Annotated in this window: 53 protein-coding genes (1 of these 53 cut by a window edge); 40 read left to right on the top strand and 13 right to left on the bottom strand. The window is 65.5% G+C overall.

What is annotated here, in order from left to right; translation table 11 throughout:
* From AAF481_09125 to AAF481_09090, 8 genes are all read left to right on the top strand, one after another.
* A protein-coding gene (locus AAF481_09125; GenBank protein MEM7481322.1) for a hypothetical protein crosses the window boundary here: on the top strand, positions 1–1002 show its 3' portion. Its footprint begins 1884 nt before the window's first position; the window shows 1002 of its 2886 coding nt (coding positions 1885–2886); the start codon falls outside the window, past its left edge; its stop codon occupies positions 1000–1002.
* Positions 1003–1388: 386 nt separating this feature from the next.
* Entirely contained in the window at positions 1389–2150 is a 762-nt protein-coding gene (locus tag AAF481_09120; protein ID MEM7481321.1) for a 3',5'-cyclic-nucleotide phosphodiesterase, read from the top strand.
* A gap of 155 nt (positions 2151–2305) precedes the next feature.
* The gene (locus AAF481_09115) at positions 2306–3088 is read left to right on the top strand and encodes an MBL fold metallo-hydrolase (protein ID MEM7481320.1); all 783 of its coding nucleotides are present in this window, start codon (positions 2306–2308) and stop codon (positions 3086–3088) included.
* Complete coding sequence (purS, locus tag AAF481_09110; protein MEM7481319.1) at positions 3085–3336, top strand: phosphoribosylformylglycinamidine synthase subunit PurS; 252 nt, start codon at positions 3085–3087, stop codon at positions 3334–3336. The genes AAF481_09115 and purS overlap by 4 nt, the downstream gene beginning before the upstream one ends.
* Positions 3333–4034, top strand: a complete 702-nt coding sequence (gene purQ, locus AAF481_09105) for a phosphoribosylformylglycinamidine synthase subunit PurQ (GenBank protein ID MEM7481318.1) — start codon at positions 3333–3335, stop codon at positions 4032–4034. The genes purS and purQ overlap by 4 nt, the downstream gene beginning before the upstream one ends.
* Positions 4031–6250 carry a phosphoribosylformylglycinamidine synthase subunit PurL gene (gene purL, locus AAF481_09100; GenBank protein MEM7481317.1) on the top strand — a complete coding sequence of 740 codons (2220 nt, stop codon included), beginning with the start codon at positions 4031–4033 and terminating at the stop codon, positions 6248–6250. The genes purQ and purL overlap by 4 nt, the downstream gene beginning before the upstream one ends.
* Positions 6251–6262: 12 nt before the next feature.
* The gene (gene purF / locus AAF481_09095) at positions 6263–7672 is read left to right on the top strand and encodes an amidophosphoribosyltransferase (protein MEM7481316.1); all 1410 of its coding nucleotides are present in this window, start codon (positions 6263–6265) and stop codon (positions 7670–7672) included.
* A gap of 28 nt (positions 7673–7700) precedes the next feature.
* A complete protein-coding gene (locus tag AAF481_09090) occupies positions 7701–8513 on the top strand; it encodes an MBL fold metallo-hydrolase (GenBank protein ID MEM7481315.1) in 813 nt (270 codons plus the stop codon).
* Positions 8514–8524: 11 nt separating this feature from the next.
* Here AAF481_09090 and AAF481_09085 read toward each other — a convergent pair whose 3' ends face one another.
* Genes AAF481_09085 through AAF481_09075 form a run of 3 tightly spaced genes read right to left on the bottom strand, consistent with a single transcriptional unit; the run spans position 8525 to position 10312 of the window.
* Positions 8525–9295, bottom strand: a complete 771-nt coding sequence (locus AAF481_09085; GenBank protein ID MEM7481314.1) for a hypothetical protein — start codon at positions 9293–9295, stop codon at positions 8525–8527.
* Positions 9292–9954: a 2-amino-4-hydroxy-6-hydroxymethyldihydropteridine diphosphokinase gene (folK, locus tag AAF481_09080; GenBank protein MEM7481313.1), complete on the bottom strand. Its 663-nt coding sequence runs from the start codon at positions 9952–9954 to the stop codon at positions 9292–9294. Before folK ends, AAF481_09085 begins: the two co-directional genes overlap by 4 nt.
* On the bottom strand, positions 9920–10312 hold the full coding sequence (locus tag AAF481_09075) for an FYDLN acid domain-containing protein (protein MEM7481312.1): 393 nt from the start codon (positions 10310–10312) through the stop codon (positions 9920–9922). Before AAF481_09075 ends, folK begins: the two co-directional genes overlap by 35 nt.
* A 242-nt stretch (positions 10313–10554) precedes the next feature.
* Between AAF481_09075 and AAF481_09070 the strand changes: the two genes are divergently transcribed.
* From AAF481_09070 to AAF481_09035, 8 genes are all read left to right on the top strand, one after another.
* A complete protein-coding gene (locus tag AAF481_09070) occupies positions 10555–11274 on the top strand; it encodes an outer membrane lipoprotein carrier protein LolA (GenBank protein ID MEM7481311.1) in 720 nt (239 codons plus the stop codon).
* An 11-nt stretch (positions 11275–11285) separates the two neighbouring features.
* Positions 11286–12404, top strand: a complete 1119-nt coding sequence (gene tgt / locus AAF481_09065; GenBank protein ID MEM7481310.1) for a tRNA guanosine(34) transglycosylase Tgt — start codon at positions 11286–11288, stop codon at positions 12402–12404.
* Positions 12405–12579: 175 nt separating this feature from the next.
* A complete protein-coding gene (yajC, locus tag AAF481_09060; GenBank protein ID MEM7481309.1) occupies positions 12580–12894 on the top strand; it encodes a preprotein translocase subunit YajC in 315 nt (104 codons plus the stop codon).
* Positions 12891–14474: a protein translocase subunit SecD gene (gene secD, locus AAF481_09055; GenBank protein MEM7481308.1), complete on the top strand. Its 1584-nt coding sequence runs from the start codon at positions 12891–12893 to the stop codon at positions 14472–14474. The genes yajC and secD overlap by 4 nt, the downstream gene beginning before the upstream one ends.
* Positions 14475–14516: 42 nt before the next feature.
* Entirely contained in the window at positions 14517–15695 is a 1179-nt protein-coding gene (gene secF / locus AAF481_09050; GenBank protein MEM7481307.1) for a protein translocase subunit SecF, read from the top strand.
* A gap of 189 nt (positions 15696–15884) precedes the next feature.
* Entirely contained in the window at positions 15885–18071 is a 2187-nt protein-coding gene (locus tag AAF481_09045; protein ID MEM7481306.1) for a bifunctional (p)ppGpp synthetase/guanosine-3',5'-bis(diphosphate) 3'-pyrophosphohydrolase, read from the top strand.
* Between the two features lie 54 nt (positions 18072–18125).
* A complete protein-coding gene (locus AAF481_09040) occupies positions 18126–18440 on the top strand; it encodes a metalloregulator ArsR/SmtB family transcription factor (GenBank protein ID MEM7481305.1) in 315 nt (104 codons plus the stop codon).
* Positions 18437–18976, top strand: a complete 540-nt coding sequence (locus tag AAF481_09035) for an SRPBCC family protein (protein ID MEM7481304.1) — start codon at positions 18437–18439, stop codon at positions 18974–18976. The genes AAF481_09040 and AAF481_09035 overlap by 4 nt, the downstream gene beginning before the upstream one ends.
* 145 nt (positions 18977–19121) lie before the next feature.
* Here AAF481_09035 and rpmB read toward each other — a convergent pair whose 3' ends face one another.
* On the bottom strand, positions 19122–19346 hold the full coding sequence (gene rpmB, locus AAF481_09030; GenBank protein MEM7481303.1) for a 50S ribosomal protein L28: 225 nt from the start codon (positions 19344–19346) through the stop codon (positions 19122–19124).
* Between the two features lie 531 nt (positions 19347–19877).
* On the opposite strand from rpmB, the gene pilM reads away from it, so the two are divergent.
* From pilM to AAF481_08950, 16 genes are all read left to right on the top strand, one after another.
* Complete coding sequence (pilM, locus tag AAF481_09025) at positions 19878–20936, top strand: type IV pilus assembly protein PilM (protein ID MEM7481302.1); 1059 nt, start codon at positions 19878–19880, stop codon at positions 20934–20936.
* Between the two features lie 7 nt (positions 20937–20943).
* Positions 20944–21561, top strand: a complete 618-nt coding sequence (locus AAF481_09020) for a PilN domain-containing protein (protein ID MEM7481301.1) — start codon at positions 20944–20946, stop codon at positions 21559–21561.
* 12 nt (positions 21562–21573) lie between these two features.
* Positions 21574–22170, top strand: coding sequence for a type 4a pilus biogenesis protein PilO (pilO, locus tag AAF481_09015; protein MEM7481300.1), 597 nt, complete (start codon positions 21574–21576; stop codon positions 22168–22170).
* Positions 22171–22199: 29 nt separating this feature from the next.
* Positions 22200–22784 (top strand): hypothetical protein, encoded by a 585-nt coding sequence (locus AAF481_09010; protein ID MEM7481299.1) that lies wholly within the window; start codon positions 22200–22202, stop codon positions 22782–22784.
* Between the two features lie 60 nt (positions 22785–22844).
* Entirely contained in the window at positions 22845–25562 is a 2718-nt protein-coding gene (gene pilQ / locus AAF481_09005; protein MEM7481298.1) for a type IV pilus secretin PilQ, read from the top strand.
* 20 nt (positions 25563–25582) lie between these two features.
* Positions 25583–26134 carry a hypothetical protein gene (locus AAF481_09000; protein ID MEM7481297.1) on the top strand — a complete coding sequence of 184 codons (552 nt, stop codon included), beginning with the start codon at positions 25583–25585 and terminating at the stop codon, positions 26132–26134.
* Between the two features lie 14 nt (positions 26135–26148).
* The gene (locus AAF481_08995) at positions 26149–27876 is read left to right on the top strand and encodes an IPT/TIG domain-containing protein (protein MEM7481296.1); all 1728 of its coding nucleotides are present in this window, start codon (positions 26149–26151) and stop codon (positions 27874–27876) included.
* 231 nt (positions 27877–28107) lie between these two features.
* Positions 28108–29031 (top strand): PKD domain-containing protein, encoded by a 924-nt coding sequence (locus tag AAF481_08990; protein MEM7481295.1) that lies wholly within the window; start codon positions 28108–28110, stop codon positions 29029–29031.
* A gap of 297 nt (positions 29032–29328) precedes the next feature.
* Positions 29329–30309 carry a tetratricopeptide repeat protein gene (locus AAF481_08985; GenBank protein ID MEM7481294.1) on the top strand — a complete coding sequence of 327 codons (981 nt, stop codon included), beginning with the start codon at positions 29329–29331 and terminating at the stop codon, positions 30307–30309.
* Positions 30299–30658 (top strand): hypothetical protein, encoded by a 360-nt coding sequence (locus AAF481_08980; GenBank protein MEM7481293.1) that lies wholly within the window; start codon positions 30299–30301, stop codon positions 30656–30658. Before AAF481_08985 ends, AAF481_08980 begins: the two co-directional genes overlap by 11 nt.
* 54 nt (positions 30659–30712) lie before the next feature.
* A complete protein-coding gene (gene accB / locus AAF481_08975) occupies positions 30713–31198 on the top strand; it encodes an acetyl-CoA carboxylase biotin carboxyl carrier protein (protein MEM7481292.1) in 486 nt (161 codons plus the stop codon).
* Between the two features lie 16 nt (positions 31199–31214).
* Entirely contained in the window at positions 31215–32570 is a 1356-nt protein-coding gene (gene accC, locus AAF481_08970; protein ID MEM7481291.1) for an acetyl-CoA carboxylase biotin carboxylase subunit, read from the top strand.
* On the top strand, positions 32567–33235 hold the full coding sequence (gene thiE / locus AAF481_08965; GenBank protein ID MEM7481290.1) for a thiamine phosphate synthase: 669 nt from the start codon (positions 32567–32569) through the stop codon (positions 33233–33235). Before accC ends, thiE begins: the two co-directional genes overlap by 4 nt.
* Positions 33232–34701, top strand: a complete 1470-nt coding sequence (locus AAF481_08960) for a sodium-dependent transporter (GenBank protein ID MEM7481289.1) — start codon at positions 33232–33234, stop codon at positions 34699–34701. Before thiE ends, AAF481_08960 begins: the two co-directional genes overlap by 4 nt.
* A 368-nt stretch (positions 34702–35069) precedes the next feature.
* On the top strand, positions 35070–35588 hold the full coding sequence (locus AAF481_08955) for a shikimate kinase (GenBank protein ID MEM7481288.1): 519 nt from the start codon (positions 35070–35072) through the stop codon (positions 35586–35588).
* Complete coding sequence (locus AAF481_08950) at positions 35585–36328, top strand: metallophosphoesterase family protein (GenBank protein MEM7481287.1); 744 nt, start codon at positions 35585–35587, stop codon at positions 36326–36328. The genes AAF481_08955 and AAF481_08950 overlap by 4 nt, the downstream gene beginning before the upstream one ends.
* A gap of 5 nt (positions 36329–36333) precedes the next feature.
* Here AAF481_08950 and ccsA (AAF481_08945) read toward each other — a convergent pair whose 3' ends face one another.
* The 6 genes from ccsA (AAF481_08945) to AAF481_08920 all read right to left on the bottom strand — a co-directional run bounded on the left by ccsA (AAF481_08945) (position 36334) and on the right by AAF481_08920 (position 41239).
* Positions 36334–38613, bottom strand: coding sequence for a cytochrome c biogenesis protein CcsA (ccsA, locus tag AAF481_08945; GenBank protein MEM7481286.1), 2280 nt, complete (start codon positions 38611–38613; stop codon positions 36334–36336).
* Positions 38613–39023 carry a cytochrome c maturation protein CcmE gene (locus tag AAF481_08940; protein ID MEM7481285.1) on the bottom strand — a complete coding sequence of 137 codons (411 nt, stop codon included), beginning with the start codon at positions 39021–39023 and terminating at the stop codon, positions 38613–38615. The genes ccsA (AAF481_08945) and AAF481_08940 overlap by 1 nt, the downstream gene beginning before the upstream one ends.
* On the bottom strand, positions 39020–39151 hold the full coding sequence (locus AAF481_08935) for a CcmD family protein (GenBank protein ID MEM7481284.1): 132 nt from the start codon (positions 39149–39151) through the stop codon (positions 39020–39022). Before AAF481_08935 ends, AAF481_08940 begins: the two co-directional genes overlap by 4 nt.
* A 104-nt stretch (positions 39152–39255) precedes the next feature.
* A complete protein-coding gene (gene ccsA, locus AAF481_08930; protein MEM7481283.1) occupies positions 39256–39942 on the bottom strand; it encodes a cytochrome c biogenesis protein CcsA in 687 nt (228 codons plus the stop codon).
* A gap of 18 nt (positions 39943–39960) precedes the next feature.
* A complete protein-coding gene (locus tag AAF481_08925) occupies positions 39961–40632 on the bottom strand; it encodes a heme exporter protein CcmB (GenBank protein ID MEM7481282.1) in 672 nt (223 codons plus the stop codon).
* Positions 40613–41239: an ATP-binding cassette domain-containing protein gene (locus tag AAF481_08920; GenBank protein MEM7481281.1), complete on the bottom strand. Its 627-nt coding sequence runs from the start codon at positions 41237–41239 to the stop codon at positions 40613–40615. Before AAF481_08920 ends, AAF481_08925 begins: the two co-directional genes overlap by 20 nt.
* 212 nt (positions 41240–41451) lie before the next feature.
* Between AAF481_08920 and AAF481_08915 the strand changes: the two genes are divergently transcribed.
* The 4 genes from AAF481_08915 (at position 41452) to AAF481_08900 (ending at position 45867) form a co-directional block, all read left to right on the top strand.
* Positions 41452–43530 (top strand): peptidylprolyl isomerase, encoded by a 2079-nt coding sequence (locus AAF481_08915; protein MEM7481280.1) that lies wholly within the window; start codon positions 41452–41454, stop codon positions 43528–43530.
* A 125-nt stretch (positions 43531–43655) separates the two neighbouring features.
* On the top strand, positions 43656–44243 hold the full coding sequence (locus AAF481_08910) for a sigma-70 family RNA polymerase sigma factor (GenBank protein ID MEM7481279.1): 588 nt from the start codon (positions 43656–43658) through the stop codon (positions 44241–44243).
* A 33-nt stretch (positions 44244–44276) separates the two neighbouring features.
* On the top strand, positions 44277–44918 hold the full coding sequence (locus tag AAF481_08905) for a hypothetical protein (protein ID MEM7481278.1): 642 nt from the start codon (positions 44277–44279) through the stop codon (positions 44916–44918).
* A 28-nt stretch (positions 44919–44946) separates the two neighbouring features.
* A complete protein-coding gene (locus tag AAF481_08900) occupies positions 44947–45867 on the top strand; it encodes a polymer-forming cytoskeletal protein (GenBank protein ID MEM7481277.1) in 921 nt (306 codons plus the stop codon).
* A gap of 19 nt (positions 45868–45886) precedes the next feature.
* On the opposite strand, the gene AAF481_08895 is transcribed toward AAF481_08900, so the two are convergent.
* Complete coding sequence (locus AAF481_08895) at positions 45887–48007, bottom strand: prolyl oligopeptidase family serine peptidase (GenBank protein MEM7481276.1); 2121 nt, start codon at positions 48005–48007, stop codon at positions 45887–45889.
* Positions 48008–48199: 192 nt separating this feature from the next.
* Between AAF481_08895 and AAF481_08890 the strand changes: the two genes are divergently transcribed.
* From AAF481_08890 to AAF481_08875, 4 genes are all read left to right on the top strand, one after another.
* The gene (locus AAF481_08890) at positions 48200–50017 is read left to right on the top strand and encodes a winged helix-turn-helix domain-containing protein (GenBank protein MEM7481275.1); all 1818 of its coding nucleotides are present in this window, start codon (positions 48200–48202) and stop codon (positions 50015–50017) included.
* A gap of 120 nt (positions 50018–50137) precedes the next feature.
* Positions 50138–51001 (top strand): 3-hydroxybutyryl-CoA dehydrogenase, encoded by an 864-nt coding sequence (locus AAF481_08885; GenBank protein ID MEM7481274.1) that lies wholly within the window; start codon positions 50138–50140, stop codon positions 50999–51001.
* Complete coding sequence (locus tag AAF481_08880; GenBank protein ID MEM7481273.1) at positions 50998–52878, top strand: tetratricopeptide repeat protein; 1881 nt, start codon at positions 50998–51000, stop codon at positions 52876–52878. Before AAF481_08885 ends, AAF481_08880 begins: the two co-directional genes overlap by 4 nt.
* Positions 52879–52914: 36 nt before the next feature.
* Entirely contained in the window at positions 52915–54627 is a 1713-nt protein-coding gene (locus AAF481_08875) for a proline--tRNA ligase (GenBank protein MEM7481272.1), read from the top strand.
* A gap of 122 nt (positions 54628–54749) precedes the next feature.
* On the opposite strand, the gene AAF481_08870 is transcribed toward AAF481_08875, so the two are convergent.
* A complete protein-coding gene (locus AAF481_08870) occupies positions 54750–55583 on the bottom strand; it encodes a hypothetical protein (protein MEM7481271.1) in 834 nt (277 codons plus the stop codon).
* 424 nt (positions 55584–56007) lie between these two features.
* On the bottom strand, positions 56008–56892 hold the full coding sequence (locus AAF481_08865; GenBank protein ID MEM7481270.1) for a hypothetical protein: 885 nt from the start codon (positions 56890–56892) through the stop codon (positions 56008–56010).
* Between the last annotated feature and the right edge of the window lie 493 nt (positions 56893–57385).

The following is a 57385-nucleotide window of genomic DNA, read 5'->3' as shown; positions in this document are numbered from 1 at the left end:
AGCGCCGACACGCTGATCGGCATCAACGACGACCAGACCCTGCTCGGGCAGGTGGTGTTGTCCTTCACCGACTACCTGGGCGACAAGCGCTTGATCGCGGTGCTCTCGTCGGTGGAGAGTCTGTCGAACTTCAACATCACCTACGCGAACCTGACGAACCGCCTGCAGTGGAACATCAGCGCCTTCGACACCCGCTATTTCTACCGCACCTTTGACCAGACTCGGGGTTTCGAACGCGGTGACTCCGCCTATGAGCTGACCGGCGCGGTGTTCTCCCTGGTCTATCCCTTCACTTTCCAGACCCGCTTCGAGATCGGCGCCGGATACATCTTCCGAGAGTTCGATCAGCAGGTCTCCTTTGGGCGCCAGATCGGCGTGATTCGTGTCGAGGACGACTTCCCAATTCTCAGCACGGCCCTGGCCGGTGACTCGACGGTCTTCACTTCCAGCGGCCCGATCAGCGGTCGGCGCTGGCGCCTGGACTTCTCCTACGCTCCGGACACGGAAGATTCCGGCACGCTCTTCACATCGGCCGAGCTAGAGGTGCGGCAGTACCTTCAGGTCACCCGCCGCAGCAACTTCGCTGTGCGCGGCTACTTCGGCATGTCCGACGGCAACCAGCCGGGGCTCTTCGCTTTGGGCGGACTCGATACCCTGCGCGGATTCGACTTTCGCTCCCTGGTGGGTACCCATGCCTTCGTCACCAACTTCGAGTTCCGCTTCCCGCTGATCGACGTCTTGGCCACACCGGTCATCGGCTTCCAGGGCGTTCGCGGCATTGTCTTCCTCGACATCGGCGGCGCCTGGAACGACGAGTTCCAGGACTTCGACATCTGGGATTCCGACGAAGACCAGTTCGCCGATGCCCGTGCCTCCTACGGTTACGGCATCTCAGCGCGTTTCGCCGGCCTGACCCTGAACTGGGACTTCGCCAAGCAATACCGCTTCGCCACCGCCGAAGACGGTTTCGCTACGGACTTCTGGATCGGGACTCGTTTCTAGTGATGTGCTGAAATCCGCGAAGCGGATTTATTCAGCACATCACTAGTTCATTGGGGTGGTGGCGGTGTCAGTGGCGACCGCGTTAGTTTCACCGCTCCTCCTCCGGTCGTGCACAGTTTCGGGAGTGGCTCCGAGGGCGGTGCTAGTTCCGACCCCGATGGGCTTGTGACCCCCCGCTGCATCTAGAGAACCATTCTGAAGCCGGTGCCGGCCTCGATCCCGGTGCTTTCACGGGTTCTTTGCCAGGAGGGGAGATTGAATCCGGGGCCGGCGCAGGACTTGACCCCGGCGCCTAGCGCTAGCTGCCCGCCGACGCTCTCGCCTCGCTGATGACGTCGGCGATCCTTCTTGTACCGCCGGGATCCGCCCACTAGAATGACGTATTCATGCGCATCGATGTCTTGGGCAGTTTCGGTGGCGAGAGCCTCGATTGCCGGATGACCTGTTTGCGGATCAACGGCACGGTGGCTCTCGATGCGGGTTCTCTGTCGCAGGCTCTCTCGATCGAGGAGCAGGCGCAGGTGGAGTCCATTGTGTTGACCCATTCGCACATGGATCACACCAATTCGCTGCCCTTTTTCATCGAGAACGTGTATGGCCTGACCTCCCGGGCGATCGACATCTATGCCTCGTCGGCGACCATTTACGCGCTGCGTAAGTACCTGTTCAACAACGCCACTTGGCCGGACTTTTCCCGTCTGCCGAATCACCTGCTGCCGGCGGTGCGCTTCCATGAGCTGCGCGAGGAGGTGCCGGTGGTGCTCGACGGGGTGAGTTTCACTCCCTTCGCGGTGGATCATGTCGTGCCGACCTACGGCTTCATCATCGAGCAGAACGGCAAGGCGGTGATCTGGTCGAGCGATACCGGGCCGACGCGGCGCCTGTGGGAACTGGCAGACCAGACCCCCGGTCTCGAAGCGGTGTGTATCGAAACCAGCTTCGACAACTCCCTCCAAAAGGTGGCCGATGTCTCGTCCCACCTCACGCCGCAGACGCTGGAGCGGGAACTGGCCAAGATGCGCAAGAAGGTGCCGATCCTGCTGCACCATCTGAAGCCGCCTTGCCGGGAGCAGATTCGGCGCGAGGTGGAGGCCCTGGGCAATCCGGATATCGGCTACCTGGAGCAGGGCTTCACCTACGATTACTGATCGTTCTTTCGGCGCCCGCCGGCGTCGGTCAGTCGTGATACCGTCTGAGCTCGGACAACCTACTGATGAGCGTGTGTCCGCTCTCCACCAAAACGGTTCCAACATGACGATCCACGTTCCCTATCGACTCCCTCGGGAGAGGTTCTAGGCCCTCCATGCGCGTCGCCGTTCTCGGTTCCGGAAGCCGCGGCAACGCGCTGGTGATCGAGTGCGCCGATGAGTTGTTGTTGGTGGATGCCGGTTTCTCCTGCAAACAGATCGAATTGCGGCTCGAGAGCCTGGGCGTCGAAGCGGCGGATCTCTCCGCCGTGCTGGTGACCCACGAACACAGCGATCACACCCGCGGGGTGGACGTGCTGGCGCGGCGCTACGGCACGCCGGTCTACGCCACCGCCGGTACCCTCGACGGATGGCGGCACCTGTCCGATGAGGTGCGCCAGCGGGTGCGGCCGATCGCTTCCGGCCGGCCGGTGGAGGTGGGGGGCTTCGAGGTGGAGCCCTTCGCCGTCCCCCACGATGCCTGCGAGCCGGTAGGTCTGGTGATCCAAGCGGCCACCGGTGAGCGTCTCGGCCTGGCGGCGGATCTCGGAAGCCGCAGCCGCCTGGCCTGGGGTCGGTTGACGGATCTCGACGTACTGGTGATCGAAACCAACCACGATCTCGACATGCTGCGCAACGGCCCCTACCCGTGGGCGCTGAAACAGCGCGTCGCCGGCCGCCACGGCCATCTCTCGAACCGCGATGCGGCGGAGGGGTTGCCGGAGCTGGTGTGCGATCGGTTGCGCTGGGTCGTCCTCTACCATCTTTCCCAAACGAACAATCTGCCGGCCCTCGCCGCCTCCGAGGCGGGTGAGATGCTGGCGCGAGAAGGGGCCCATGCGCAGGTCGTGATGACCGAGCAGGACCACCCCACATCCTGGCTGGAGGTGTCTCCTTGAAGGCAAGAGTAACCGTCTATCCGCGACGCGAGATCCTGGACCCGCAGGGCAAAGCGATCCGCACCGCGTTGGCCGGCATCGGCTTCGACCAGGTCGAGGACGTGCGGGCCGGCAAGAGTTTTCAGGTCGCCCTCGCCGTCGACGATGAGGAGAAGGCCACCGCTCTCCTCGACGAGATGTGCCAGAAACTGTTGGCCAACACGGTGGTGGAGGACTATCGGATCGAGCTGCTGGAGGAAAGCCCGTGAGATGCGGAGTGGTGGTCTACCCGGGGTCGAATTGCGACCACGATGTGTACCACGTCTTGAAACACGTCCTCGCCCAGGAAACGTTTTTTCTGTGGCACGGCGACGATGACTTGAAGGGTTGCGATCTGATCGTTCTGCCCGGCGGCTTTTCCTATGGCGACTACCTACGCGGCGGTGCCCTGGCGGCGCTGTCGCCGGTGATGTCCGCGGTCAAGACCCACGCCGACCACGGTGGGCCGGTGTTGGGGATCTGCAACGGCTTCCAGATCCTGCTGGAGGCGGGAATGCTGCCCGGCGCCATGCGGCGCAATGAGGGGCTGCGGTTCATCTGCCGGGATGTTCACCTGCGGGTGGAGCGCGACGACCTGCCCTTCACCCGCGGTTACCGTAAGGGGCAGGTGCTGCGCATGCCCATCGCCCACGCCGAAGGCAACTACGAGAATTCCGACGAGGCCTTGGATGCCCTGGAGGCGACGGATCAGGTGGTGTTTCGCTACGTCACCGAAGCGGGACAGGTGGAGGGTGGCAACCCGAACGGTTCCGGCCACTCCATCGCCGGGGTGTGCAACGCCGCCGGCAACGTGCTCGGCATGATGCCCCATCCGGAGCGCTGCTCGGAGGAGATTCTCGGCAACACCGACGGCTTGGCGCTGTTTGCCGGCACCCTCGAATCGGTGATGGCGGGAGCCGCATCGTGAGCGCCACCAAAGCCGCGCTGGAGGAACCGAAGGTCGATCAGCAGCTCGCCGCGGAGCACGGCCTGACGGAGGAGGAGTTCGGCACCCTGTGTTCGATCCTCGGCCGCGAACCAAACTACACGGAGCTGGGTATCGCCTCGGCGCTGTGGTCCGAACACTGTTCCTACAAGTCGTCCCGCGCCTATCTGCGGAACTTCCCGACGGAAGGCCCCCACGTGCTCGAAGGCCCAGGCGAGAACGCCGGGGTAGTGGATTTGGGCGACGGTCTGGTGGCGGCGTTCAAGATGGAGAGCCACAACCACCCGAGCTACATCGAGCCCTACCAGGGGGCGGCGACCGGCGTCGGAGGCATCCTGCGGGACGTTTTCACCATGGGCGCCCGGCCGGTGGCCTGCATGGACTCGCTGCGCTTCGGCGAACTCGACGCGCCGCGCATGAAGTACCTGGTCGACGGCGTGGTGCGGGGCATCGGCGACTACGGCAACTGCGTGGGTATTCCCACCGTCGGCGGGGAAACGGGCTTCCACAAGTCCTACAACGGCAACATCCTGGTCAACGCCTTCGCCGTCGGCATCGCCCGGCGGGACCGCATCTTCACCGCCAAGGCGAGCGGCCTCGGCAACCCCATCCTCTACGCCGGCAGCCGTACCGGGCGCGACGGCATCCACGGCGCCACCATGGCCTCAGAGTCCTTCGACGGCGAGAGCGAGGCCAAGCGGCCGACGGTGCAGGTGGGCGATCCCTTCACCGAGAAGGTGCTGCTCGAAGCCTGCCTGGAGGCCATGCGCACCGGCGCCATCGTCGCCATTCAGGACATGGGGGCGGCAGGGCTCACCAGCTCGGCTTTCGAAATGGCCGGCCGCGGCGAGGCCGGTATCCGTCTCGATCTCGACCGCGTGCCGCTGCGCGAGGCCCGTTTGACCCCCTACGAGATCATGCTTTCGGAGTCCCAGGAGCGGATGCTGGTGGTCGCCCAGCGCGGTCGCCAGGAAGAGGTGGAGCACGTGTTCCAGCGCTGGGGCCTCGATGTGGAGACCATCGGCGAGGTGACCGATACCGGTCGAGCGGTGCTGCGCATGGACGGCCGCGAAGTGGCGAACATGCCGGTCAAACCGCTGACCGAAGAAGCCCCCGTTTACCATCGTCCGGCGGAGGCGCCGAAGGACTTGGTGGAGCGGCGCCGGATGCCCGAGGTGCCGCTGCCGGAGGATCCCGGCCAGGCCCTGGCGGACCTCCTTGCCACCCCGGAGATGGCGAGCAAGGAGTGGATCTGGCGGCAGTACGACCACACCGTTCGCACCAATACCCTGATCGGCCCCGGCGGCGACGCGGCGGTGCTGCAGATCAAAGGCTCCACTTCCGGTTTGGCGATGACTTCCGACGTCAATCCCGTCTACTGCTGGCTCGATCCGCGCACCGGCGGTGCCCAGGCGGTGGCCGAAGCGGTGCGCAATCTGGCCTGCGTCGGCGCCGAGCCCTTGGGGCTCACGGACTGTCTGAACTTCGGCAACCCGGAGAACCCGGAGATCGCCTGGCAGTTCCGCGAGGCCGTCGAGGGGATGTCCGAAGCCTGCCGCGCCCTCACCGTGCCGGTGGTCTCCGGCAACGTCTCCTTCTACAACGAGACCGACGGGGTGTCCGTGCACCCGACGCCGACGGTGGCGATGGTGGGGGTGGTGCCGATGCTCGAACACGTGCCGGAGCCGGTGTTCGTCGAATCCGGACACCGCATCGTTCTGCTCGGTACGGACGACGAAGAGTTGGGTGGCTCGGCCTACTTGCGGCTGCTCCACGACATCGAGCAGGGCGCGCCGCCGGCGGTGGACCTGGAGGCGGAGGCGCGGCTGGCGGAACTGCTGCGGGTGCTGGCCTTCGGTGGCGTCATCAGTGCCGCCCACGACCTCTCCACCGGTGGCCTGGCGGTGGCCCTGGCGGAGGCCACTTTCGGGCGCGGCTTGGGCGTCCGGGTGGAGGTAGCGGAAGGCCCCCTGGGGCTGTTTTCGGAATCGCAGGGACGGGTGCTGGTCTCCTGCCGCCCGGATCGCCTGGAACGCCTGCTCGGCCGGGCCGAGGACATCGGCGTGCCGGCGCGGGAGATCGGCGAAGTGATCGGCGATGAGCTCGCGGTGACCTTCGACGGCGGAAGTTTCACGCGCTCCGTGGCGGACCTGAGGGAGATCTGGGCCACCGCCTTGCCCCGCGCGCTCGATCTCTAGGAGCCCTCGATCATGTGCGGCATATTCGGCATCGAAGGCGACGCGGACGCCAGCAACCTGACCTATTTGGGTCTCTACGCCCTCCAGCATCGGGGCCAGGAGTCCACCGGCATCGTCTCCTGGGACGGTTCCCACATGAATGTCGAGCGCGGCATGGGGGAGGTGGCGGACATCTTCAAAGAGCATGTCCTGGAGCGCCTGCCGGGACGCGCGGCGATCGGCCACACCCGCTACTCGACGGCCGGCACCAGCGTGGTGTCCAATGCGCAGCCGATCGTCGTCAAGACCTCGATGGGTCCCCTCGGTCTGGTGCACAACGGCAACCTCACCAACGCCGTGGAGATTCGCCACGAGCTGGAGGCCGCCGGTTCCATCTTCCAGACCACCAGCGACACGGAGGTCATTCTCCACCTGATGGCGCGCAATCCGCGGGAGCAGATCGTCGAGTCGTTGATGGAGGCCCTGTCGCGGGTGCGGGGCGCCTTTTCCCTCCTGCTGATCACCGAGCAGGGGATGATGGCGGCGCGCGATCCCTACGGCTTCCGGCCGTTGATGCTCGGCCGATACCAAGGGGGTGAGTATCAGGGCTGGCCGTGTTTTGCCTCCGAAAGCTGTGCCTTCGATCTGATGGAGGCCGAGGTGGTTCGAGAGCTCGCGCCGGGCGAAGTGGTCGTGGCGAACGAAGGACGGTTCGAGAGCTATTCGCTGCCGGCCGCCGATCCGCCGGCGCGGTGCATCTTCGAACAGGTGTATTTTGCCCGTCCAGACAGCTCGGTGTTCGGCGATGCCGTATCCGAAATGCGCCTCGGACTGGGCGCCACCCTGGCGCGGGAAGCGCCGGCCGATGCGGATGTGGTGGTGCCGGTGCCGGACAGCGGTCTGTTCGCGGCCTTGGGCTATAGCCGAGAGTCCGGTCTGCCGCTCGAATTCGGACTGATCCGCAATCACTACGTGGGACGCACTTTTATCGAGCCGAAGCAGTCCATCCGGCACTTCGGTGTCAAGGTCAAGCTCAATCCGGTGCGCTCGCTGATCGAAGGCCGCCGAGTGGTGCTGATCGACGACTCCATCGTGCGCGGCACCACTTCGCCAAAGATCGTCAAGATGGTGCGCGACGCCGGCGCGGCCGAGGTCCACGTCCGCATTTCGGCGCCGCCCACCCGCTTTCCCTGCCACTACGGCATCGCTATGCCCACCCGCGAAGAGCTGATCGCGTCGAGTCACGAGGTGGAGGAGATCCGCACCCTGATCGACGCCGACAGCCTGGCCTACCTGTCCCTCGACGGCATGCTGCGCTGTGCCGGCGGAGCGCCGGAGTCCTACTGCACTGCCTGCTGGAGCGGCGACTACCCGGTAGAAATCAGCGACGTCGACCGTCGGCAGGCGGTGCTGTTTCCCATCAGATCCGAAAGTGATGCGTAGCCGCTAGTCAGCGCCTTGCTGTTTTCCGATGTTTGAAGTCCGTTCCGCCGGTCCGCTGGTGCGCCTGGTGATGGCCCGGCAACTGCTCGGCCGGCGGTTGCACAAGGTCTCCGCCTACGTCTCCGGCCCGCTGCTAATCGATGCCGGTCCACCGACGATGGCGGGAGAGTTGGTGCGCTGGCTGCGCGAAGATCCTCGCGGCCGCCGGGTGCGCGCGGTGTTGATCACCCATCATCACGAGGACCACGTCGGTGGCTGCGCTCGCATCGCCCGGGAATTGAGCCTGCCGATCTACGCTCCGCCCGCCACCGTCGAACGAATGGCCGGCGGTCACCGCATTCCGTTCTACCGCTGGTTGATCTGGGGCAGTGTGCCGAGCACCGATGCCGGGCAATCGCTGGGCGAGGTGTTCGAGGGAGAAGGGCGCAGCCTGCGGGTGATTCCCACCCCCGGCCACGCCTTCGATCACGTTTGCTACTTCGACGAGGATGCGGGCACCTTGTTCTCCGGCGACCTCTTCGTCCACGAGCGCGTTCATTCGGCGCGCCGGATCGAGGATCCTTGGGAGCATCTGGCGAGCTTGAAGCGGGTGCGGGATCTGGCGCCGCGGCGCATGGCCTGTGCCCACGCCGGCTGGGTCGAGGAACCGGTCTCCGCCCTCGACCGTAAGATCGCCTACTGGCAACAACTTGCCGAGCGCGCCCGGGATCTGGCGGCAGAGGGGGAGTCGGTCGCCGCCATCCGCCGCCGGTTGCTCGGCCGGGAGGGCGTCCTCACCCTGTTCAGCCTGGGGGATTTCTCGAAGAAGCGGCTGATCGCCAAACTCCTCGCCGGGCCGTAGCTGGCCTGGTTCTAGACCCCCGGTAGCACCACCGGCGCGGCCCTCGAATGCGGTAGACGGGTGGAGGTTTCGCTGGCAAGGCCCAGGAAGAGCGACCACAGAGCGATCGCCGCGAAGAGCGCCGGCCGCCGGAGCCGTGGCGGAAGCCAGCGGGCGGCGAAGAGCAACAGGCCGCAGGCCAGGGCCGTGATGCCCCAGCCCTCCGCATGGAGGACGTCGCGCAGGGCCTCCGGAAGCAGGAAAAGGTAGAGCGGCAGGGCGAGGGCGGCGAGCGGAGCGAAAACCGGTCGTGGTCCGGTCGCCCGCCCAGTGGTGGCCTCGCCGGCCGCCAAGGCCACCAGGCCGTGGCAGGCGGTGGCGAAGGCGAGGACCGCCGGCCGGCTCCAGGGTCCCTCGCCGGTGCGCAGCAGCTCCAGAAAGGCCCCGGCGGAGAGGGATGCGACGAGCCCCAGGCCGGCGGCCAATCGCCAGCCCAAATCCTCCAGCTTGCGCCAGCCGACCAACAAAACCGAGTCCACCAGGATCAACACCGGCAGGGTGACGGCGAGGGAACGTACGATGAGGTCGCTGACGGAGCGGCTTCCCCAGCCGGCCCCGAGCAGGGTATCGGGGTGGGAGGAGAGCCACCAGCCGCCGGTGAGGAGCACCACGAAGAGCGACGGGAGAGCGAGGAGCGCCCAGCCGCGGCGGCGCGGCGTCGGCCGCGTCGCGAGCCTCCAGGGTAGGACGACGTGACTGCCGAACACCAGAAAGGCCAGCAGAAAGGTGACGGCGCCGATCATGGTGGCGCGCAGTCATTTCCCGCCGTGGGCGGCCAGGGTCGGCGCTCGACCCGCTGGGAAAGGACCTCCGGCAGCACATCACGAACGGTGCGGCCGTCCGGCGGCAGCGGCCAGTCCGGCAGCAACTCCGCCAGCGGTTCCAGCACGAAGCGTCGCTGCCGCAGGCGCGGGTGGGGAAGGGTCAGCTCCGGTCGGTCGCCGCAAGGATGCTCGCGGCGGCCGTAGAGCAGTAGGTCGATATCGAGGGTTCGAGGCGCGTCCTGTCGGTAGGGGTCGCCCTCGCGCCCGGCGGCCAGCTCGAAGGCCTTGGCGAGGGCGAGGAGTGCGTCCGGCGACAAGTCCGTTATGCCGGTGACGGCGGTGTTGTAGTAGTTCGGCTGCCGGTCGATCTCTTGCGGCGAAGCGGCCGGCTGGCGGCTCATCGGTGCCGAGCGGTAGAGGGAGGCGGTTTCGAGGGGTCCCAGGTGGCGGGTGAGGGCGCCGATCGCCTGCAGGAGCGTGTTCGCCGCGGACTGTCCGCCCCGGGGAAGGTTGGCCCCCAGCCCCAGGGCGAAGGTTTGCTGCCCCTTGGACGCTCGCCCGCTGCGAGGTGCCGGCGATCGATCCGGATCGGGTTCCCGCGGATCAGTCGTCGTCGCCCTCTTCCTCGTCCTCATCATCGAGGTCGTCGAGCTCCTCGGCGTCTACCCCGACTTCCTCCTCGCCCTCCTCGTCGTCGTCCTCCTCGTCGTCCTCGTCGTCGTCGTCGCCGGAGGCGCCTTCGCCGCGGGCTTTGTTGACGTCCAGCTCCAGCTCCTTGTCGCTATCGTCTTCTTCCTCGTCTTCGAGGGACTCTTCGGTCTCATCGGGTTCCGGAGGGGGTGCGGTTTTCTTTTTCGCCTTCTCCTTCTCGGCCTCGGGGACTTCGTTCTGATCGGTGCCGCACTTCGGGCAGATCAGCGTGCCCTTGCCCAGGTCATAGAACTTGGCGCCGCAACTCGAACAGATGTGCTTGGCTCCCAACTTGATGTCCGACATGATTCGCTCCCAAAGTTCCGGTCTACAGGGCCTGTTTGTATTGAAAGTGGCCGCGAAGCTAGCACCCGGTCGGCAGAGCTGTCAACCGCCTGAAAACAGCCATAGATCGGCCCTCCCCGGCCTCTCCGGAAATGCCGCGGGAGCCCGCCTTGTTATGGTGCACGCACGGGGATCTTCGAGTGCTCGGGACTCTCCCCGTCTCCACCCAGGGAACCCCTACTTCGGGAGATAGCATGCATACGATGGTTCGATCTCCGCTCTTCGTTCTCGTGGCGCTGGCGATCGCTCTTACCGTGCCGGCCGCGGTGTGGCCGGCGGACGCCGACCCGGCGGACACTTCCCTGTCCGGCTCCCAGCGCCTGGCGGCACTGATCGAGCGCATCAAGGCCGCTCAGGGCGATCTTCAAACCCTCGAAGCGCGCTTCACTCAGCACCAGGAGAGCGCTCTGTTGCTGGAACCGGAAGAGTCCGAAGGCACCTTCCTCTACGCCGCCCCGGATCGCGTGCGCTGGGAGTACACGGCGCCGACTCCCATCTCGGTGGTGATCGACGGCAAGGAGATGACCACCTGGTATCGCGATCTACAGCGCGCTGAGACCCTGGAGATTGGTCGCTACTCGAGCCAGGTCTTCAAGTACCTGGGCGCCAGCGGTTCGATGGAAACGTTGCTCGACTACTTCGACGTGCGGGTGAGCTTTCCAGCCTCCGAGGGAGAGCCCTACGAACTGCGGATGAAGCCGCGCTATGCGCGCATCGCCAAAAAGCTGGAGTCGATGACCCTGTGGGTGGATTCCGAGCGCTATCTGCCGGTGCGGCTGGAGCACGTGGGGGCCGACGGGGACTCGACCGAGTACCGCTTCGAAGACCTCAAGATCAACGCCGGAATTCCCGCGGAGAGCTTCGATCTAGAGCTGACGGACGAAGTCGAGGTTCGCCGAATGGGCTTGCCTAGAAGCGGGTAGGCCTCTTTCCCTTGCAGTTCGAAGTCCTCCACCGCGACGGTGCGGCCCGCTGCGGCCGCCTGGTCACCCCTCACGGGTCGATCGAGACCCCGGCGTTCATGCCGGTGGGCACCCTCGGTGCCGTTAAAGGCCTCGGCCCTTCCTCCCTCGAAGATCTGGGAGCCCAGGTGATGCTCTCGAACCTCTATCACCTCGAGGTGCGGCCGGGGGTGGAGGCGGTGCGTGAGTTGGGCGGCCTCCATCGCTTCACCGGCTGGTCCGGGCCGATCCTCACGGACAGCGGCGGCTTCCAGGTGTTCAGCCTGTCGGATCTGCGCACCGTTGACGACGACGGCGTGTCCTTTCGCAGCCACGTGGACGGCGACGCCATGCGATTCACGCCCGAGAAGGTAGTGAAGCTGCAGGCCCGTTTGGGCGTGGACATCGCCATGATGTTGGACGAGTGCCCGCCCTGGCCGGTGGACCAGGCGACGGCAGCGGCCTCCTGGCGGCGCACCCTGGACTGGGCGCGGCGGGCGAAGGAAGCGTTGCCGGCGGCGCGGCGCGAGGGACTCGATGGGCAGTGGCGGGGCGCCCTCTTCGGCATCGTCCAGGGCAGCGTCTTCCCGGCGCTGCGGGAGCGCGCCGGGCGCGAACTGGCGGAACTCGACCTCCAGGGCTACGCCATCGGCGGGGTGAGCGTTGGGGAGCCCGACGCGGACCGCCGCAAAGTGGTCGAAGTGACGGCCCCGGTGCTGCCGGAGGACCGGCCGCGGTATCTGATGGGCGTGGGGTATCCGGAGGATCTGCTTCACGCCGTCAGCCAGGGAGTGGACCTCTTTGACTGCGTGCTGCCGGCGCGCAATGCCCGCCACGGCAACCTGTTTACCCGGCAGGGCGTTGTCAAGCTCAAGAACGCGCGATTCGGGCGAGACGACCGGCCGGTGGACGAGCACTGCCGGTGCCCGACCTGTAGCACCGTCAGCCGAGCCTTCCTCCATCACCTGTTTCGCTGCCGGGAGTTCACCGCCGGGGTTTTGGCGACCCAGCACAATCTGTTTTTCTATCTCTCCCTGATGGCGGATCTGAGGGCCGCCATTGCGGCCGGGGAACTGGCCTCCTTCAGCGCCTCACGGGCCGGTACCGCTTGAGTTTTTTCGCCCTTCGCCGGACTTGCAATGCGCGATCCGGTCTTCTATTCTCCATGGTCTCGGTCGGGCCGCGCAGGCTGGTCCGTGCACGGCATGGCTGCGCGCGGGTCAACAGCGGGTTGCCTGACTCCAGTCAGTCCCCTCGAAAAACGTCACTACCTGGAACCGCGGACCCATGACTTCATCGCTCTTCGTGCTCGCTCAAGAGGCCCAGAGTCCCTTCATGGCCTTCATGCCGATGCTGCTGATCTTCGGCATCTTCTACCTCATTCTGTTCATGCCGATGCGCAAGAAGCAGAAAGCGCTGCAGGAACTGATCGCCAACCTGAAGAAGGGTGACAAGGTGTACACCAACGGCGGCATCTACGGCGAGGTGAGCGGCGACCAGGGTTCGACGCTGATTCTGAAGGTGGCGGACAACGTGAAAATTCGCGTCGCCCGCTCCGCCATCGCCGGCCTCGAAGGCCAAGAGGAAGGACAGAAGAAATGAACCGGAGCCTTTTGATTCGGGGTGGACTGATCTTGCTGGTCGTCGCCCTTGCTGTTTTTTCTGCTTTCCCCGTCGACGAGCGCATTCGCCTCGGCCTCGATCTGCAGGGCGGTATGTACCTGGTGCTCCAGGTGCAGACCGAAGATGCCGTCGGCTCGGAGATCGACAAGGACATAGAGCGTCTGGTCTCTCTGGCCGAGGATCGCGACCTGCCGGAACTGCAGGTCGCCAAGGTGGACGACCGCAACTTCCGGGTGAGCGGCGTGACCGCCGAGACGGTGGATACGCTGCGCGAGATCGTCGATGGCTTCCGCAACAGCGTCGGCGCCGCCGCCTGGGACTCGAGCCGCAGCGGTGGCGACCTGACCTTCACCATGACCAATGCCAACGTGCGCGACATCGAGCGCCTGTCCGTGCGTCAGGCCCTGGAGACGATCCGCAATCGGGTGGACGCCTTCGGTGTGACGGAGCCCACCATCACCCCGCTTGGCGATACGGACCGGCTGGTGGTGCAGCTTCCGGGCGTTGACGATCAAGACCGCGTGCGCGAGTTGATCAAGCGCACCGCCTTCCTGGAATTCCGCTTCACCGAGTTCCCGCGCCAAGGCGGCACCGGTGTCTCGAGCCGCGAGGCGGTGCTGCAAAACTACGGCGGTCAGATTCCTGCCGGCGTCGAAATCATGGAAGGTGCGGAGCGCGACGAACGGGGCCAGCCGCTGGAGTGGTTTGCCGTCGAATCGAAGAGCGTGGTGACCGGCCGCGATCTCAAGAACGCCCGGCCGACTCTCGGCCAGTATCAGGAGCCGGTGGTCAACTTCACCTTCAAGGCGGACGGCGCGGATCGCTTCGGCGAAGCCACCGGCGCCAACGTCGGGCGTGGTTTGGCGATCGTGCTCGACGGCAAGGTGGTGACGGCGCCGGTGATCAACAGCCGGATCAGCGACAGCGGCGTGATCGAGGGCAACTTCACCCAGCAGGAGGTCGAGGATCTGTCGATGGTGCTGCGCACCGGCGCTCTGCCGGCCGGCATCACCTACCTCGAGGAACGCACCGTCGGTCCGTCCCTCGGTCGCGATTCGATCAAGAAGGGCTTGCGGGCGGGTCTCGTCGGCGGCGCCCTGGTGATCCTGATCATGCTGGTGGTCTACCGCTTCACCGGCATCAACGCCATCGTCGTGCTGGTGCTCGATGTGATCCTGGTGTTCGGAGCCCTGGCCTATTTCGGTGCGACCCTGACCCTGCCGGGCATTGCCGGCATCATCCTGACCATCGGTATGGCGGTCGACGCGAACGTGCTGGTGTTCGAGCGCATCCGAGAAGAGCTGCGGGTGGGACGGACCATCCGGTCGGCCATCGACGCCGGTTTCGGTAAGGCCTTGTCGTCCATTCTGGACGCCAACATCACCACCCTGATCGCCTCACTGTTCCTGTTCCAGTTCGGAACCGGCCCGATTCGCGGCTTCGCCGTCACCCTGTCCATCGGTATCTTCGCTTCGGTGTTTACCGCGGTGATCGTCAGCCGGTGGATCTTCGATCTGATCTATTCACGTCGCAAGCGCGTCGAGCGGCTTTCGATTTAGTCCCTGCCCTGTCCCTTCGGCAAGGCTTGAGAAGGAGTTGTCATGGAGTTTTTCCGCGACACACGCATTGACTTCATGAAGTACCGGAAGGTGATGGTCGTCATCTCAGCCATCTTGGTGCTCACCGGCATCACCACGGTCTTCGTCCAGAAAAAACTCAACATCGGTATCGACTTCGCGGGCGGCACGCAGCTCACCCTCCAGTTCCAGGAGGAGCCGCAGGTGGACGTGATCCGTGAGGTGCTGGTCGGGGCGGGGATGGACGAAGCTCTAATCCAGCGCTTCGGGGACGAGGATGCGAACGAGGTGATCCTCAAAACGTCGACCCTCGAAGGCAGCGAGGAAGGGCGCCGAGCCCAGATCGTCGAAGCCCTCGACCAGCAGTTCAATGACGGCCGTTCGGAAGACTCGGATCTGAACCGCGAAGGGGTGGAGGACTTGACCGCCGCCCTGCTAGAGGCCGACCCGACGTCCCTGGGGGGCGATCTCGCAGCGCAGCAGGCCTACACCCAGATGGCCGAGCGCATCATCGAACAGCGCCGCGAGCAAGGCATCTTCACCTCGTGGGGTCAGGTGGCCGCCATCGAAGACGTGCCGCCGGGGGTGGTCGATGCGCTGAAGGAGAAGGTCTACCTGGGCAGTTTCTCGATCCTCGGGGTCGAAAACGTCGGCCCACAGATCGGTGAAGAACTGCGCATCAAGGGCATTCTGGCGGTGGCGATGTCGCTGCTGGGCATGTTGGCCTACATCTGGGTGCGTTTCGAGCTTCGGTTCGGTATCGGGGCGCTGGTGGCGGTGGTGCACGACGTGCTGGTGTGCATTGGCATCTATGCCCTGGCCGGCTTCGAGTTCAACCTCACCACCATCGCGGGCTTCTTGACTCTGGTCGGCTATTCGGTCAACGACACGGTGGTGATCTTCGACCGGGTGCGCGAGAACATGCGGCGCGCCCGCCGCAAGCCGCTGGTCGATACGATGAACCAGAGCATCAACCAAACCCTGTCCCGCACGGTGCTCACCTCCGGTACCACCTTGTGCGTGGTCGGTTCGCTGCTTTTCCTGGGTGGTGACGTCCTGCGCGGCTTTGCCTTCGTCCTGACCATCGGCATCATCGTCGGCACCTACTCTTCGGTGTTCGTCGCCAGCCCCTTCGCCCTGCTGTGGGAGCAGTGGTTCGGCGCCGAGGCGAAGGCCCGAAAGGCGGCCCAGAACCCGGCCTGATCGCGGTTCCACAAGGCGGTCTGTGGATTGCGGGGTCGTGCCTCTCCGGCGCGGCCCCGTTGTGCGTTTGTGGTCACCGATGCCTCTTGACGGCTGTCCTATAATCGGTCCTCCCTCGCCGACGGTCTTTTCTTCGCGGGGACCGGCCCCAAGATGCCGTCTGTCCGATCATCCAAGCTCAAGCCCCCGGTGGCGAGTCCCAAAGTGCGGGACATCGAGCAGGTGATCGATCGCCTGAAAGAGCACGGACGGATGGTCGACGAGTCGCTTCTGCGCTCGGTCTACGAATTCACCGCCGAGAAGCACCTCGATCAAAAGCGCCGTTCCGGCGAGCCCTATGTCAGCCACCCGCTGACCGTCGCCTACCTGTTGGCGGACCTGAAGTTCGACCACGTCTGCGTGGCCGTCGGCCTGCTGCACGATGTGCTGGAAGACACCCTTGCCACCCGTGAGGAGCTGATCGAGCACTTCGGCGAAGAGATCACCGATATGGTCGATGGGGTGACCAAGATCGGGCGTCATGAATATGTGCGCCGCGATCAGGCGCAAGCGGAGACGTTCCGCAAGATGATCCTCGCCTCCGCCAAGGACATTCGGGTGGTGGTCGTCAAGCTGGCGGACCGTCTCCACAACATGGAGACCCTGCAGCACATGCCGAGCGATGCGCGGCGGCGCATCTCGCGCGAGACGTTGGAGATCTACGCGCCGATCGCCAACCGCCTGGGCATGAGCCGGGTGAAAGGCGACTTGGAGGATCTCGCCTTCTTCTACCTGTATCCCCATCAGTTCGCCGAGCTCTTTGCCAGCGTGGCGGAGAAGATGAAGGGGGCCAAGGGAACCGTCGAGCGCATCCGTCAGGACCTGGGCGGTCACCTGGAAACGGCCGGCATCGAGGCGGAGATCACCTTCCGGGTGAAGCGCTACTACTCGATCTACCACAAGCTTCGTCGGCAGGGGATCGACATCTCGCGGCTCTACGACTACCTGGCCTTCCGCATCATCACCCGAAACCTGCGCGACACCTACGCCGCACTGGGCGTGGTCCACCAGCACTGGCGGCCGATCCCCGGCCGCTTCAAGGACTACATCGCCATGCCCAAGCCGAATCTCTATCAGTCCCTCCATACCACCGTGGTGGCGGAGCGCGGGCAGCCTTTCGAGGTGCAGATCCGCACCCGTGAGATGGACCGCATCGCCGAGGAGGGCATCGCGGCCCACTGGCGCTACAAGGAGGGCAAGGCATCGCCGGCGGAGGATGCCAACATCCTTTGGCTGCGGCAGCTTTTGGACTGGCAGAAGGAAGTTGACGACCCGCGCACCTTCTTGACCACCTTGAAGATCGACCTCTATCCGGACGAGGTCTATGTGTTCAGTCCCAAGGGCGAGGTGTTCTCCTTTCCCCGCGGCGCCACGCCGCTGGATTTTGCCTACAAGGTGCACACGGATGTTGGCCACCACTGCTCCGGCGCGCGGGTGAACGGCAAGCTGGTGCCGCTCCGGGCGGAACTCCAGAACGGCGACATGGTCGAGATCATGACGGCGCCGAATCGCCAGCCGAGCCGCGACTGGTTGACCTTCGTGGCCACCTCGCGGGCCAAGAGCAAGATCCGCCAGTGGCTCAACACCCAGCAGAAGCAGCGCGCCATCGAGATCGGCCGGCGGCTACTGGAGAAAGAGCTGCGGCGCTACAAATACAGCCTCAAGCGGTTCTATGACCTCGACCGGTTCACCACGGTGCTGGAAGAAGACGGCATCAACGGCGAGGACGATCTGCTCTCCCGGCTGGGCTATGGCAAGCTTTCGGCCCGTCACATCATCGAGCGGGTGTTGCCGAACGAGCCCTCCGAAGAGAAGGCGCCGGAGCCGAGCCGCATCCGCAAGGTGGTCAACAAGATTCTGCCCTTCGGTCACGGGCCGATCGTGGTCAAGGGGCACGGCGACATGCTGGCCTTCCTCGCCCAGTGCTGCAATCCCCTACCGGGGGAAGACATCATCGGCTACATCACCCGCGGCCGCGGGGTGTCGGTCCATTCCCTGGCCTGCCCCAACGTGCGCAACCTGCTCTACAACCCGGAGCGGGAGATCGAGGTGGAGTGGGCCCGCCAAAAAGATGACCTCTACCGCATTTCTCTGACCATCGAAACGGAGGACCGGCCGGGCATTCTGGCGCGGCTGGCCGAGGTGATCGCCGATCAGGAGTCGAACATCGCCCATCTCCAGGCAGAGACCGAAGAAGCCAACCGCGGGCTGATCAGCGTGGTGGTGCAGGTGCGCGACAGCAAACATCTGGACAAGATCGTTCGCCGGGTGCGCGCCCTGGCCGGCGTGCGCAGCGTCGACCGCCGCATGTCCGGCCCGCGGGCGGGGGCACGGTGAGTTCAGTGCGGTAGTGCCTTGACGGTTATATGCCTTAGTCGTTATATTCAGTCCATGCAGACCGCGTTTGAGCTGTTGGCCGATCCCACTCGTCGACGTCTCCTCGACGAGCTTCTCGGGGGCGAGCTGTCCGTGGGAGACCTCGTGGATCGGCTGGGGATGAGCCAGCCGGCGGTTTCCAAGCAGCTCCGCGTGCTGCGCGAGACCGGCCTCGCCTCGGTGCGGGTGGATGCGCAGCGCCGGATCTACCGCTTGAACCCCGAAAGATTGCGCGAGGTCGACGACTGGTTGGCTCCCTACCGGGCCTTCTGGGAGGACCGTCTCGACGCCATGGAACGAACCCTCGACGCGATGGAGGATGGAAGATGAAAGCTACCTTCAGCAAGGCCGGCGCGAAGTACGAACTGGCCTTTGAGCGCCGCCTGGCGCATCCGGTGGAGAAGGTCTGGCGGGTTCTCACCGAACGCGAACTGTTGAATCGGTGGTTCCCGGCCGAGGTGGCCGGCGAGTGGAAGGTCGGCGCCAGGCTCCGCTTCGCCTTCCCTGGCGCCGAGGGTGAGGCGTTGCCGGAGGGGGAATTGCGAGGAGAGGTCTTGGCGGTGGATCCCCCGCACCTGCTGGAGTTCCGCTGGAGCGACAGCATCCTGCGCTGGGAACTCCGCGCCGACGGAGAGGGGTGCCGGTTGTCTTTTACCGAGTTCCTCGACGACCCGTCCAAGGGGGCGCGCAGCGCGGCCGGCTGGGAGATGTGCCTCGAAAACCTCGAACTGCTCGCCCAGGGCGGCATCCTCGCCAAGTTCGCCTGGGGGGTGTGGCGAGCGAAGTACAGCCGCTACGCGAAGGAGTTCGAGGCCGTTCACGGCCGACAGCAGGGTCCACCGGAGAACTTCTCGCCGGCGACCTAGCCTTCGTCTACGCCGCCTTTGCTGCACGCTTCGCCACTCGAGCGAGACGTTTTCCGGCCGCTCCCTCGTCGGGAGTCCGGGAACGTCTTGCTGGAGTGGGGAGTACTGCGGCGGGCACCGGTCCGGCGCCCTGGGGCTTGGCCTGCTAGCTCGCGGACGTGGTGTCCGGAGTCCAGTTGCGCGCCGGCGGCTTCTGGACGGCGCCGTTGCGGATGCAGCGGGTGCAAGCCCAGATACGCTGGGTCGAGCCGTCGATCAGTGCGCGGACCTTCTGCAGGTTTGCCTTGAAGGGGCGGTTAGTGACGTTGTGGGCGTGGCTGATGCTCCGCCCGAAAGTCGTTCCCTTACCGCACAATTCACATTTCGCCATGGTTTTCTAGCTCCTTCCTTCGCCTAAGGGCGGCGAACATATCAGAAGCGTCGCGCTGGGACAACCTCCATTCCGGCCTGCATCGCCTTGACAGTGAACCCCTTTGCTAAGATCGGTCGCTTCATCTGATATGCCAGGCAAGACGGTCGGGTCCGGCTGTTCATCAAGGCGCATACCTACGACACGCAGATGTCCGTTCCGAAGTTCAATCGCCGCCTGGACGAAGTGAGAGAAGAGGCCCAGCGGCGAGCCGACGCTCTCCAGCCGCGCGGCTGAAGCCACCCCTGTTTCGCCCGATCCTTCAGAGGGCCACCGCTACGCAAGGAATCCTATGCGTTTCGCTCTAGCACAGAATAGCGATATACTTCCGGGCTGAACCCAGGTGAAACCTAAGTTATTGCCATGAATGCATTCGCTTCTTGACTCCTTTGGTTCGTGCTGCTAGGCTGCGTCGGCACTTGAACTATCCGGCGGTAAATAGCCGTCATTACTGATTTTTTCATTACTGATTTCTTGAGGGGCTGGGCTGTCATGTTCTTTTCGAGAAACAAGGGGGTCGTAGGCCTCGATCTCGGCAGTTCCGCCGTCAAGTTGGCGGAAGTTCGCGAGAAGAAGCCTGGGGACTACCACCTACAGCACCTCGATGTGGAACCGCTTTCGCCGGAAGCGATCGTGGACGGTTCGATCATGGATTCGTCCCTGGTGGTCGACGCCATCCACAAACTCAATAGCGAGACCGGAGTCAAGACGGCGAATTATGCGACCTCGCTGTCCGGTCACTCGGTCATCATCAAAAAGATTCAGCTGCCCTCGATGCCGGCGGACGAGCTCGCCGAGTCCATCCAGTGGGAGGCCGAGCAGTACATCCCCTTCGACATCAATGACGTGCGCCTGGACTATGTCGTCCTCAACGAGGGCGAACCGGGTCACGACAATATGGAAGTGCTGCTGGTAGCGGTCAAGCGTGACAAAGTCAACGACTACACCTCCGTGATCAGCCAGACCGGCAAGTCGCCGGTGCTGGTCGATGTCGATGCCTTCGCCATCCAGAACGCATTCGAAGCCAACTACGATCTCGATCCGCTGAAGACCGTGGCCCTGATCAATATGGGCGCCGGCGTCACCAACATCAACGTCCTGGCCCGCGGGGCGACGGTTTTCTGGCGCGACATCTCCTTCGGTGGGAATCAGTTCACGGAGTCCCTGCAGCGCGAGTTCAACCTCTCCTTCGAACAGGCGGAACAGCTCAAGCGCGGCGAGTCCGTCGACCGCTACAGCCTGGCCGATGCGCGACCGGTGCTCGATGCCGTGTCGGCGGAGATGGCCTCGGAGATTCAAAAGACCTTCGACTTCTTCTCGGCCACGGCGTCCGAAGGCCCGGTGGACCAGCTCTACCTGTCCGGTGGCTGCGCCCTGACGCCTAACCTGGAGCAGGTTCTGAGGGAGCGCTTCGAAGTGTCCGTCGAACTGATGGATCCGCTGCGGCGGATCCACTATTCCGAGCGGGAGTTCAACTCGGAGTGGCTGCGCGGCATTGCTCCGATGTTGGCCGTGGTGATCGGTTTGGCGATTCGCAAGGCGGGGGATTAGACGACCGATGATCAAGATCAATCTACTCTCCGAGGGGCGCAAGCCGGTTGCGGCGCGCAAGGGTAGCCGCCTCGAGCCGGGGCCGAGCCAGCGGGAATGGGCGCCGATCGTGCTCGGGTTGGTGGTGGTCGCGGCGATTCTCGCATTCGCCCTGTGGTGGTGGGGCCTGCACTCGGAGATCAAGGAAAACGATCAGGCCTTGGCCCGGGCACGGGCCAAGGTGGCGGAACTCGAAGAGATCATTCAAGAGGTCGAGCAGTACAAGGCGCGGCAGGCGGAACTCGAACACAAGATTGCGGTGATCAAGGATCTGCGGCGCAACCAACAGGGTCCAGTGCAGGTGATGGACGCCATTTCGACCGCCTTGCCGGAACTCCTCTGGCTCGACAACCTCTCGATGAACAACCGTTCGGTGACCTTGACCGGCCGGGCTTTCAATCCGAACGCGGTGGCCAATTTCATCGAGAACCTCGACCGGGTACCCGCCTTCCAGGAACCGATCCTGCGCAACACGCAGCAGGTGGGGAACGTCTACAACTTCACCGTCGTCTTCAACTACAGCTATTTGCGGCCGGCCGAGGATTCGGAAGACGGCGAATCCACCGCCGTGGCGGCGGGCGGCTAGGGGGACGCAACGATGGCGCTCGAAACCGGCCTCGAAGGCAAGCCCTGGTACTTCGGATTGATCCTCGGATTGATCGTGGCGGCGCTGTTGCTGGGTGTGGGGTACAAGCTCCAGATCGAAGACAAGCAGGCGCGCATCGAGGCGCAGAAGGGTGAACTGCAGGCCCTCGAGGTCAAGATCCAGCAGGGCCTGGCGGCACAGCGCGAGTTGCCTCAGTTCCGCGAGGCGGTGCGTGAGCTCGAACTGGAGCTGGACAAGCTGCTCCGCATCTTGCCGGCGCGCCGCAACACTCCGGAACTGTTGCGCCGGATCCGCGCCCTCGCGGAGCAAGGCGACTTCGGCTTCCGCCGCTTCACGCCCGGCGCCTTCGTCGACAAAGAGTTCTACAGCGAATGGCCGATCAGCATCGATCTGGCCGGCGACTACCACAACCTCGCGCTGCTCTTTGACCGGGTGAGCCGCTTCTCGCGGATCATCAACGTCGAGAATCTGACGGTCGTTGCGACTCCGGCGGACGGAGGGCAGACGATCTCGGCCTCCTTTGTCGCCAAGACGTTCATCTACAAAGAGCCGCCGCCGGAAACCCTTACCGAGGAGCCAGTCAATTGATCGGTCTACGGCAAGGTAGGTCCGCCGCAATGCCTCGGCGTCAGAGCTTTCTGCGCCCTGGACTCGCCTGGCTGTTCGGCTTTGCGCTGCTGCTGTTGCCGGCGGTCGACGGTGGGTTGGCGGCGCAGGATGTGCGGGACGAGGCCGTTGGGCAGGAGCAAGAGGAAGAGCCCGCCGAGCAGGAGGGTCTCGAACTGGATGGCGAAGGGGCTCGCGAGCCAGACCTCGATGCCATCAACGCGATCCTCGAGGAGGATCAGGAAGTCTTCGAAGGACGGGGTTTTACCTACGACCCTCGGGGACGGCGGGATCCGTTCAAATCTCTGCTCGCGGCCCGGGACCAACCGGAGCTACGGGGTGCCCGGCCGGATGGAGTCCCCGGTCTGCTGATCGACGAGCTGGATTTGACCGGAGTGTTTCGAACGGGAGGAAGGTGGGTCGCTCAGGTTCAGGCGGCCGACAAGGACAGGGGCTATCTGCTTTACGAAGGGGATCAGCTCTACGACGGCGATGTCGTGTCGATCGATCGAGACGAAGTCGTGTTCCGGCAGATTGTGCGGGATCAAACCGCGTTGAAACCCTTTCGGGAAGTGGCGAAGAAGCTCAATCCTTAGCCGAGTTCCGAATCGGGCTCTTTAGAGACCCGTTGGGAGGCGAGAGCCATGGGAGAAGTGGTGAACCGAATCAAGAGGCGTAGAGCGCAGATCTGGCTGGCGGTGGCGGCCTCCTCGTTGGTCTTGCTATGGGCTGGCTGTGCATCCACGGCAGCTCCCAGGTCGACGACGGACGAGGGCCTGATCCCCGCCGCGGCGCCGGAGGGCGTCGGGATGGCCGAGGGCAGCGCCGGCCAAACGTCCGATGCGGCGCTCGCGATGGTGCGATCGGTGGAGTTGATGGAGGGGGCGCCGGATGCCGCCCTGCGGGTCACCTCCGACGCTCCCCTCACCTGGACCGGCTATCGCGACGAGGAGGGCCGCTTGATTGTCGAGCTGCCCAACAGCCGCCTCGCTCCGGGCGTACCCGACGAACTCGCCGGTGCCGGTTTCGTCCGCGGCGTGGTGATCGGCGAAGAGATGCAGGCTGGCCAGCCGATGACCCGCATCGCCGTCGAGTCGGCGGTGACCTTCGAGCACTCGATGGCCGGGGCCGGCGAATCCCTGGAGATCTTTCTGACGCCGACCGACGCGGTGGTCGATGGGGCGCCGGCCGCCGGCGCCGAAGAAGAGCCCGCCACCCAACTCGCCTATGAACCTCTGCCGGCGTCCGAAGTGGTGGTCGAGGCGGTGACCGAAGAGCCGGCGGTGGAAGCGGAGCCGATGCCGCCGGAAGCGCCGGCCGAGGTGGCCTATGTCGGCACCGCCGACGAACCCCTCCACGCACCGCCGCCGAGCGGTCCCCTGGCGACCCGCCTCGAAGGGGTCGAGGTACTGCCGTCGGCCCGCGGCACGGCCGTTCGCATCGCCGGCGACGGCGAGTTCAGCTACTCCACCTTCGCCCTCGACGAGCCGTACCGCTTCGTGGTCGATCTCGAGGGGGTGATCAACGAGAGCACCGCCTCGGCCCTGATGGTCGACGGCGTCGACGTGGCGCGCGTTCGGATGGCCCAGTTCCGGCCCTATCCGGAACCGGTGACCCGGGTGGTCTTCGACCTCGAAGACCGGCTGGCGCCGCAGGTGGAGCGCACCGGCGAAGGCTTGGTGGTGCGCTTTGGACCGGCCGCCGCGCCGACGGAAGCGGTGGCGGATCTCGCCGGAGTCGGCGCCGAGAACAACATTCCGACCCAGGCGGCCCAGGGCGGTAGCGAGGTCGATGCCTACGACACCGCCGCCGAGGTTGCCTACGACGAAGCCGACACCTACAGCTTCAGCGAGGAGCAGGAGCCGGTGGTGGAGGCCGCGGTCGCCGACGACGAGTTGGAGAGCTACGACGTGGAGGTGGCCAGCATCGACGACGGCGAGACGATGCAGGAGCCGGTCGTGGTCGTGACCCCCGAACCGGAGGAGCCGTCTGCCGCGCCAGTACAGGTCCCCGTACAGGTCGAGGTGAGTCAGCCGGCGAGCAGCACCAGCGATCTGGATCTCTTCCGCCGCGCCGAGATCAAGCTGGAAGAACCCTCGGACCCGGCTTCCGGGACCCAGAGTTTCACCGCCCAGTCCATCGGCGGCCAGGAGCGCGAGTACGTTGGCGACCCGATCTCCTTCAGCTTGCGGGATTCGGATTTGGTGGAGACCCTGCGCGCCTTCGCGGTGCTCTCGGGCCTCAACCTGGTGATCCAGCCAGGGGTCACCGGCAGTGTCACCGTCGAGCTGATGGACGTGCCCTGGGACCAGGCCTTCGAGCAGATCCTCAAAATGAACGGCCTGGGTTACGAGCTGGAAGGCAACGTCATGCGCATCGCGCCGGTGACCACACTGCGCGCCGAGGCCGAGGAGCGCCAGCGTTTGGAGGCCGCCCGAGCCCTGTCGGTGCCGCTGTTGACCATCATCAAGCGCTTGAGCTATGCCAACGCCGGCGCCGTTGCCGGTCTGTTGAGCAGCCAGGGCGGTGTGCTGAGCCAGCGCGGTAGCGTGATCGTCGATCAACGCACCAATACCCTGATCATCAAAGAACTGCCGTCGATCATGGACACGGTGATCGCGGTGATCGAAAGTGTCGACACCGCTGAACCGCAAGTGATGATCGAAGCGCGCATCATCGAAACCCGTAAGAGTTTCACCCAGAGTCTGGGCGTGGACTGGTCCTTCGGAGGTATTGCTTCGGCGGCAACCGGCAATCCCACCGGATTGGTCTTCCCGGGGTCGGTCGATAGCAGTGGCGGGGTCAACCTGGTCACCGGCGGCAACGCCGGTTTCTTGAACCTGGCCCTCGGCTCCCTCGCCGGCACCTTCAACATCAACGCCTCCCTGGTGGCGGCGGAGAACGAAGGTCTGATCAACGTACTGTCGGCGCCGAAGGTCTCGACCCTCAACAACGAGCAAGCGTCGATCCAGAGCGGTTTTCAGATCCCGATCCAGACGGTTTCCAACAACACCGTCAGCGTGCAGTTCATCGAAGCCACCCTCAAGTTGGAGGTCACCCCGCAGGTGACCGCCGAGGGAACGATTTTGATGGACATCAACATTCAAAAACGCAACCCTGAGTTTGCCTTGGCGGTACAGGGGGCCAACGCCGCTCCCATCGCAACCCAAGAGGCCCAGACCCGGGTGATCGTGCGCGATGGTGGGACCACGGTGATCGGCGGCATCTATGAAGTTTCCAGCAACGATGGCCAGGACCGGGTACCCGGCCTGGCGAATGTCCCGATCATCGGTCACCTGTTCAAGAATCGTCGTCGCGAAGACCAAAACAACGAACTCCTGATCTTCATCACGCCGCGCGTGATGCGACTCTAGAGGTGGTAGGAGCTAGGCCTATGAGAAAGACAATCTTCATCCTCCTCCTCTTCTCCGTCTTGCTGGCGGTTGGAGGTTGCGAGTCGCGAACGGATCAAAGCGAGGGCGGCGTAGTCCTGTCCGTCTCGGACTTCGACGGTCTTCCGCTGCAGATCAGCGTCAATGCGCAGGGCAATGCGCCGGTTCAGGTCGACCAGCTCACCCTTCAGAATCTGCCGGCGAACCCGAACCTCACCACCTCGCCGCTGATGAACATCGAGTTGCGCTCCTACGAAGTGGTCTACACCCGCACGGACAACGGCACTCGAGTGCCGGCTCCGCTGGTGGCGAGTATCTTCGGGGTCGTGCCGATCAACGGCACCGCCGACTATGTGAATCTGGCGGTAATGTCCGGCGAGCAGTTCAGTGCGCCGCCGCTTTCGGACTTGCTGTTCGCCAACGGTGGATTCGACACGGAGACCGGTAACCGCTCCGTTCGGCTGAATCTGCAGCTCCGCTTCTTCGGCCGCACCTTGACCGGTAACGAGGTCGTTACCGCACCCAGTCGCTTCGATATCGTTTTCGTACCCTAGAGATGAGGGCCATCATGAATCCGCGCGCTGTCACCCCTCTGCTTCGAATCGTCGCCCTGGCGATGCTCGCTGTGGGTCTCCTGATTCTGCCCGGCTGTTCGAGCGATTCGCCCAGTGAGCCCGCTCCGAGCGGCGGAACGCCGCCGGCCAACCCGGGGGGCGGGACCAACTTCTCCATCACCGTCACCGCGAGTCCGGCGACCCTGCCGGCGGGCAGCTCGGATCCGGCCTTGATCACCGTCCGGGTGCGTCAGGCCGACGGTTCGGCGCCAGCCGGCGGCACGACCCTCGTGGTCACTACCACCCTCGGCTTCCTCGGAACGCCCGGTGGTCCGAACAACGTTCCGCTGGTTCTGAACGGCGGCGTTGCCAACGTGCAGCTATTCCCGCCGGTGACCACTGCCGGAACGGCGGTTGTGCAGGCGCGGCTCCAAAACAGCGTCGGTCAGGCCCAGGTCGTGATTCGGGAGCAGGATGAGTTCTTCATCGGCTTTGTCAGTCCGGCGGTGGGGAACCCCGCCGGTGGCGATACGGTGACGATCAACGGCGGTGGTTTCATCGCGCCGGTGCGGGTCACCTTCGGCGGCGTCAATGCGCAGGTTCTGTCGGTGAGCGGTACCCGCATCCGGGTGCGAACCCCAACATCGTCGAGTCCGAGCAACCAGCAGAATCTCGTCAACGTGACGGTGACCAACAATGTCAACGGTCCGGACCAGGCGACGGACACCATCTCCGGTGGCTTCACCTACTCACCGGGCGGTGGCGAGACGGAGATTCCGACCGCCTTCTCGGTGACTCCGGCGACCGGTCCGAACGAAGGCGGTACCCTTCTGACCATCGTCGGCTCCGGATTCGAAGCGCCGTTGCAGGTGCTGTTCGGTCAGGGCACGGACCCCGGCACCTTCCAGGGCCAGGAGGGCGAGATTCGTTCCATCACCCCCACCCGCCTGGAGGTGCTCACCCCGGCGGCGACGGGTTTCGGACAGAACAATCAAAACGCGAGCGTTGACATCTTGTTCCGCAACCTCGACACGGGGCTGGCCTCGATTGCCACTTCGGTCTTCCGCTACGGTTCCGAAGTCCTCATCACCTCCATGGGGCCGGGCACGTCGCCCTACTTTGGCGGCGTGTTGGTGACCATCTTCGGTCAGGGTTTCGATGCGCCGGTGGCGGTCGAGCTGGCAAACTTCGCTCAGAGCGTTCGGTCTGTCACCGGTACGGAGATCGTTGTCGAGACGGTACCGATCGTGACCGATTCCTGCGATGACGTGTCCGGCGGAGTCGAGGTGGTCAACATCGAGACCGGCGACAGTGCAACTTCCGGCATCACCTTCACCTATCTCGTGGAATTGTTCGGACCTTTGGTTTCGAGCCTCAGCCCGACCTCCGGCCCGCAGGCTGGCGGAACGACGGTGACGGTGCGGGGTTCGAACCTGCGCGATGCCTTCGTCACCTTCGACGGTCGGCCGGCGGCGATCACCTCCGTCAGTAGCGACTTCAGCACGCTGGTCATTCGCACGCCGTTCCTGCCGGAAGAGTCGTTCTTGGTCGCCGCTTGCGACGACAACAACGACGGCACCGAAGGTGAGCGGTTCGTGCCGACGGCGGTGAACATGACGGTCGTCAACCGGGCAACCACCTGTGATTTCGACTTCCCGGATGCCTTCGTCTATGCGCCGTCGAACTCGACCTGCCGTGGGGATACGGCACCTCCGCCGCCTCCGCCACCGCCAGGGAGCTAGCAGGCTGCTGAAGAGGGCTTGGCCCATTCTTTCAGCAGGCCAGCTAGCTTGTAGTCTCTAGGGGGCTGGGCGCCCGCCCACGGTCCGTCCCTCGCTCTTCGGGCTCACCCCAGCTTCGCTGCCGCCACGCCCTTCGGGCGCGCAGCTAGGAGCTGGGAGCTGAAATTCGGATCAAACTTTGGGGCGATCGGCCTGGACGGTCGATCGCCCTTCTCCGTATACTGATTTGCCATGACTCACAAACGCCTACTCGGAATCATTGCCTGCCTGCTCGGGATCCTGCTGACCGCCAGTGCCTGCGACAAGGCGTCGCCGGTGGCGCCGGCCGGGACGACCTTGAGTATCACCGTCACCCAAAGCCGGATCAGCATCAACGGCGAGACCATCGTGCGGGTGACAGCACTCAGAATGAACGGCACCCCGGTCAATCCGGGAACCCAGATTCGCATGTCCACCACCCTGGGCACGATCGATCCAATCGTCGAAACGGACGCCAACGGAGTCGCCACGGCCTCCCTACAGGGCGACGGACGCATTGGCACGGCGACGGTGACCGCCACCGTCGGCGCGGGCGAGGGCGCCACCGTCGACGTTGAGATCGGCGAGACGGCTGGCGCCATCACCCTGCAGGCGACGCCTTCTTCGATCCCCGAAACGGGCGGGCGGGTCAGCCTGTTGGCGCTGGTGCGAAATGCCGAGGGGCAGCCGCTGCGAAACGGCGAAGATCTGGTCAACTTCCAGGCGGACCTGGGAACCCTGGCGTCCGGGGGAAGCTTTCAGGACACGGACGGCCAGGGTCGTGCCCGGGACACGCTGAACGTATCCGATTTCGAAATCAGTACTCTGGCCGGCGATTCTTTTGCGGTGCAGGCCCTGGCCGGCGGTGCGGCCTCCGCGGCCACCGTGACCATCCAGATCCAACGGCCGCCGGATGCGGACTTCACTTCTGTGGTGAGTGGTTTGACGGTGGCCTTCACGGATCTGTCCACTAATAATCCCACCCGTTGGCGATGGGATTTTGGCGACGGCAATACCAGCACGCTGCAGAACCCGACCAACACCTACAGTGCTCCGGGCGAGTACCTGGTGACGCTGACCGCCGGCAACGCCATCGGCGAGGACCAGATCACCAAGGCCGTTCTAATCTCCAACTGACCGCGGTCGCCTTGGTGCAAGGGAAGGGCGGACCTCCCGCGAGGGAGTCCGCCCTTTTTCGTGCCGTGGGCAGAGGGTAGAATCGGCGGGATCCGCTGCGATGGCGTTGTCGGTGCGGACCCGGGCTCGAGGCCGGCTATACTGAGCAGCACGCGGTCGATGATTGAAGTCCTTCGGGAGCGCGATGAATCGGTCGATGCGGAGCGATCCGCATCGGGCGGAAGTGCGCGATTCCCGGCCGGGGTTGAGGGTCGTTGAGGCCGATTCGGGGAACGCGGGGCATGCGAGGTGCGCGTCATGGATGAAACAGACAACACGCCGGACCACTTGCGGGAGCTGCGAGCCCGTTGGCAGGCGGAACGATCGTCGCGTATCTTGCTGCAACTCGCCGACGAATACCGGCGTGAGGGGCGGACGGAAGAGGCGATGGAGGTACTGCGAGAAGGTCTGGCGGTTCATCCCAACCACCTTTCGGCGCAGGTCGCGTTGGGGCGAACTCTGCTCGATCTCGAGCAGCCGCAGGAAGCCTCCGAGGCCTTCGAAGCCATTCTCGAGCGTGACCCTACCCATCTGGTGGCCAACAAGCTGCTGGTCGAGTCCCGGTTGCGCTGCGGCGATGCCGACGGGGCGACGGAGCGCCTGGCTCAGTACCGTCAATTGAACGGTGGCGATCCGGAGATTCCGGACCTCGAACGCCGGATCGAGACGGCGCGCAGCGACGCCACTCTCTCCGCCTCTTCTTTTGACCAAGAACCGTTCCCGGATCTTTTCTCCGGCCGGGACCGCTCGGCCTATGATGCAGCCTTGGGTCGAGACGGACTGTTCGCGGTGCCGCCGTCGGTGGCCGAGCCGCCGCAGACCGTTTTCGAGGCGAGTCCGGTAGCCGCTCCACCGGCGATGCCAGACTCCCATGAGGTGTCGGATTCCGATGCGGAGGCCGAGCCGGCAGACCGTACCCCCGACGAGGCCAGCGCCGGCGCAGGAGAACCGGAGCCTACGGCCACCCTCGGCCAGCTTTTCTTGGAGCAAGGGCATCGCCGAGAGGCCACCACCATTTTCGAGCGCGTCCTGGAACGGGACCCGGAGAGCGAAGCGGCTCGATCGGGACTGGTCGAGGCCGCTCACGGGTCCGACGGCGAGCCCGGACCGGATTTCGCGCGAGCGGCGGATTTCCTTGCCGATGGTGCCACCGGCGAATCCTCCGGTGAGCGGCGGATTCGGCTGTTGAAGAGCTATCTGCAGCGCATTCGACGAGGGGGGCAGTCCGATGTTTCTTGAGAAATTGAGCCAGATCAGCGGTCGCATCGATGGCGCTCTCGCGCTGTCGTTGATCGACAAAGACGGCATTGCCGTGGAATCCGTCAGCGCCGACGCGGAACTCGACATCGAGCTTCTGGCGGCGGAACTGATCACCCAAGCTCGCAATATCTCGGATCATCATCGGGAACTCGCGGTGGGCGACGTGAACCAACTCTCCGTGTCGACGGACGAACTCACTCTGATCGTCAGCACTGTGGCGCCGGGGTACTATCTCCTGCTGGTGTTGAGCCCGCGCGGCAACTACGGCCGCGCTCGTTTCGAACTGCGCCGAGCGCGGCTTCTGCTAGAAAAGGATCTTTTTCTCTAGTCCTCGCCCGTTCCCGGGTGCTGAATTTCAAAGAGTGCAAAGGGGCATGATGTGCTGACCTTCGAGCAGATCAAAGAGTTGATCAACCTGGTGGACGAGCGAGATCTCGGTGGTCTCGAGATCGAGCGCTCCGGTTTTCGGCTGAAGGTCGAGGCCAAGGGCGAGGCGGCGCCGATCGTCGCGGCGCCGGTGGCCGCCGCGGTCGCTCCCGCTCCCGCGGCGGCACCAGCACCGGCGGCGGCTGCACCGGCCGCGGCGACTTCGGCTGAGGCCGACTCCGAAGAGGATCTGATGGAGGACGGCCACGTCATCACCTCACCCATTGTCGGGACCTTCTACAGCGCTCCGTCGCCGGATGCCGATCCCTTCGTCGAAGTGGGCAGCCGGGTGAAAAAGGGGCAGGTGCTCTGCATCGTCGAAGCCATGAAGATCATGAACGAGATCGAGGCCGATGCCTCCGGAGTCGTCCGTCGGATCCTGCCGGAGGACGGTCAGGCGGTGGAGTACGGCGAGCCGCTCTTCGTGCTCGAGGCAAGCTAGCTCCTCCCTGCTCTCCATGTTCAACAAAATCCTCATCGCCAATCGCGGCGAAATTGCGCTGCGCATCATCCAGGCGTGCCGTGAGCTCGGTATTGCGACGGTCGCCGTCCACAGCACCGCCGACAGCGACAGCCTGCACGTGACCTACGCGGACGAAGGCATCTGCATCGGACCGCCGGCTCCGGCGGGCAGCTACCTGAATGTCTCGCGCATCATCTCGGCGGCGGAGATCACCGGTGCCGATGCGATCCATCCGGGCTACGGCTTCCTGGCCGAGAACGCCGCCTTTGCCGAGGTGCTCGGGGAGTGCGGCCTGGCCTGGATCGGACCGCCGCCGAACACCATTCGTCTGATGGGCGACAAGGCCCAGGCGCGAAAGTCCGCGGCGGCCGCCGGCGTGCCGGTGCTGCCGGGCAGCGAGGAACCCTTGGCCGATGCCGATGCGGCCGCCCGCCGGGCGGGTGAGGTGGGCTATCCGGTGATCCTCAAGGCATCGGCCGGCGGCGGCGGCCGGGGCATGCGCATCGTGCACCAGGAATCCGAGGTGCGCGGCCAGTTCGCGACGGCGAGCGAAGAGGCCGAGATCGCTTTTGGCAACGGCGCGATCTACCTGGAAAAGTATCTGGTCGAGCCGCGGCATATCGAGTTCCAGGTCTTCGGTGACTCCCACGGCAACGTCATCCACCTAGGGGAGCGCGAATGCTCCATTCAGCGGCGGCACCAGAAGCTGATCGAGGAAGCGCCCTCGCCGGCCCTCACGCCGGAACTGCGAGCCCGTATGGGCGAAGCGGCGGTGGCCCTGGCCCAGTCCGTAGGCTACGAGAACGCCGGGACTATCGAGTTCTTGCTCGATCAGGACGACTCCTTCTATTTCATGGAAATGAACACCCGCATCCAGGTGGAGCACCCGGTGACGGAGATGGTCACCGGGGTGGATCTGGTGCGGCTGCAGATCGAGGTGGCCGCCGGGGCGGAATTGACCATTCCGAGCGGCCGGGAGCCCAAGGGTCACGCCATCGAGTGCCGGATCAACGCCGAGGATCCGGAGCGCTTCACGCCGTCGCCGGGCCCCCTGAAGGTTTTCCACGTCCCCGGAGGACCGGGCACGCGGGTGGACACCCACGGCTATGAGGACTACGTGATCCCGCCCTACTACGACTCCCTGGTGGGAAAGCTGATCGTGCACGACCGCAGCCGGCCGGAGGCCATTCGCCGGATGCGACGGGCTCTGGAGTTCTTCGTCGTCGAGGGCATCAAGACCACCATTCCGCTCCACCTGCGCATTCTCGACGATCCCAACTTCCAGCAGGGCCAGGTCTCCACCCGCTTCATGGAGCGCTTTCTCGCGCCTTCCGGATCCGCCAAGTCGTGACCCCCTTGCGGCGCGACGACCTGCCCGCGGTGTACGCCATCGCGGACGTTCGGGCCCTCGCGCCGCTACCCCTGCCGGACGCTGTCGAAGCGATGGCCGATGCCGGCATCGAGTGGATTCAACTGCGCTGGAAAAATCCCGATGACCGGCGGTTCCTGCTCTGGGCCGAAGAGTGCCTGCTGCGCCTGGAGGGACACCGGACCCGTTTGTGGATCGATGACCGGGCCGATCTGGCGTGCCTCCTGCCGGTCGCCGGCGTGCACCTCGGCCAGAACGATCTGCCGGCGCCGGCGGTCCGCCGGCTGGTCGGGGAAGGGGTGTGGATCGGTTTGTCCACCCACTCCGAGTCCCAGGCCCGCGCCGCCGAGGCGGACCCCGCGGTGGACGTGGTTGCCGTCGGGCCGATCTTTCCGACCACCGGCAAGGCGAATCCCGACCCGGTGGTCGGCCTGGAGGCGCTGCGGCGAATTCGCGCTCTGGTCGAGAAGCCGCTGGTCGCCATCGGCGGCATCGATGCGTCCAACCTAGACCAGGTTCTCGCCGCCGGCGCCGACTCCGTGGCGATGCTCGGGGCCGCCTGCCGTCCACCCCTGGCCGCGTCCGCCGGTCGCCTGCGGGCGGCGGCCGAGAGGGCATTCAACCCCTATCCGGAGGTCCGACCATGAGCGACAGGACGCCCTCCCGCCCAAACTCCGGAGGCGAGCACTTCGGTAGCCGCTGGGGCTTGATCCTCGCCACCCTCGGCATGGCCGTCGGCACCGGCAACATCTGGCGCTTCCCGCGGGTAGTGGCGACCAACGACGGCGGCAGCTTCCTGGTGGCCTGGGTGGTCTTCTTGCTGCTGTGGTCGATCCCGCTGATGATGGTCGAGTTCTCTTTCGGCAAGACCGCCCGGCGCGGTACGGTCGGTGCCTTCCAGCGGCTTGCCGGTCCCGGGCGCGCCTGGATGGGGGGCTGGGTGGCGCTGTGCGCCACCGGCATTATGTTCTATTACTCGGTAGTCGCGGGCTGGTGCCTGCGATTCCTCACGGCCTCCTTGACCGGCGAACTGGCCGATGCCGAGCCCGGCGCCCTGTGGAATTCCTTCGCCGGCTCTTCCGGTGCGGCTTTCACCCACATCCTGGCCTTGGCCTTGGCTTTCTCGGTGGTGTGGTTCGGGGTGCGGGGTATCGAGCGCTTCGCCAGCGTCCTCATTCCGATCCTGGTGGTGCTAGTGCTCGCCTTGACGGTGCGGGCCGTGACCTTGCCCGGCGCCGAGCGCGGCCTGGAGTTTCTCTTCAAGCCCAACTGGTCCGCCTTGGCAGAGCCGCGCATCTGGCTCCAGGCGTTGACCCAGAACGCCTGGGACACCGGTGCCGGCTGGGGGTTGATTCTGACCTACGCCATCTACATGCGCCTGCGGGAAGACGTGCCGTTGAACGCCGCCCTCATCGGCTTCGGCAACAACTCCATGTCGCTCTTGGCGGGGATCATGGTGCTCTGCACGGTCTTCGCCGTCAACCCGCTGGCGCGGGAAGAGATCGTGGGCGCCGGCAACGAGGGTCTGACCTTCGAGTGGATGCCGCAGCTCTTCGCCCAGATGCCCGCCGGCTCCTTCTTCATGGTGCTGTTTTTCCTCGCCCTCTCCTTCGCCGCCTTGACCAGCCTGGTGTCGATGCTGGAGCTGGCGACGCGGGTGCTGATGGACTTCGGTTTCCGCCGCCGCCGAGCCCTCGCCTGGGTGGGAGCGGCGGGGGTGGTCTTCGGTCTGCCGTCGGCCCTCTCCATGGGCTGGTTCCGCAACCAGGATTGGGTTTGGGGCTTGGGGCTGATCCTCTCCGGCCTGTTCTTCGCCTTCGGCGCTCGTGCCTACGGTGTGGAGAAGATGCGCCGAGAGGTGATCAACGGCGACGGTGCGGATTTGCGGGTGGGCCGTTGGTGGAGCTTCGTGATCTCCGTTCTGGTACCTCTACAGGCGGTGGTGCTCCTGATCTGGTGGCTCTACCAGGCGGCGGAAGGCGATTGGCTCGATCCCTTTGGCAGCTTCAGCGTGGGCACCGTCGCCTGGCAGTGGGCCCTGGCGCTGGTGGCGTTGCTGGCGATGAACCGCTGGCTGGCCCGATCCGGAGATCGGACCGGAATCAAGGGATGAGACGCACAGCTAGCAGAGGGCTGAAAAACTGCGTCAGCACTCTGCAACCGAGCCCAGAGGGCTCGGCGGCGCCAGAGGCGCCGAGGACGGGGTGAGCCTGAAAGCACTGGTGTTTTCAGGTGAGGGGGCGCCGAGTCCCCTGGAAAAGGAAAGCTAGCAGGGCAGCTGAGATCATAGGCCGAAGGCCTTTCTCAGCAACCTGCTCACGGGAGAGGAGGTCGATGAACGGAGCGGCGCTGGTCACGATGATCTGTATCTGCGGTTTCGTCTGGGGAGGCTTCATCACCCTGCTGGTGCGCGCTCTACGCAGTGAGGGCCGCCGTAGGGGGTAGGGAAATCTTCGGCCGGGCTCGCCGAAACGAAACGCCATGCGTGTTTTTCTCACAGGCTTTATGGGGGCTGGGAAAACCTCCGTCGGCCGGCCGCTGGCGGATCGTTTGGGGGTGTCGTTCTTCGATCTCGACCAGGAAGTCGAGCGGCAGGCCGGTCGGTCTGTGCAGCGGATCTTCGACCAGGAGGGCGAAGACGGGTTTCGGCGGCTGGAACTCGCCGCCGTCGAGCAGCTCCTCGACGAACCGAAGCTGGTGCTGGCGACGGGCGGCGGTACCCTGACTCGAGAGCCCGCCCGCCGGCGGATCGAACAGGCCGGTTGGGTGGTGTGGCTGGATCCGCCGTTCACCACTCTGATGGAGCGGTTGAGCCAAACGAACTCGGAGGATCGCCCACTCTTTCAGGGCGAAGGTCCGGCGCGGCGACTTTATGAGTCGCGCTTGGAAGTCTATCGACGGTGTGACTTGCGTGTGGAGGTTCGCCCGACGGAGCAGCCGGAAGAGGTTGCGGCGCGGATCGAGCAGTGGGTGGCGCGGAGGGCGAGCGAGCAGTCATGAAGTACTTGATTCTTTCGGACATGCACGGCAACTGGGAGGCCCTGCGGGCGGTACTGGCGCATTCTCGGCGCAAGCGCGTCCACGCCGTCCTGATGCTGGGAGATGTCGTCGGCTACGGTGCCGCACCGAACCAGACGGTGGAGGGCGTTCTCGGCCTGTCGCCCAAGACCTGGGCCATCCGGGGAAACCACGACAAGGTGGTGGCCGGACTGCAGGAGGGCGGCAATTTCAACCTCGCCGCTCTCCAGGCGGCGCGCTGGACGACGGAGCGCCTCACCGCGCGGAATCTGCGCTACGTACGCGATCTGCCGGAAGGTCCGGTGCAGGTGACCGACGAGCTGGCGATCTGCCACGGCTCACCGCTCGACGAGGACGCCTACGTGCTGTCCGATTTCGACGCCTTCGAGGTCTTCTCGGGAACCTCTTCACCCATCACCTTCTTCGGTCATACCCATGTGACTTCGGCCTTCTGGACCACCCACTCAGGGGTGCAGGTCGAGGCTCTGCGGGGTACGACGGGCCGTCTGGAGCTGTCGCCCGATGCGCGCTATCTGATCAACCCCGGATCCATCGGCCAGCCCCGGGACCGCGACCCGCGGGCCGCCTACATGATCTACGACAGCGACCGTCGGGTGGTGCGCTGGTATCGGGTGCCTTACTCGGTGGAGGCGGCCCAGCGGCGCATCGTCAACGCCGGCCTGCCGCCGCTGTTGGCGGAGCGCCTCGCCTTAGGTATGTAGGGGAATTACTCCTCGATGCCGGCGAGCACCTGCGACTGGCGGAAGCGCTGGATCGAGGACAGCACACCACCAAAGAGAATCACGTACAGCCCGTACCAGACCAGGTTGATCAGCGGCTTCTCGGTGACGTCGAGGGCCAGCTTCGGGGCTTGACCGCCGGCGGAGGTGCCGGCGGCGCCGGCGAAGTCGAGCACCACGGCGCCGTCCGTCGGGTTGATGGCGGCCACCCGCACGGTGCCGCCGCCGGGCAACGGCACCGGCATTGCCTGGATGCGGCCGCTGCCGTCGAACTGATAGAGCGGCTGGACCGGGTTGCGCGCGCCGTCGGCGTCCTTCACGTCCAAGGCCGCTCCCACGGAAACCCGGCCGCCGGCCTGAAGCTGCGCCGGAATCGCGCCGGCTGGCAGGTCGAAGTCGATGAACTGCACTTCGAGGTCGCCGACGTCCAGGATCTGGCCGCGGGTCAGTTGGATGCGCTCCGGTGCGCCGGCCGGGCGCCCGGGGTCGAACTCGATGGGCGAGATGTAGATGTCCAGGGCGGCCATCTTCCGGATGTGCGGATTGACCATCAACTGCCGGGTGCGGTCATTGATGAACATCTTCGGGTAGGCCCAGTACTCGGAGCCGTTTTCGCGCACCACCCGGATTTCCATGCGCTCCTTCTCCTCGGCGGTGCGCGGGATCTGGCGGGTGAAGGTCAGCTCCATGCCGCTGTCGAGAAGGCGCGGTTCTTCCTGGGTCAAGGTCACCTTGACGCTGCGGTCGTAGGCCGAGGAGGCGAGGAATCCGATCAGCATCACCCCTACCCCGACGTGGGCCAAGTACCCGCCGCCGGCAAGAACGCCGACCGCCCGGGCGCGGTCGAGGGCCTTGACGAGATTGCTCCACAGTGCGACGACGGCGAGGAACACGAACGTTAGGTGGAAGGGGTCGTAGATTCCCCACAGACCCGCCGCCGCCGTCACCACCACACCGGCGACGGTCGGCCAGATCAATTTCTTGAGCAGCGCCCCGGACTCCTCCCCCCGCCAGGTCAGGTACGGCACCATCGCCAACAGGAACGCGATCATCATCGCCAACGGCTGATTGACGGTGTTGTAGAACTCCGGGCCCACCTGGCCGAGGTTTTCGAGCAGCCCCAGGTCGATCAGGAAACCGGTGATGATCGGCGCCGAGGTGCCGACGGTGATCACCACCGCGGAGGTCAGAATGGTCAAGGTGGAGAGCACCAGGAAGAATCCGCGGGAGAGCAGGGGATCTTCATTGGGCCGAGTTTCGACTTCCCGGAGGCGGGTGACGATCAGCCACGTCGGCAGGGCGAAAAAGAACACCATCAGCCCGATCAGCCAGCGGGAGATCCCCAGGTCCACGAAGCTGTGGACGGAGAAGTCCGCCAGCACCCCGGAACGGGTGAGGAAGGTGCCGTAGAGCACCGCCAGGTACCCGAACACCGCCAGGAAGTAGTTGGCCCGTCGATAGCGCTGGCGGGTGCGTTCCATGTACAGCCCATGGATCAATACCACCAGCAACAGCCACGGGATGAGGGAGGCGTTTTCCACCGGGTCCCAGCCCCAGTAGCCGCCCCAGCCGAGGGTGCGATAGGCCCAGTAGCCGCCCATCAGAATGGCCGCGCCGAGTACCAGAAAACCGGCCAGGGTCCAGGGGAAGGCGCGGGTAGCCCAGCTCTTGTATTCGCGGCGCCAGAGAGCGGCAACGGCGAACGAGAAGGGCACCGCCGTCAAGGCATAACCGATGAACATCACCGGTGGATGGATCACCATCCAGTCGTCCTGCAGCAGTGGGTTGAGGCCTTTGCCGTCGAGCGGTGCCTCGGCCAGCATCACGAAGGGGTTCTCGCGCACCAGGATGAACAGCAGGCCGATCTGGGTCAGGGTGTAGATGGTCATCGCCGGCGCTTCCAGGCGCTTGCCGGCGGTGCGCGCCACGGGAATGCCGAGGAGTGCGCCCCACAGCAGCCAAATCAGGAAGCTGCCCTTCTGGCCGGCCCAGAAGGCGGCGATCTGGAAGTGGCTGGCGAGGTCGAGGCCCGAGTACTGACTGACGTATTCGATCCTGAAATCACGCCGCCACAGGCAGAGCAACAGCACCGCCGAGGTGGCGACTACCGCAAAGGCGAAGAGGGTGTAGGAGCGCCGGGCGAAGGGGACCGCCGATTCGTCGCCGCGCAGCACCAGGGAGTAGCCCCAGATGCTGGTCAGGGCGAAGATCAGGGCGCACCAAAGCGGCACGGCGCCGGGCAGGTAAAGCTGGGAGAGTGCTTCCACTAGCCGTATTGTTTGGTTTCCGTCTCTTCACCTTCGAGGCCCTGGTACTTGCTCGGGCACTTCACCAGCAGCTTATCCGCCACCAGCTCTTCGGTCGCTTGGTCGTAGGTGCCGATGGCCACGATACTCACCGCGTCTTCGAAGTTTGCCGGCTTGAGCCCCGAGTAGCGCACCCGCAGGCGGTCGCCGGTTTCTTCGTCGAGCAGGGTGAAGCGCAGGCTTTCGTCCGCCAGATTGTAGTCGCTCGAACCCTGAGCCAGGGCCCCGGCCACCTGCACCGTGCGTTCGGCGGCCCGCGCTTGATCGTAGGACACGTAGGGCGTGAGAGTGTCGCGGAACGAGGTGAGGGAAAAGGCGGCGAAGGCGACGAGCAGCAAACCGCCCAGGAGGTAGGGGATTTTTTTGTTCATGGTTCGTCTCTCCGGTCGTCGACGGTCAGCGCCTGGACCTTGCGCTCGAGGCGCAAGATGTAGAGGAACAGCCCCGTCCAGATGACGAGGTTGACGGCGACGATGCCTACTTTGACTTCGAATTCCATGATCTCTATTCGGGCTCCGTGGGCTGATTCAACAGCATATGGCCATCGGCCCTCGCTTGTCCCTACCCTAAAGGGTGTTAGCGAAACGTTTTTTCGGGTCGTCCTCAGCCGACTTCCGCTCGCTCGAACCGCAGTCGGTCGCGGCGTTGATCTGCCAGGGTCAGGTGAACCTTGATGCGCTGAAGCCAAAAAAAGAGCGCCATGAATCCGATCCAACTCGCCAGCATCAACAGCAGCACCGACGCATCCATCTCGACCTCGCCGCGGGCGTTGACCACCGGCTCCGGATGCAGCGAGGTCATCAGACGCGGCACCACCCAGAAGAGGGTGGGAGCGACCACCAGGCCGAGCACCGCGTAGCCGGCGGCGAGCCGGCGACGGACCTCGTGATCCTCGACGGCGCTGCGCAGAGCCAAGTACGCGGCATAGAAGAGCAGCACCAAGGCGATGGTTCCCTGACGCGGATCCCAGTTCCAGAAGGCGCCCCACTCGATGCGCGACCAGATCGCACCGGTTACCGTCGCCAGCACGCAGAAGACGAAGCCGAGCTGGATGGCTGCCTCGGCGGCGGCGTCGAGGCGGGCGGTGCGGCGCACCAGGTAGGCGGCGCTCAAGATGCCGCCCAAGAAGAAGGCGAGAAAGGCCGTCCAGGCCATCGGGACGTGGAAGTACACGATGCGGCTCGATTCCCCCTCGCCCACGAAGCCCGACAGCGCCGGCGCCCAGAAGAATGCGGCCACCATAACGGTGGACATCCAAATCCAGAGCAACCAGGGAAGGGTCTTTCGCATCGGCTTTCGCTCCCCTATTTAGGGATTCCACAGCGGTGGAAATAGCATGAACCCGGCCACCACCACACTCCCATCGTACACGAGCAACTGGGTCAAAGACACCGCCACCGGCTCGCCGCCCACCGCTTCCCGGGTGAGGGCGACGGCGATGATGAGGAGCGGGATGAGGACTGGGAAGGCGAGCACCGCGAAGAGCGTGCCGCGGCCACGGGCCTGGGCGACCATCGCCGCTACTAGGGTCGATCCGGCGGCCAGGCCAAGGCCACCGGCCAGCAGCACCAAGATCAAACGTCCCGGCGAGACCACCGGAAGCTGCACCATGGTCAGAAAAAGCGGCACGGTGAGCGCTTCGAGGGCCAGGATCAGGGCGCAGCCGTAGAGCAACTTGCCGCAGAACAGGGCCGTCGGGCGAGCCGCCAGGCGCAACGCCGTGGCGGTGTGGGTTTCCTCTTCGGCCACGAACAGGCGAGGCAGGCCGGCGGTGGCCGCGAACAGGAGAATGATCCACAGCACCGCCGGCAACACCGCCACGCCCAGCGGGGACGTACCCAGCGGACCGAGGCTGAAGCTCACCACCACCAGGGTAGAGACGGCGAAGAGCCCGAGCGTGTTCAGGGCGATCCGGGTGCGAAACTCGCTCCGCCAGTCCTTGGCGAAGATCGCCGCTGCTTCACGCAGCCAGATGGACATGGTCCGTCACCGAGGGGAGTTCGAGGGCTCCGGGGTTGGCGACGACGGCCATTGCGCCGGGTCGCGCCAGATGTTCCTTGAGGAGGTCCAGGGCGTCCTGCCGGCCCGGCGCGTCAAGATTCTGGAAAGGTTCGTCGAGGAGCAGGAGAGTGGGTTGCGCTAGCAGGGCCCAGGCCCATCGCAGGCGCTGGGTCATCCCCGAGGAGAGGGCTCCGGCGGACCGGTGGAGCGGTAGCCCCACCCGGTCGAGAAGCGTCCGGCAGCGCTCCTTCGGCACCGCCCGCAGGCGGGCAAAGAGCTCGAGGTTCTCGAGCGCCGTCAAGGGCTCGTAGAACGCCAGATCCGGCGCCAGGTAACCCACCCGGCGGCGCCGTTCGGCGGCGGCGAGGACCCGACCTCCGTCCCGCCATTCGATCACACCGCGGTCCGCCGCCAACAGGCCCGCCAGGCAGCGCAGCAGGGTGCTCTTGCCGGAACCGTTGGTGCCGGTGACCAGCAGCACGCCCCCTCCTGCGACCCGGCCGGAGACGCCGGTGAGCACCGGCAGGCGGCCGAAACGTCGGTACACGCCTGCGAAGGACAGGGAGTTGCCATAGTCGGAGTTCATCAGGGCGCGATTATAGGAGGGTAGGGAAAATTGCTTCCAAGGCTCGCTCCGAGCCCGCAGGGCAAGGCGGCGGCAAGGCCGCCGAGGATGGGGTGAGCCCGAAAGGTACAGCTTTCGGGCGAGGGGGCGCCCAGCCCCCTGGTACTCATCAGCTAGCAGGTTGCTGAGACCGTGCGCCAAGCGCTTGCTCAGCAGCCTGCTAGCATCGCGCCATGTCGAAAAACGCCGGCCGTAGCTCGTTTGTCTTGCTCGTGGTCTCGCTTCTTGTCGCGACGTGGCTGCTCCTCGGGGGCTGCGCCTCGTCCACCGGCGGAGTAGAACCCGGTAGCACGCCGTCGCCGGCCAGCCCGGCCGCGTCGCCGACCGACGACTCCACCGCTCTGCCTTCGATGGAGCTGCGCAATCCCGAGGAGCGCGCCCTGCTTCTGCTGCTGGCCGATCGACGGATGCTCGAGAGCGTCACCCTGCAGCAGGCCAAGGAGGGCGATGCCTCGCTGCGCCGCATGCTGGCGGAGACCCTCGGTCAGGTGCGGGATCCGCGGGCTCGCCTGGACCTCCAGGAGCTGCTGTTCGATGACGATGTGATGGTGCGGCGGGCGGCGGCCTTCGCCCTGGGCGAGCTGGGGGTGGCGGAATCCCGAGGTCCACTGCTGCGCGCCGCCGCCGAGGCGGACTCCGAGACCGGCATTTTGGCGGTGGAGGCTCTGGGCAAGATCGGCACGCCGGTGCTGGAAGTGGCCGATGCCCTGGCCGACCTGCCGGACGAGGAGAGTTGGGGTCGTTTGCTGCCGCACCTCTTTCGCTTCGACGAGGAGGACACGGCGAACGTGGCGGCGGCAGCGGTCACCGGAACGGCAGGCGACCTCCGCCGGACGGCGGTCTACGCCCTGGCGCGCAATCCGCAACCGGCATCCCTCGGCCTGCTGCGTTCTCTGACCGGCGACGAGGATCCGCGGGCGCGGGCGTGGGTGGCTCGGGCCCTCGGTTTGATCGGCGACGGCTCGGATCTGGCGCGCTTGCGGCCGATGCTCGAAGGCACCGCCGACGGTCCGACCATTCAGGCCCTGGCGGCGGCCACACGCTTGGCCGGTAGCGGAGAAGCGGCGCCGCCGGAAGACTGGCTCCCCCATTTGCGGGAGCTGGTGGTCGATTCCCGGCCCCAGGTGCGCCTGGCGGCGATCAGCGCCAGCTATCTGTGGATGTTCGACGACCGGCTGGCGGCGGCCGTCGAGGGCGGCCTGGACGAGCCGCTGCTGCGCTCTTCGGCGTTGGTGGCGCTAGCCCGCGGCGGGGTTGAGGGCGCGGCGGATCGAGTGCGTCTCGAAGCGTCCCAGAAGGACGCCGTCCGGCGGGCTGCGGCGGCCCGCGCCGCGGCCTTCATCGGGGCACCGGCCCTGGTTGAGCGCTTGATGAGCGATCCGCGCGGCCCGGTGCGGGTGGCGGCCTTCGAGACCTTTCTCGCCACGGCACCGGAAGGGGAGATCGTCGAGCGGGTAACCGAGGTTCTGGCGCAGGACACCGATGCGGCGATGCGGGTGCTGGCCTTCGACTGGGCGGCAGCGCACCCGGTGGTCGACATCGATGTGCTCGGTGAGGCGGCGGTCTTCGCCGTGGCGGATCGCAACATCGAGTCCAGCTTGTCCGCCATCCGGGCGCTGGCGGCGCGCGCCGCGGGCACCCCCCTCGACCGCGGCACGGTGGTGGCGCTGCTCGAAAAGATGTCCCAGCTCGACGACTTCACCACCCGCCGCGCGGCGGCGGCCACGCTCCTCGACCTCGAGCGCGAAGCGCCGGCCATCGGCTCCGCCGAAGGGCTGGGCGACACGGTGGTGTATCGCGAAGTACTCCAGCGCACCCAGCGCGACCGCTTCGCCGAGATTCGGACCGATGCGGGAAACCTCACGGTGCGCCTGGAGTGCCCGCGGGCGCCGCGCACCTGCTTGAACTTTTTGAGCCTGGCGGCCCAGGGCTTCTACGACAATCTGACATTTCACCGGGTCGTGCCGGACTTTGTGGTGCAGGCCGGCGATCCGCGGGGCGACGGCTACGGCGGTCCGGGCTTCACCCTGCGTGACGAGATCAACACCCTGCGCTACGAGCGCGGTGTGCTCGGCATGGCGCTGGCCGGCGCCGACACCGGCGGCAGCCAGTGGTTCATCACCCTGTCGCCGCAGCCGCACCTCGACGGTGGCTACACCGCCTTCGGCCAGGTGGCCGGGGGCGACGAGGTTTTGGACCGCATTCTGCCGGGCACTCGCATTCGCTCCATCGTCGAAGTGGCATCGCCTTGATTCCTCGGGCCTTGATTCCTTCGCAGCAGAACATCGTCGGCTGGTTTTCGTATTTGAGAACCAATCGACTCTCCTGCGAACGCTATGGTGTTGCAACCTTCTTTTCCGCTCCCGCGTAGATAGCCATGCAGCGAGGTGCCGATCCACTCAGCGACGAAGAACTCGTCGTCGCGGTACTCGCGGGGGACCGCGAGAGTTACGGCATCCTGGTTGAGCGCTTTCAAGGGCGCCTGGTCAATTATCTGTACCGCTTGCTGCGGAACCTCGACGAGGCCCATGAACTGGCGCAGGACGTCTTTCTCAAGGTGTACCAGGCACTGGATCGGTTCGATTCGCGGTACCGCTTCTCGACCTGGCTGTTTCGGGTCGCGCAGAACGCCGCCATCGACCAGATCCGCCGGAGGCGGCTCAAACTGGTGCCGATCCATCGTCAGGATGACGGTGAGGAAGAAGGGCGAGACTGGGATCTCCCGAGCCCGGACCGCGACCCCTACGGGGAGCTGCGAAATCGAGAGCGGGGGGATGCCATCCAGCGGTCGATCGACGATCTGCCCTGGGAATATCGGGAGCTGATCGTCCTTCGCCACTACGGCGAACTCTCCTACGAGGAGATCGCGCGGGCGAAGGGGATGCCGTTGGGGACGGTCAAGAACAAGCTGTTTCGGGGCCGTCAGATGTTGAAGGAGAAGCTGGCCGAGTACGTTGGGGACTGAATGTGTGGCCGGCTCGATGGAGGAACTTTGCGCATGAACTCGAAGCACGACGATCACGGTGAAACGGCGACCGGACCCCGACTGGACTGTTCGGAGGTTCGGGACTGGCTCGATCTCATCGTCGATGGCGAGGCCCTCGATGCGGAGGCCTTGCAGCTATCCGCGGCGGTCGATCGCGCCGCCCTTCGCGGGCATCTCGCCGGCTGCCCGGAATGCCGGACCGAACGTCGGGCCCTAGAAGAGTTGACGGCGACGCTCAACGCCAGTCGGGTACCGGTGAACCGGGACTTCCAAACCGCCGTCATGTCGAGCCTGCCGGCCGCCGGCTGGGAGGGCGCCAGCCCCCGCACCTGGGCCTGGCCGATGGCGCTGCTCGTGCTGCTGGCCGTCAGCACCGCCTCGCTGCTGGGATTCAGCTCCGCTCGTCTTCATCCGGAGGCGCCGTTCCTCGGGGCGCTGGCCGCCATCGGGGATTTGGCCAGTACCTCGTTGCTGGCCGGTGCCGGTTTGCTCTCCGCTTCCTGGCAGGGATTGGGCTTGGCGATCGGCGAAATGCTGACCGCTTCGCGCGGCAACCTGGTGGCCTTCGTCGCCCTGGTGATCGCCATCAACGGCTGGCTGTACCTGCTGCTCCGTCGCCGCGCTGTCGAGGCGAAGGGGCGTGAGCGGCGCTGAGTGCGTCGCGAAGGGTAAAATCTCCACCGTGAACTCCCACGGTACCGTTCCCATGCTGGTGGTCGCCTTGTCGGCCGTGTGGTCTTTGGGCTTCGGTTCGGCACCGGTTTCCGCCAGCGAGGGCTCGGCGATGATCCTGCGCGAAGGCAGCATCGCCGAGCGCCAGCTCGTGTCCCTCGGCCGGGATCTCGAAGTGCACGGCGAGGCGCGGGCCGATGTGGCCGCCCTCGACGGTTCGGTGTTGGTGAGCGGCCGGGTGTCCGGCGATGTGATCGTCCTCGGCGGCGGCGCCCACCTCGACTCGACGGCCCGGGTGGCGGGCGATGTCTTCACCTTGGGCGGCGCCATCGAAACGGAGCCGGGGGCCCAGATCGGTGGGCGCTCCGTCGCCTATCCCACCGCTTCCGCCGCCTGGCTCACCCTGATCGAGGGGCCGAGCCTCGGCCTGCCGGCCACCTCGCCGCTGGTGATCGGTGGCAAGCTGGCGCTGATCACCTCCTGGCTGGCGCTGGTGCTGGTGTTCTTCGCCGCCGCCGGCCGCAACGTGATGGGCACCTCCCAGGCGATTGCCGAGCAGCCGTTCCGGAGTTTTCTGGTCGGGGTGGTCGGGGTGCTGGCGCTCGTGTTGACCACCCTGCTGTTCAGCGCCTTCGCGGCGGCGCTGGTGGGAGTGCCGCTTTTGGTGCTGGTGGTCATCCTGGCCTTGATCCTCAAGCTGTGGGGCATGGTGGCGGTGTTCCATGCCCTGGGGGCTTGGTTGGTCCGCCGGCGAATCCGCCGGCCGATGCGCGCCCTGAATGTCGCGACCGTCGGCCTCATCGCCCTGGGGTTGATCAAGTTCGTGCCCTACCTCGGCATCTGGGCCTGGTCCATTGCCACCTTCATCGGCGTGGGCGCGGCGCTCTCCACCAAATTCGGCAGCCGCCAACCCTGGTTGGCTCCGGCCTAGCCCGTCCTTCGGTCCGCTATCAACGCGCTGCCTCGGCGGCCGCCGCTCCCTCTGACTGAGCGGAGGTGAAGTTCAGATGCCGCCGCAGAAAGGCGATCTGCGCTGCCCAGGCTTTTTGCTTGCGCTCCGGCGTCGAGCCCACCGTGTGGCCGGCGTCCCAGGCTACTCGCAGGAGGATCGGTTGATCGCAGCCTTGAGCCTCCTGCATCGCCGCCGCCAGCTTGTAGGCGTGGGCCGGCATGGCGATTTCGTCCTGTTCGCCGGCGACGATGTGAACCGGTGGGTAGCAGGTCCCCTTTTCGAGGTTGTGTTGCGGTGAGTAGGCGAGCAGGGCAGCGCGGTCTGCCGGATCGTCCGGCGAGCCGAATTCGGCGGTCCAGCGGGCGCCGCCGGTCATTTCCGGAAAGCGCAACATCTCGCTGATCGGCACGTCGACCAGCGCTCCGGCGAAGAGCTCTGGTCGCTGAACCACCGCTGCCGCCGCAAGCACCCCGCTGGCGCTGCCGCCGTCGGCGGCGAGGCGATCCGCCTGGGTGAGCTTCTGCTCGATCAACCATTCGGCGGCGTCCAGAAAGTCGTTGATGCCCCTCTGTTTGTGGCGTCCGATGCCGGCTTGGTGCCAGCCGTCGCCGTACTCCCCGCCGCCGCGGATGCCCGGTAGGGCGTAGATCCCTCCGGTTTCCAGCCAGCCGAGGACTTTGGGCCGGAACCAGGGGAAGGCGGACCAGCCGAAGGCGCCGTAGCCGTACATCAGCACCGGCCGCGGCCGATCCAGCGGGAAATCCACATGGTGGGCGAGGAAGATCGGCACCCGCAGGCCCTCGCGATTCTCGTAGAAGCGCTGTTCGAGCACGAAGTCGGCGGGATCGAACGGCAGCTTCGGTTGCCGAAAGGTGGCGATCTCGCCGCTCACCGGATCAAGCCGGTGGGCGATCCCCGGCAGGGCGACGCTGGTGGCCGAGAAGTAGGCCGTGCGGTCGCTCCGCCGGCCGCGGAAACCGGAGAAGGTGGTGGCGTTCTGGGGCAGGGCAAGGTCGCGCTGTTGGGTGCCTTCGAGATCGAAGATGCGCAGCCGGGGTAGGGCGTCCACGGCGTAGAGGGCGAGCAGGCGATCGGCCACCAGGTCTACTCGGGTGAGGGTGGCGGACTCCGCTTCGGGGATGACGACCCGCTCGCGGCCGGTGGCGCGGGAGCGGGCGACGACCCGGGAGTGCGGCGCCCGGTGGTCCGTCTGCAGCCAGAAGGTGTCGCCGTCGTTGCCGACGAAGCGATAGAAGGCGTCTTCGTTCACCAGAGTTTGTGCTTTGATCTTCTCATCGCCGAAGGCGATCAATCGAATATGGCTTCGCGGATCCGCTCCGGGGCGGGAGGTGAGCACCAGGAAGCGGTCGTCGTCGCTCACAGAAAGACCCGCCGTCCAGCCCTCTTCGCGGTGCACGATCCGGTCCGTGGCCTGGCTGCCCAAGCGATGGAAACGCACCGTCTGCTCCGAGAGCACCGTCTCCAGCTCCTTGCCGGCCGGCGGTTCATCGTAGGCTCCGTAGTAGAGCCCCGAGCCGTCCGGTGTCCACACCAGGTTGCCGCCGCGCAGGCCGCCCAGTTCGTCCGGCAAGTCGTTACCCGTAGCGACATCGCGCACGCGCCAGCGGCTCCATCCCGAACCGAGGCGAGCGATGCCGTAGGCGACGAGCCGCCCATCCGGACTGGGCACCCAGCCGGCGAGGCGGAGGGTCTCCCCCGGTGGAGCCTCGAAGCTCGTCGGGTCGATCAGCAGGCGGTCGCGACCGCCCTCCTCCACCCACAGGCCGGTGGCCGGGTCGGCCAGTTGGCCACGGGTGAAGAACACTCGCCGACGGTCGCCGTCGCCGCGTTCGATCGGCACGCCGATGGCGTCGAGGTTCATCAACGCCTTCTGCCGTTCGACCCCTGCTTCGTACATGGGGAGCTTCTCGACGTAGCGCCGGGCTGCCCGGTCCTGCTGCTCGATCCAGGTGCGGGTCTTGTCGGAACGGACCTCTTCGAGCCAGCGGAAGGGGTCCGCCGTCGCCGGAGTCGGTGTGGCGCTTATGGCCGTGGCGCCGAAAGCGGTGAGAATCCAGGTGAAAGTGGCGGCGGCGAATGGGTTTGGAATGAGGCGCATGGCGATCTCCTTCGTCAGTGAATCGAGGCTCTGACGATGGGCTTTCGGAGATGTTTTCGCAAGGGACCGGAGCTCTTTTCTCGCTGAAACGTTGCTTATCCTCTAAGTCGTTGTGAAAAAAGATCTTAGTGGGCTAAGTTAACCGCCTCGGAAGGCCGTTCGGCAGGCTAGCGTTGCTACACTGGAGGGGTCGTGGAGGCGAACGAACAGGTCCGATTCGGGATCTTCGAGCTCAACTTTCGAAGCGGTGAGCTGCGTAGGGGCGGCATGCGCTTCCGGCTTCACGACAAGCCCCTGCGCTTGCTGATCGCTCTGCTCGAACGGCCCGGCGAGGTGGTGTCTCGGGAGGAGCTGTTCGGCCACCTCTGGGGCGACGACATTCACGTCGACTTCGACAACAATCTCAACGCGGCGGTCAAGAAGCTGCGCGACGCCCTGGGCGATTTCGCCGACAGCCCGCGCTTCGTGGAAACGGTGCCGCGGCGGGGCTATCGCTTCATCGCGCCGGTGCTGCCCGTCACGGTCGCCCAGCCGGAGAAGGCGCGCCGGATTCCCCGGCTGAGCGCCCTGGCGCTGACGGTCCTGGCGATGCTGGTGGGTCTCGGTGCGTTGTTTGTCCTGCGGGACCGGATGGGAACTGTCGCTCCCACGGGCTCCGACGGGGAGCGGAGGCTGCTGGCGGTGATGCCGGTCCTCAACCTGAGCCCCGGGGGGGACGAGTACCTGGCGGACAGCTTGACGGAGGAACTGATCACCCATCTCGGACGGCTCGATCCGGACCGGCTGGGGGTGATCGCGCGCATCTCGTCGATGACCTACAAGGACAGCGACCTGCCGGTCGACCGTATCGCCCGAGAGTTGGGCGTCGACTACGTGGTGGAGAGCAGCGTCCGCTCTCAAGGGAATCGCTTGCGGGTCACCGTTCAGCTCATCGAAGCGGCGGGGCAGACCCATCTGTGGGCCGCGACCTACGATCGCGACCGCGACGATCTACTGGCGGTGCAGGCGGAGGTGGCGCAGCAGGTGGCGCGCGCCCTCGCCCTCGAACTGCTGCCGGATGGCGCCTCCCAGGTGCGCGCCGCCACGGCGAGTCCGGAGGCCTACGAGGCCTATCTGCGCGGCCGCTGGGAGTGGAATCGATTCTCGACGGAGGGCTACCGCCGGGCGATCACCGCATTTCGCCAGGCGCAAGGTCTCGATCCGGCCTTCGCCCCGGCCTGGGCCGGCGAGGCCGATGCCTGGAACCTGCTGGTGTTCACCGGCGAGGTCACTCCGCAGGAGGCCTTTCCGGCGGCGCGCGCCGCCGTCGAGCGGGCGCTGGCTCTCGATCCGCGACTCGCCCTGGCGCACAACGCCCTCGGCTTCGCGCGCCTCTATGGCGACTTCGCACCGCGAGCGGCCCTGGAGGATTTCGACCGCGCCGTCGAGATCGCGCCCAACTATGCCATGGCCCACCACTGGCGTGCCGGAGCACTCGCTGCCCTTGGCCGCCACGACGACGCCATCACCGCCGTCCGCCGATCGCTGGAACTCGATCCGTTGTCCCTGTCGGTGATGTCCGACCTCGGTTGGTATTTCCTCTTCGCGAACCGCCCGGAAGAGGCGGTGGAAGAGTGCACCCGGACCCTGGAAATCGATCCCCATTACGGCTGGGCCAGGGCCTGCCTGGAGATCGCCTATGAGCAATTGAGAGAACCCGAGAAAGGCCTCGAAGCGGCCCTCCGCGGCCGACCGCGGGAGGACGACCCGGCGGATCCCGTGGCGGCCCTCGCCGAACACCGGCGCCGGCTCCTCTCTCAGGTGCAGGGGGATCCCCTGCGCAAGGCCATGCTCACCGCCCTCCTCGGCCAGCCCGACGAGGCCTTCGGGTACCTCGACGAGGCCATCGTCCAGCGCGACCCCTGGTTGGTCTTCCTGCGGGTCGACCCCCGCCTAGCTGCGCTGCGCCAAGATCGGCGCTTCGAAGCGCGGGCTACGTCCCTCAGTAAGGCAGCTCCTCCGCCTCCTTGACCCCTAGGAGGGCATCCCGTAGGCTGACACCACCGCAGTTTGGCCCGCCCCTTATCCTTTGGTAACCAGCTTGGCGCGGTCGTTTCCGGTGGTCGAGAATCAGGAGTAGAGGAGAGTCGCATGTCCGTTGATGTTTCGAACTTTGTCGTCGGTGTGGTCGGTGCCGGCACGATGGGCCACGGCATTGCGCAGGTGGCGGCGGTGAGCGGTTTTGAGGTGGTGCTGGTGGACGTTTCGGCGGACGCGCTGGCTCGCGGCCAGGGGGCGATCGAGAAGAGCCTCGCCAAGCTGGTGTCGAAGGAAAAGATTGTGGCGGAAGACCGCGATGCCGCCCTCGGCCGGCTCTCCACCGCCGGCGAGTTGAGCGCCCTGGCCAGTGCCGACCTGGTAGTCGAGGCGATTGTCGAACGCTATGAGGTGAAGCGTTCCGTCTTCGAGGAGCTGGACCGCGTGTGCAAAGGCGGCGCGATTCTGTCGTCCAATACCAGTTCGATCTCTATCACCAAGCTCGCCGCGGCGACCTCTCGGCCGGAGAAGGTGATCGGCATGCACTTCATGAACCCGGTGCCGCTGATGAAGCTGGTGGAGGTGATCCGCGGCCTGGCCACCGATCAGGCGACCTTCGATACGGTGAAGGAGGCCTCCGAGGCCATGGGCAAGATCCCGGTGGAGGTGCACGATGCGCCGGGCTTCGTCTCCAACCGGGTGCTGATGCCGATGATCAACGAGGCGGTCTTCAGCCTCTACGAAGGGGTGGGCACGCCGGAGGCGATCGACCAGGTGATGAAGCTCGGCATGAACCATCCGATGGGTCCCCTCGCCCTGGCGGATCTGATCGGCCTGGACATTTGCTTGGACATTCTGCGCGTGCTGCAGGACGGCTTCGGCGATCCCAAATACCGTCCCTGCCCCTTGCTGGTGAAGATGGTCGACGCCGGCCATCTCGGCCGCAAGAGCGGCCGCGGCTTCTACGACTATTCATGACCGGCGAGCTGCGGGGCACCGTGATCTGCCAGTCGTGCGGCGCTCCCAACGCCGACGACCGGGAGTTCTGTGACCGGTGTCACCAGAAGCTGCTGGTGCTTTCCGGCGCGTCCCATCAGGACGAAGAGGGCTTCTTCGAGGAAGATCCGGACGAGAGCTTCTCCTTCGATGAACACCTCCTGGAACGCATCTCCATCCTCGAAGAGGCGGTCAAGCGGACGGCGGATTCCGTCCGCCAGCTCTTCGGCGTCATCCAAAAGCAGGAGCGCGGCCTGCTGATGCAGCAGACGGGCCTGACGGCGCTGCGCGAGATCCTCGAACGCAAGGGCCTTCTGGCGCCGGACGAGTGGACCGAGCTGTGGCAGGCGCAGATGGACTTCCAGCTTCTGGCGCTGGAGAAAAAGGAGCGCTTCACGGCGGTGCGGGATCGCGTCGCCGCCCTCTTCGAAGGCGAACGGCGGTCGGAGTTCCTGGCCTTTCTGGACGATGCCGAGGCGGCCCTCGCCGCCTCCGATGTAGAGCGCGGAACGGAGCTGCTGGAAGCCGCCCATCGCCTCGACCGGAACAACTACGAGCTGTCCTTCTACCTCGGCGAAACCTGTTTCAACGAGGGGGACTCTGCCCGCGCATTGATGTATTTCGGCCGGGTGCTCGAAGCGGTACCGGATCACTACGAGGGCCTGGTCTACAGCGGCGTGCTGCTGCATGAGGCGGGATCCAACGAGCGTGCCGAAGAACTTCTACGGCGGGCCGTGGCGCTTTACGCCGATGCCTTTCTGCCCAATTTCAGCCTGGGGGCGGTGGTCGCCGCCCAGGGCAATCTCGCCCGGGCGGTGGTGTACCTGGAGCGGGCCGTCGCCTTGGAGCCGGTGCCGCAGGCCCTCTTCCTCTACGGCCGCTGCCTGTATGAAATGGGCAAGTTGACGCCGGCCATTCGCCAACTCCAGGAGGCCGTGCGGCTGGACCCGGCGCTCGATGAGGCCCACCATCTGCTCGGCCTCGCCTACCTCGACCGCCACTGGAACCGCAAGGCCCTGGCGGCCTTTCGCGAGGCCCAGCGCTTGAATCCCAACCGGCTGCGTTACCAGGATCTGGTGCGCTACCTCTCGGGCCCCGCAGGCGCGCCGCTGCCGGGGGTGGAGGGCGAGGCCGGCGAGTGGCTGGAGCGGGCCGAAGAGCAGATGGATGCGGACCAGCCCAAGCAGGCCTTGGAGTGTTTCCGCCGGGCGCTGGCCCTCGATCCGGATCACCCGACGCTGCTGATCTCCTATGGTTTGCTGTGCCTCGAGCTCAACCAGCAGCGGGAAACGGAGTGGGTGACCCGCAAAGTGCTGGCCCTCGACACCGGTGAGCCCGGCGGCGAGATGCTCAAGGCCACCGCCTGCGCCGCCCTGATCGGTGCTCTGCGCGGCCAGGGGCGCCTGCGTGAGGGCAACCGCCTGGGTCGCCAGTTGCTCGACGAAGGCCACAGCAACTTCAGCAAGACCATCGCCTACTACGAAATGGCCTACAACCTGGCGGAAATGGAAGAGGATCTCGACGAGGCGCTCGATTTCGCCCGCCAATCGTTGGAACTGGCGCCGGACGAGCTCAAGCAGTTCCCGCTGGCGGCCCTCGGTTGGGTGCACTACAAACGCCGGGAATACGATCGCGCCATCGACTATCTGGCGCGGTCGAGCGACCTCGGCCCTTCGGCCACCACCTATCGGCACCTGGGAATGGCCTTGCTGGCGGAAGGCTCGGAACAAGAAGCCCGGGATGTGCTCGCCAAGGCGCGGCGCCTCGACGATCGCGGCGAGGGGCTGGAGCAGAAAATGATGGAGTGCATGCGGGATTCGGCGCGGCTCTTCGAGCGGGTGCGCCGCCAGGGCCGGTAGTCGATCACCGCGGAATGGGTCAGGAGACACGAGATCATGCGCTGGAGCCGCTACTATCTGTACACCACCCGGGAAGTCCCCGCCGATGCGGAGGTCGTCAGCCATCGGCTGATGCTCCGTGCCGGCATGATCAAGAAGCTGGCGGCGGGCATCTACACCACCCTGCCTTTCGGCTGGCGCAGTTTCCGCAAGCTGATGGATATCGTGCGCCGGGAACTCGACGGTGCCGGCTGTGTGGAGCTTTCGATGCCGGCGGTGCAGCCGGCGGAGCTGTGGCACGAGTCCAAGCGCTGGCAGCGTTACGGCAAGGAGCTGCTGCGCATCGAGGATCGCCACGGCCGGGACTTCTGCTTCGGTCCGACCCACGAAGAGGTGATCACCGATACGGTGCGCCGGGACGTGCGCAGCTACCGCCAGTTGCCGATCACCCTGTACCAGATCCAGACCAAATTCCGCGACGAGATCCGGCCGCGCTTCGGCCTGATGCGCGGTCGTGAGTTCTTGATGAAGGACGCCTACTCCTTCCACCCGGACTACGACAGCCTGGGCGAAACCTACGAGGAACTGCGGGCCGCCTACGGCCGGATCTTTGAGGCCTGCAAGCTTGACTACACGGTGGTCGAGGCCGACACCGGCGCCATCGGTGGTACCGACTCCCACGAGTTCATGGTAGTAGCGGATACCGGCGAGAGCGAAGTGGTGCGCTGCCCGAACTGCGGTTACGGCGCCAACGTCGAAAAGGCCGAAACCCGTCCCCTGGCGGCTCCCGAAGGGGATGGCGAGCGCGATCTGGAGGCGGTCGATACGCCGGGCCAGAAGACCGTCGATGAGGTGGCGACCTTCCTCGAAGTGTCGCCGATGCGGGTGGTGAAGACGCTGCTCTATGAGTCCGACAAGGGGCTCCATGCGGTGGCGATCCGCGGCGACCGGGAGGTCAACCAGATCAAGCTCGGCAACTTCCTGGACGCCGAATTCCTGGCCCTGGCCGGTGAGGACAAGGTACGCCAGGCCACCGGCGCGCCGGTGGGTTTCGCCGGTCCCGTCGGCCTGCCGAAGGAGATTCCGCTGCTGGTCGATCCGTCGGCGCGCGACCTCGAAGGCTTCGTGTGCGGCGCCAACCGCGACGAGGCGCACTACGTCGGCGCCCGCTGGGAGCGCGACGCCGAGCCCGCGGAAGTGATCGATCTGTTGCTGGTAGGAGACGGCGACGCTTGCCCGCGTTGCGAAGGCGTTCTCGAACTCTACCGCGGCATTGAGACGGGGCACATCTTCAAGCTCGGCACCAAGTACTCCGAAGACATGAGCTGCGTCTACAGCGACGATTCCGGCCAGGACCGGCCGATGGTGATGGGCTGCTACGGCCTCGGTATCGGCCGCACCATCGCCGCCGCCATCGAGCAGAATCACGACGACGACGGCATCATCTGGCCGCTGCCCTTGGCTCCCTTCGAGGTGCTGCTCTCGCCCTTGAACGCCGGTCGCGACGAAGCGGTGCGCGAAGCCGCCGATTCACTCTACGCGGAGCTACAGGAGCGCGGCGTCGAAGTGCTCTACGATGATCGCGACGAGCGCCCCGGCGTCAAGTTCAACGACGCCGATCTAGTCGGCATCCCCGTTCGGCTGGTGATCGGTTCGCGCTCCTTGAAGGAAGGCAATCTGGAACTGTCCCTGCGTCGCGACGGCGAAAAGCACACAGTGGCCCGGACGGACGCGGTGGGGCGGGTGATGGAGCTGCTGGCGGCGGGGTAGGGGATTTACAAGAAAAGGACCCCTTTCGGGGTCCCCGGTTCTTGGTACGAAGAATCTGTCAACTCAGAAACTGGGAAAGCACTCCTGAAGGAACCAGGTTCCCACGCCGGATCCTTGTGATCCTAGAGCTGGGGCTCGAACTCGCAGAGTTCAAACGGCGGGCAGTTCGGCGGGGCCGTGCAGTGCTGATGGCCGCAGGTGTTGTACTCGCAGTGGCAGTTGGAGGGTCCATACGCATTGTTGTTGCCGTCGAGGGCCCAGCCGACTACAAAGCCCGGGGTGCCGGAGTACCAGGTGTCGGCCTCGCCGTCGGCGTTGGTGTCGACCAGGAAGTTGCCCGGCGTGGCCACACCGCTGGGGCCGGGCTTGGTCGCCCAGACGGCGTTCGGCATGGGGGCGAAGCGCATCTCGCGGGCGATCTCGACCTGGCCCTTGTTGCGGGCGTCGAGCGGGGTGAAGATCATCCTTACGTTGACCGAAATGGGCGCGATGAAGACGCCGCCGGTCTTGCGCAGGCGGCGGATTTCCATGTCGGTGATCGGCTGCTCGCCATCGAGCACGGTGCGCACGGCGAAGGTGCCGCAGTTGGTCTTGACGGGCGCCATGCCCTCGAACTCCATGGCCTGCACCTGGACGCGGGTGAACGCGCGGCCGTCGGCGTCGAAGACCGCGTCGTCGAGGCGCTGGACCAGGGTGTCGGTGGTACCGAGGACGCCGGCCGGGCGTGTGGTGAGCGGCACGCCTTTGAAGGCGATCACGTCAACATAAGGTTCCGAGCCTGGACAGAAGAAGTTGGCGGGGATGGGGTCGAGCACAAAGTCGACGCGGGTATCGCCGTCGGCTCTGGTCTGCCACAGGTCCGGTCCGGCTTCGATGACGACTCCGGCAAAGGCCGGGGTGGCGAGGACCAGGGCGATGATGGCGAAAAGAAGGGTCAACCGATGCGGGGTTCTCATTCGAGACTCCTTAGCTGAGCGCGTCCTGATCGGCGATTCGTCAGAGCGACCTATCGCCAAAAAATCGACGCAGGGTCAACGTTCGGGTTGCGGTTCTACGAGCGAACCTCAATCCAGACCGCCGTGCGGTCGTTGGACCGACGAGCGATCGGTGGCTACCTCGACAGCCGGCTGTTGGAATAAACTAGGTAACTATATCTGTAAATCTAAATAGATTCAAGTTTTCAATTCTAAATATATGTTTATTTGTGTCATGGAATTCGGTGCGTATCGAAGCTCGTCGAGGCTGCGATCGTGTGTCGGTTCCGTGGCCTCAAATAGAAAAGAGACCCCGAAATCGGGGTCCCTTCTCCGATCGATGGCTTGGGTAGGAGAGGCCTCTCAAGAAGGAGGAGAGGCCCCTTCTGGTGCCTAGGCCTTGATCCTACTGAATCGGCTCGATGGGGACGCCGGGTCCGTCCTCTACGGGGCTGCGGGGATCGGTCGGATTCACCGGACCCACCGGCTCGTCGACCGGATCCGCGGTCTGCAGGCAGTGCCGGTGTCCGCACTCGAAGTAGTCGCAGTGGCAATCCGGGGGAGCCACGGCCGGGACGCCGTTCATTCCGGATTCCCAACCGGCGGCGAAGTTGCTCATCCCCGGAACCCAGGTGTCGGCCACGCCGTCGGCGTCCGTGTCCACCCGGAAGAAGTTCCGCGGAGCCACCGCGTCCTTGCCGGCTTCTTCGGTCCACTGGGCGTTGGGCGCCGGGGCGAAGCGCAGGTCGCGCAACAGCTCGAGCTGTCCTTTGCCGTCCCGCGGGGTGAAGATCAGCCGCACTCGCACGGCGATTTCGGCCAGGAAGACTCCGCCGGCCTTGCGCAGGCGGCGGATCTCCATGTCGGTGACCGGCTGCTCGCCTTCAAGCACCGTGCGCACGTCGAAGGTGCCACAGTCGTTCTTGAGCGGGGCGATGGAGTCGAACTCCATGGCGATCACCTGGACGCGGGTGTGGGCGCGGCCTTCGCCGTCGAAGACCGCGTCATCCATGCGGTAGACGATGGTGTCCGTGTTGCCGAGGATGCCGGCCGGTTCGGTGGCGAGGGGATGGCCCTTGAAGCCGATCACGCCGTTGAAGGGCTCCGAGCCGGAACAGAAGAAGTCGGCCGGAATCGGCTCCAGGGCGAAGTCCGCGCGGGTGGAACCGTCGTCGGTCGTGCGCCACAGGTCCGGTCCAGCTTCAATTACCGGGCTGGCGGCAAAAGCCGGTACGGCGAGAAGGGCGAGGGAGATGAAAAGGGCGGTGGTTAGCCGGTGCGAACGAGTCATGCAAAACTCCTTAGCGTTGCGCGCCACGGAATTTGAAGATCGGATGCGACAACGGCGGATCGTCGAAACCCAGGCGCAAAATCTCCAGAGGGCCGCGGCCTGCAGCGTGCAGGTTGCGACCGGCGCTGTTCTCAGGCTTGCTGGCCTAGAACGTGCGGTGGCTTCTTCGACAGCCGGCTGTTAGAAGTACCAACGCTAGTGTATATATAAAAAATAATAATGTCAATACTTTATTTTTAAATATAAGATTATTTGTGTTAAGAGATTCGATGCGTAGGTGAGGCGAGGGGAGTCGATGGGAGCTGGCCAAAACGAAGAGAGGGACCCCGGAGAAGGGGTCCCTCGATCCTAGGAGCCCGTGGTGAACGTCCCGTGGGTCGCGTTGGGAGCGCTTTGCCTCCGTCCGCAAGGCGTCGAAGCGCAGGCGATGCGGTGCCATCGTTGAGCTTCGGCAACGCAGCGGCCGGTGGCAAACCGCCCCAACCCGAAGGGC

Source organism: Acidobacteriota bacterium, assembly GCA_039030395.1.
GTDB lineage: Bacteria > Acidobacteriota > Thermoanaerobaculia > Multivoradales > JBCCEF01 > JBCCEF01.
Note: the sequence above shows the minus strand (reverse complement) of the source record. Positions and strands in the feature narration are given on the sequence as shown.

Coding starts and splice junctions, on each gene's coding strand:
- AAF481_09120 (MEM7481321.1), top strand. CDS start 1,389: ATGCGCATCGATGTCTTGGGCAGTTTCGGTGGCGAGAGCCTCGATTGC.
- AAF481_09115 (MEM7481320.1), top strand. CDS start 2,306: ATGCGCGTCGCCGTTCTCGGTTCCGGAAGCCGCGGCAACGCGCTGGTG.
- purF (MEM7481316.1), top strand. CDS start 6,263: ATGTGCGGCATATTCGGCATCGAAGGCGACGCGGACGCCAGCAACCTG.
- AAF481_09090 (MEM7481315.1), top strand. CDS start 7,701: ATGTTTGAAGTCCGTTCCGCCGGTCCGCTGGTGCGCCTGGTGATGGCC.
- AAF481_09085 (MEM7481314.1), bottom strand. CDS start 9,295: ATGATCGGCGCCGTCACCTTTCTGCTGGCCTTTCTGGTGTTCGGCAGT.
- folK (MEM7481313.1), bottom strand. CDS start 9,954: ATGATGAGGACGAGGAAGAGGGCGACGACGACTGATCCGCGGGAACCC.
- AAF481_09075 (MEM7481312.1), bottom strand. CDS start 10,312: ATGTCGGACATCAAGTTGGGAGCCAAGCACATCTGTTCGAGTTGCGGC.
- AAF481_09070 (MEM7481311.1), top strand. CDS start 10,555: ATGGTTCGATCTCCGCTCTTCGTTCTCGTGGCGCTGGCGATCGCTCTT.
- yajC (MEM7481309.1), top strand. CDS start 12,580: ATGACTTCATCGCTCTTCGTGCTCGCTCAAGAGGCCCAGAGTCCCTTC.
- secD (MEM7481308.1), top strand. CDS start 12,891: ATGAACCGGAGCCTTTTGATTCGGGGTGGACTGATCTTGCTGGTCGTC.
- secF (MEM7481307.1), top strand. CDS start 14,517: ATGGAGTTTTTCCGCGACACACGCATTGACTTCATGAAGTACCGGAAG.
- AAF481_09040 (MEM7481305.1), top strand. CDS start 18,126: ATGCAGACCGCGTTTGAGCTGTTGGCCGATCCCACTCGTCGACGTCTC.
- AAF481_09035 (MEM7481304.1), top strand. CDS start 18,437: ATGAAAGCTACCTTCAGCAAGGCCGGCGCGAAGTACGAACTGGCCTTT.
- rpmB (MEM7481303.1), bottom strand. CDS start 19,346: ATGGCGAAATGTGAATTGTGCGGTAAGGGAACGACTTTCGGGCGGAGC.
- pilM (MEM7481302.1), top strand. CDS start 19,878: ATGTTCTTTTCGAGAAACAAGGGGGTCGTAGGCCTCGATCTCGGCAGT.
- AAF481_09020 (MEM7481301.1), top strand. CDS start 20,944: ATGATCAAGATCAATCTACTCTCCGAGGGGCGCAAGCCGGTTGCGGCG.
- pilO (MEM7481300.1), top strand. CDS start 21,574: ATGGCGCTCGAAACCGGCCTCGAAGGCAAGCCCTGGTACTTCGGATTG.
- AAF481_09010 (MEM7481299.1), top strand. CDS start 22,200: ATGCCTCGGCGTCAGAGCTTTCTGCGCCCTGGACTCGCCTGGCTGTTC.
- AAF481_09000 (MEM7481297.1), top strand. CDS start 25,583: ATGAGAAAGACAATCTTCATCCTCCTCCTCTTCTCCGTCTTGCTGGCG.
- AAF481_08995 (MEM7481296.1), top strand. CDS start 26,149: ATGAATCCGCGCGCTGTCACCCCTCTGCTTCGAATCGTCGCCCTGGCG.
- AAF481_08990 (MEM7481295.1), top strand. CDS start 28,108: ATGACTCACAAACGCCTACTCGGAATCATTGCCTGCCTGCTCGGGATC.
- AAF481_08985 (MEM7481294.1), top strand. CDS start 29,329: ATGGATGAAACAGACAACACGCCGGACCACTTGCGGGAGCTGCGAGCC.
- AAF481_08980 (MEM7481293.1), top strand. CDS start 30,299: ATGTTTCTTGAGAAATTGAGCCAGATCAGCGGTCGCATCGATGGCGCT.
- accC (MEM7481291.1), top strand. CDS start 31,215: ATGTTCAACAAAATCCTCATCGCCAATCGCGGCGAAATTGCGCTGCGC.
- AAF481_08960 (MEM7481289.1), top strand. CDS start 33,232: ATGAGCGACAGGACGCCCTCCCGCCCAAACTCCGGAGGCGAGCACTTC.
- AAF481_08955 (MEM7481288.1), top strand. CDS start 35,070: ATGCGTGTTTTTCTCACAGGCTTTATGGGGGCTGGGAAAACCTCCGTC.
- AAF481_08950 (MEM7481287.1), top strand. CDS start 35,585: ATGAAGTACTTGATTCTTTCGGACATGCACGGCAACTGGGAGGCCCTG.
- AAF481_08940 (MEM7481285.1), bottom strand. CDS start 39,023: ATGAACAAAAAAATCCCCTACCTCCTGGGCGGTTTGCTGCTCGTCGCC.
- AAF481_08935 (MEM7481284.1), bottom strand. CDS start 39,151: ATGGAATTCGAAGTCAAAGTAGGCATCGTCGCCGTCAACCTCGTCATC.
- ccsA (MEM7481283.1), bottom strand. CDS start 39,942: ATGCGAAAGACCCTTCCCTGGTTGCTCTGGATTTGGATGTCCACCGTT.
- AAF481_08925 (MEM7481282.1), bottom strand. CDS start 40,632: ATGTCCATCTGGCTGCGTGAAGCAGCGGCGATCTTCGCCAAGGACTGG.
- AAF481_08920 (MEM7481281.1), bottom strand. CDS start 41,239: ATGAACTCCGACTATGGCAACTCCCTGTCCTTCGCAGGCGTGTACCGA.
- AAF481_08915 (MEM7481280.1), top strand. CDS start 41,452: ATGTCGAAAAACGCCGGCCGTAGCTCGTTTGTCTTGCTCGTGGTCTCG.
- AAF481_08910 (MEM7481279.1), top strand. CDS start 43,656: ATGCAGCGAGGTGCCGATCCACTCAGCGACGAAGAACTCGTCGTCGCG.
- AAF481_08905 (MEM7481278.1), top strand. CDS start 44,277: ATGAACTCGAAGCACGACGATCACGGTGAAACGGCGACCGGACCCCGA.
- AAF481_08895 (MEM7481276.1), bottom strand. CDS start 48,007: ATGCGCCTCATTCCAAACCCATTCGCCGCCGCCACTTTCACCTGGATT.
- AAF481_08885 (MEM7481274.1), top strand. CDS start 50,138: ATGTCCGTTGATGTTTCGAACTTTGTCGTCGGTGTGGTCGGTGCCGGC.
- AAF481_08880 (MEM7481273.1), top strand. CDS start 50,998: ATGACCGGCGAGCTGCGGGGCACCGTGATCTGCCAGTCGTGCGGCGCT.
- AAF481_08875 (MEM7481272.1), top strand. CDS start 52,915: ATGCGCTGGAGCCGCTACTATCTGTACACCACCCGGGAAGTCCCCGCC.
- AAF481_08870 (MEM7481271.1), bottom strand. CDS start 55,583: ATGAGAACCCCGCATCGGTTGACCCTTCTTTTCGCCATCATCGCCCTG.
- AAF481_08865 (MEM7481270.1), bottom strand. CDS start 56,892: ATGACTCGTTCGCACCGGCTAACCACCGCCCTTTTCATCTCCCTCGCC.